The following is a 57,671-nucleotide window of genomic DNA, read 5'->3' on the forward strand; positions in this document are numbered from 1 at the left end:
CCCCCCCCCCGGGGCTGGCGGGGAAGGGATATCGGAGCGCGCTTCGATGGAGCCCGGGGCAAGCCTTGGCCCCTCACCCCACCCCTCTCCCCGGAGGGGAGAGGGGGCAAACGCCGCCCTTGCGGGCGAGGCTTATCATCAAGAAGCGGCGGTCGTCCTTGCGGACGTCCGCTTTCGACTGGAAGCGGGCGAACGCATCGGCCTGCTGGGTCCCAACGGCGCCGGCAAGTCGACCCTGGTCAAGACGCTGGTTGGCGATCTTTCACCCCTGGCCGGCGAGCGCAAGGCACACAAGGACCTCAAGATCGGCTACTTCGCCCAGCACACGGTCGAGAGCCTGCGCGAGGGTGCCAGCCCGATCGACCACCTGCAGGACAAAGCCCCCGGCGTGGCCGCGCAGGTGCTGCGCGACTTCCTGGGCGGCTGGAACTTCGCCGGCGACCGTGCCTTCGAACCGGTCGACGGCTTCTCCGGCGGCGAGCGCGCGCGCCTGGCGCTGGCGTTGATCGCCTGGGACAAGCCCAACCTGCTGCTGCTCGACGAGCCGACCAACCATCTGGACCTGGACATGCGCGAGGCGTTGGCCGACGCGCTGGCCGATTTCGACGGCACCCTCGTGCTGGTCTCGCACGATCGCCACCTGCTGGGCCTGGTCTGCGACAGCTTCTGGCGCGTGGCCGACGGCGTGGTCGAACCGTTCGACGGTGACCTGGACGATTACGCGCGCTGGCTGCGCTCGCGCGGTTCGGCCGTAAAGAAGGCCAGCGAGCCGGCGGCGCCGACCGAGTCCGCCGCAGACCGCCGACGCGCCGCGGCCGCCCAGCGCGAGCAGGACAAGGCGGCCAAGGCCCGCGTGAAGAAGATCGAGGCGCGAGTGGCCGCCATCGACGCGGACCTGGTCACCGTCGAGGCTCGGCTGGCCGATCCGGCCACCTACAACGGTCCGACCGCCGAGTTGATGAAGCTCGGTCAGCGCCAGGCCGACCTTCGCCGCGAGAAGGAAACGCTCGAAGCGCAATGGCTCGAGCTCTACGAACAACTGGAGGCCGCCAGCGCATGAGCGTGGAACTGTGGCTGCCCGCGCTCGCGCGCTTCGAGCCCGCGCATCCGCTGCGTCGCCTGCTGGCCCGCGCCGACCGGCTGGCCGATGGCCCGCGCGGCTATCTGGCCGGGCTCGCCGCCTGGTTCGACGCCCCGCAGCCGCTGCCCGCCGCCGCGCTCACCCGTGAACTGGCCGCCGCCGACGCGGGTGATGCGTCGTGGCTGTGCGCCGACCCGGCCTGGGTCGAGCCGGACCTGAGCGGTGCGCGCCTGCTCGCCTGCGGGCAGATGCAGCTGTCGCAGGCCGAGGCCGAAGCGTTGGCCGAGCCGCTGACGCCGCTGCTGGCGGAGCAGGGCATGGCGCTGCTGCTGACCACTCCCGAACGCTGGCACGTGCGCCTTCCGCCCGGCACGGCGGTGCCGGCTTTCCCCGCGCCGGAACAGGCGCTCGGCGAGAATCTGCTTCAGCACCTGCCGCAGGGGCCGGAGGGCCGGCGCTGGCGGATCCTGCAGAACGAGCTGCAAGTGGCGCTGCACCAGCATCCGTTGAACGCGCAACGCCGCGCTGCCGGCAAGCCACCGGTCAACAGCCTGTGGTTGTGGGGCGCTGGCGTGTTGCCGGCGCGCATTCGTACAGACCTGCCCGGCGTGACGAGCGACGATCCGCTGCTGCGCGCGCTGGCGGCGCGCGCGGGCATCGCGCACCGCGCGCGTCCGCAGGGCGCATCGATGGAATGGCCGGGTGACTTGCCGCTTGGCGGGCTGCTCGACCTGCAGGACCTGCCCGCCAACGTGATCGCCGATGCCTGGTGGCCTGCCATCGCAACCGTTGCCGGTCGTCACCCGCTACGCCTGATCTTCGCCAGCGGCGAGCGCTGGGAACATCGACCCTGGCACCGCTGGCGCATCTGGCGCGGGCCCCGGGCATGAGGACGCCCACGCTGCGCCGGCGTGAATCACAAGGTGCGCCCGAAGGTTGGAGCGAGGCGGTGCATCCGGTGCTGCGTGACGTCTATGCCGCGCGTGGCGTCTTGCATCCGGCGCAGGCCGAACACCGCCTGCGCCATCTGCTGGCGCCGCAGGCGCTGGGCGGACTGGCACGCGCCGTCGACCTGCTGATCGAAGCGATCGCCGGCGACTGGTCGATCGTCATCGCCGGCGACTACGACTGCGACGGGGCAACCGGCACCGCCGTGGCCGTGCGCGGGCTGCGCCTGCTCGGTGCGCGGCGCGTCGGCTATGCGATTCCCAACCGCTTCGTGCACGGCTACGGCCTGAGCCCCGCACTGGTCGCCTCGCTCGATCCTGCGCCGCAGCTGATCGTCACCGTCGACAACGGCGTGGCCAGTCTCGCCGGCGTGGCGGCGGCCAAGGCGCGCGGCATCCGCGTGATCGTCACCGACCATCACCTGCCGGGCGAGCAACTGCCTGCCGCCGATGCGCTGGTCAATCCCAATGTGCTGGAGGTGCGCGCCTGCGGGCACGGCACGCCGGCGTGCGCGCAATGCGCCGACGATGCGCGCATGAACCGGGAATTTCCCAGTCGCGCGCTGGCCGGCGTGGGGGTGATGTTCTACCTGCTGCTTGCCGTGCGCGCGGGATTGCGCGGCAAGGGCGCCTTCGCGGCGCGTACCGAACCGGACCTTTCCTGCCTGCTCGACCTGGTCGCACTCGGCACCGTGGCCGATCTGGTCCCGCTGGACTTCAACAACCGCGTGCTGATCGAGGCGGGGCTCAAACGCATCCGAAGCGGCCGCGCCTGCCCGGGCATCACCGCGCTGGTGGAGGCCGGCAAGCGCAGCCTGGCCAGCATCTGCGCCAGCGATCTGGGCTATGCGGTAGGGCCTCGGTTGAACGCCGCCGGTCGGATGGAAGACATGCGGTTGGGCGTCGAATGTCTGCTCACCGACGATCCTGGCCAGGCGCGCGAGCTTGCCGCGCGGCTGAGCGTCATCAACCAGGAACGCCGCGACCTGCAGGAGGCCATGGTCGCCGAGGCCGAGGCGATGATCGGCGCGCTCGCGCTCGAAGGCGTGGGCCAGCGCACCGGCGTCACCCTGTACGAGCCCTCGTGGCATGCCGGCGTGGTCGGCCTGGTCGCCTCCAAGCTCAAGGAGCGCCTGCACCGCCCGGTAATCGCTTTTGCGCCGGCCGACGAGGAGCGCCCCGATGAACTGCGCGGCTCCGCCCGTTCCATCGCCGGTTTCCACGTGCGCGATGCGCTGGCGGCCATTGACGCGCGCATGCCGGGCCTGATCGAGCGCTTCGGCGGCCACGCCATGGCCGCGGGCCTGAGCCTGAAGGCCAGCGACTACCCGCGCTTCGCCGACGCCTTCGACGCCCTGGCGCGCGAATGGCTGGACGAGGAGCGCCTGCAAGCGGTGCTTTACACCGACGGCGAATTGCCGCCGGGTACCTTCAACCTCGACCTCGCCCGCCAGTTGCGCGACGGCGGGCCGTGGGGGCAGGGCTTCCCCGAGCCGCTGTTCGACAACCTGTTCGAGTGTGCGCAATGGCGCGCGATGGGCGAGCGCCACTGGCGCCTGAGCCTGCGCGATCCACGCGATGGCGGCGTGCACGAGGCGGTGATGTTCAACGTGCGCGCAGCGGCACCGCCGCCGCGCCTGCGCGCGGTGTACGAGTTGACCATCAACGAATGGCAGGGCCGCGAGAGCGCGCGGCTGCTGCTGCGCCACGTCGAGCCGGCGCCCTGACGACCCCGCCATTCCCTGTGGAAACCTTCTTGCCTCCCCCCACGTAAGCGCATGCTTGCCAGTGCGGCGCGTGGATAAGCCCCTCCCCCTGCTTGCAGGGGGAGGCTGGGAGGGGGTTGCCCGTCCGGAGCGAAAGAGCACCCCTCCCCAACCCTCCCCTGCAAGCAGGGGAGGGGGCATGCAGGGACGATGAGTGTGCCTCCGTGGATCGGCGGCGTGGGGCCCGAGGCTTTCACGTACCCAAGCTTGCATAGCCGCGCCCGCCGCGCTTCGATGGAGTTCCGACCACGCGGAGACCCACTCCATGATCGAGCAGATGACCGACCTGCCAGCCGGCGCGCTGGGCTTCACCGCGCGCGGCCTGGTGACTGCGGCCGATTACGAGAACGTGTTCGTGCCCGACGTGGAGGCCGCCTTCGCACTCAACCGCAAGTTGCGGCTGGTCTACCACGTAGGGCACGAGTTCACCGGCTTCGAGCCGGGTGCGATGTGGGACGACACCAAGCTGGGCTTTCGCCACTGGAGCGGCTGGGAGCGCATCGCGCTGGTGACCGACGTCAACTGGCTGCGCCTGGTAGCCCGCACGATGGGCTTTACCGTGCCGGGCGAGTTCCGCCTTTACCGCAACGACCAGCTGGCCGAGGCCAAGGCGTGGATCAGCGAATCGTTCCGCGAACACCACGCCTGAGCGGCGTGCGGCTTGACGGTGCCGGTGCAAGTCGATCGCCTGTTCCTCGCCCGCGGCGTTGCCTTGGGGTCCGGCCTTTGCAGTCAGTGCAGATCCTTCCAGTCGTGCGGTATCCACGGTGCAGAAGGAGTGGGCGTGCGGAAAGCCACCCCATGACCGGTCGCTTCTTTGCTGTCTTCAACCCACTCCGGATTGGGCCCGGAATGCATCCACCAGCGCCAGCAGCTTGCGCGTGCCGTAGGGCTTGGCCAGGTAGGCGTCGTAGGGAGGATGCCGGGGCAGGTGATCCTCGGGAATCGCCGTGGTGAGGATGATCGGGCGATCGAAGCCGGCCTCGCGCAGGCGCTCGATCATCTCCAGACCACTGAGGCAGGGCATCATGAAGTCGGTGACGATGAGTTCGGGCTGCTCCTGCAGCGCGATCTCCAGGCCTTCATGCCCGTCGGTGGCCACGGTCACGTGGTAGCCGACCTCCTCCAGTACGGTGGCGGCCACCAGCGCCACGTCGGGCTCGTCTTCGACCAGAAGTACTCGCAGCATGATCAGGCCGCTTTACCGGACGACCCGACCCGCGGATCCGGCCCGAAGGCGATGCCGGCGGGACCGATGTGGAACTCGTGCGTGCGCGGGTCGAAGTCGCTGTCGCGCAGCTTGATCACCGACAGGTGGCGCCGGAACGCATGGTCGCGCCGGCCGGTGTTGAGCAGCAGTACGTTGTCGACCATGGCCGAAAGCTCGTCGCTGGGCATCATGGCGTGCCCCAGCTCCAGTTCGGGGATCTCGGAGGTGTACACCACGGTGGCGCCGATCGCGCCCAGTTGCATGCTCAACGCGTTGATCACGTACGGCATGCGGCTGGTGATCACCAGGCTGTCGCGGATCGCCACCAGGCCGTCGATGAAGACCCGCTTGACGTTGCGTGCCCGGGCACGGTTGACGATGTCGCGCACCACCTCGTCGACGATGTTCTCCGCCGGCGGCAGCCACGAGAGCTCCAGCGCGCCCGCTTCGATCGGCGTGTCCAGGTCCAGCCCGAGGCTGCGTGCCTTTTCGCGGATGTGCGCCGGTGTTTCGTAGAAGCCGAGCATCAAGCCCGGCTCCCGAGCATGGGATCGGGACAGGAAATGCAGACCCAGGGTGGTTTTGCCCGAGCCGGTGGGGCCGACCAGCAGCGTGCCCGATGCCGCCGGCAGGCCGCCCTCCAGCAGGCCGTCCAGACCGCGGTGCCCGGTGGCAACGCGGTCGGTCCCGGTCAGCGCCGGCGGGTTCGGATCCATGGCGATTTCCGCCCGCGGGAACACGTCGATGCCGGCCTGGGTGATGCGCAGCCGATGCTTGCCCGGAAGAATCGCCGCACCGCGGTGCTTCCTGACCTGGATGGTGCGGAAGGCGCGGAAACCCTGGATCTCGTCGCTCATCTCGATCCAGCCATCGACCATGGTGTGCTCGGGGCAACTGGCGTCACGGTTCTGATGGGTAAGCATCACCAGCACGGCGTCGGCCATGCCGGCCACGCCTTGCAGGGTGTGGATGAAGGCGCGGAACTCCTGCTCCGAGGCTACCGATTGGGCCACGAACGTGCCGTCGAGCACCATCGCCGTGGCGCGGTGCCGCTTGAGCTCGTGCTGCACCAGCTTGAGCAGCCCGGGCAGGCCTTCGCGCTCGAGCACACCGTAGCCGCTGATGTATTGCATCGCATCGGGAAGCGCGCTGCCCTCGAAGAAACCCATCTGGCTGACGTAGTTGAGCATCCGCGAGCTCGACTCGGCCAGCAGCGTCATGTAGAGCGCGCGGCCGCCGGCACGCACGTGGGCATAGCAGAACTGGTTGGCCATGATCGTCTTGCCGGCGCCCGGCGGCCCTTGGACGATGTAGGCCGAACCGCGGATGAATCCGCCATCGGTCAATTGGTCCAGACCCTCGATGCCAGTCGAGAATTTTTCGAGCACGGTTTACTCCAAAACGTATTCCGGCCCGGCCGCCACGGTATCGGTGTGGCCGCGCCGCTGACGGCGAATCGCGCATGGTAGCCCTTTGCACTGCCGCAAGGGAAAGGCGCGCATGTTCCGATACCGGCCAAGCGAGCGCATGCATGGCATCCGGCCTGTTTGATGCAAACAACAAAATGTTGCCGGCGCCGACGGACAAGCGGATTCGGCGGTCGTCTTGACCGTCCATTGACGCCATCAGCTATTCACTGCGGTGCCCCCCAAAGGCAGGAGCCGGGTGCGAGGAAACGGCAGTGTGCGGTGTGGACGCCCAGCTGCCGTTTCGTTTGCTCGAGTCCCAAGGCGCAAGTGTCGTTGATGTGTGTCGGGCCTCATGCCCCAGGACCGTCTCCGCGGCAGGCCCGCTGCGGCGACCGGTCGCCCGAGGCCTCGTTCTTGCGGAGAAAATCATGATTTCCAGAAGGCGTTTCCTGCAGTCTTCGGTTTCGCTCGCACTGGTGCCGCTGTTGCCGCGGGTCGCCATGTCGGCTGGCCTGCGCATCCGGCCAAGCTGGGAAGTGTTCTGCCAGGGGCCGACGTTCGCCTCCTTCTGCAGCGCCATCGCGTCGATGAAGGCCAACAAGGACAACACCGACCCCACGGCGTGGACGTACTGGTCCGAGTCCCACCGCCAGTTCTGTCCCCACGGCAGGGCTTACTTCCTGGCCTGGCACCGCGGCTTCCTCTACCGCTTCGAGGGCAACCTGCGCAGGATTTCCGGCGACCCGAACCTGGTGCTGCCGTACTGGAACTACTACGACAGCCCCACGATTCCGCCCGAGTTCCTCGACCCGGCGCTGCCGCTGTACCGGGGCGACCGCACCGGTTTCGACGTGTCCAACGCCAACAGCATGGATGCGTTCGACGATACGCTCATCCACTTCCAGCGCGGCAAGACCGACGCGTTCGAGCCCATGGTGGAGACGCGGCCGCACAATCGCGTGCACAACCTGATCGGCGGCGCGATGTCCTCGATTCCGACTTCGCCCCGGGATCCGCTGTTCTGGGTCCACCACGCCAACATCGATCGTCTGTGGGCGGCCTGGTCGAAGGCGGGCAACGGACGGCGCCAGCCGGCGGCTTCGAACATCTATTGGTCCGGCAGTTTCCAGTTCGGCAGCGCGACCAAGGACGTGCCGCGGGTCTGGACCACCTCCACCTCGGCCAATCTGGGCTATCAGTACGACAACGAGACGATGCCCAGCGCCACACCGCCGCCGCCGAGCGGTTCGACGGCGCAGGCCGCGGTCTTCAGCCTGGCCGGCGGATTGCCCGAACGGCCGGCGAGCATCCAGCGCGCGCCGCTGGGCGTCGCCCGGCCGCTGGCGCTGGACGAGCGCTCGATCAGCGTGGACGTACCGCTCAGCGCGCAGGACGCCAACCGCGTGCGCTCGGTCATGCTCGCGGCGCGCACCACAGCCGCGGCGACCGACGAGAGCAGTCCGTTGCGTGTCGTCCTCGATGGTGTGCATTTGACCGGGCTGGGCGAGAAGGGCGGCTATTTCTACGACGTCTACGTCAACCTGCCGGGGCGGGGCGGTGCGAGCGCGCCGCCGCGCGCCTACCTGATCGGCTCGATCGGCGCCTTCGAGATCAGCGTGGCGCAGATGAAGGCGCGCATGGGCAGCAAAGGCATGCAGGGCATGGGTATGGCCATGCACGCGGCCCATGCGGGCAACGCGCGGCTGGTGTTGCCGATGGCCGATGCCCTGCGGCGAATCTGGCCGACCCAGCTGGACCGGCTGACCATCTCCTTCGTGCGCAAGGATGGCCGCAAACACCCGGCCACGGGTGAGGTCATCCGCATCAAGAGCTTCAGCGTGGAGGCGGGCTCGGCGATGTGACGGGCACATAGCGGTCGGCCAGGCCAGGGGCGTCGCCGGGAGGTGGCGCCCCTGGCCGTTTCGGCGGCGGCCTCTGTGCCTGATGCCGGTATCGAAACAGGCCCCAAACGGGTGTCTGTGCCCGGACGGTGCGATCGCGTGGATCGGCCATCCGCGCCGCGGCGGGACGTATTACGATGCTGCGCCGCCATCAGCGGTCAGCCGGCGATAACCCCATGAACCGACCGTTGGCCCTTCTTCCATGGCTGCTCGGCTTTGTCGTGCTCGACCTCTACGCCAACCTCGTGCCCCGCCTGGTAGGCGTCGCGGTGCCGGTGTGGCTGGCTTACGTTGGCGGGTTCTTCGTGCTGGCGTTCCTCATCTGCCGGTATGGGCTCGGCATCACCCGCAGCGCGTCGCTGGGGCTGGCCCGGCCGGCCGGTTGGGGACGCTGGCTCGGCGCCGGCTTCGCCATCGGTTTCGGCATCTGGGCGCTCAAGAACGGCGTATTCTGGGCGATGGGCAAGTTCGAACTGGTCGGCTGGCGTGATGCCGGCTTCGCCTTGCCGCTGCTGGGCAAGGCGCTGTTCGGCATGTTCTTCGCCGCGGCGATCAACGACCTGATGATCCGCGGCTACGGCCTGGCCTTCTGCCGCCGCTTCGAACTGATGCGCTGGTACGTGCTGCTTACGGTCGTGGTCTATGCGCTGGACGACTCGTGGAACGAGGGCATCGACGCGGGCAACCTGGTGTTCTCGGCGATCCTCGGCCTCTCGCTGGCCTGGACGGTGCTCAGGACCGGCACGCTCTGGATGGCCATCGGCATCCATTGGGGCGGCAACGTCTGCTACCGGCTCATGTCCGGCTTCGATGGCCAGGGCGTGCCGCGCCTGCAACACGTGCTCGACGGGACGCGTTTCGAGTACGCCGCCCTGGCGGTGACTGCACTGATGTTTCCGCTGGTCGCGTGGGTGCTGCGATGGATGGGGCAGAGTGCCACTGGCAGCGTCACGGTTGAAGGCGTTCGCGCGAGCGATGAGTTGCGGCCGGGCTGAACCGGTCGCGCCTGCGCCGGGCTGTGCGTGACTTGTGGGCTTTGACCCCGCGGCCGCGCGCAGGCCACCCTGCGCTTTCCCCGCACCGGAGTAGCGCATGCGCCGCGTCGTCCTCGCCGCCATCGTCCTCTTCTTCGTCCCGACCGGCGCCTGCCTGGGCCAGGTCATCGGAGTGGCTCTGGATTCGAAGGTCGTGCTGGTGGATGGCAAGCCGCAGGTTCCCGCCGGCAAACCCGCCGATGCCGCCGCCTTCTTCCGCTTCACCGATTCGCGCATCGAAAACCTGGGCAAGGTCGCCGTGCCGACCAGCTATCTCGGGCCGCCGTCGTCCGTAGCCGTGTCGGCCGACGGCGCACTGGCGCTGGTCACCGCGTCATTCCGGCGCGATCCAGCCGATCCGGGCAAGCTCGTGCCGGATGACCGGCTCTCGGTGATCGACCTCACCGCCTCGCCGTTGCGCGTGGTGCAGACGCTGCACCTCGGGCTCTCGCCCTCATCGGTGCGGATCAGCCCCGATGGCCGCATCGCCCTGGTCATGAGCAACCCGGACGACCGCCTGATCGTGCTGTCGATCGAAGGCCATCACGCCTCCATCGTGCAGCGGTTGACACCCCTGAAAGGCGGTGGCCCGCACGCGGCTGCCTTCGCGGTGGACGGCAAGCGCGTGCTGATCACCTTGCCGGACGCACAGAAGGTGGGCATGTACGCCATCGACCACGGCCGCCTGCGGCTGCCTGCCATCCGCGAGCTGACCGCGGGCGTCACACCCTTCGCGGTGGCGTTCTGCGGCACCAGCGGCTATGCCGTGGTCAACAATTTCGGCAGCGCCAGTGGCGACACGGACACGGTCAGCCTGATCGACGTCTCTGGCGCATTGCCGCGCGTGATCGATACCGCCTCCGTCGGGCCCGCACCCGAAGACGTGGCCTGTTCGCCCGATGGCCGCTACGTTGCCGCTTCGGTGCAGAACCTCAGCAACCGCCCCGCGACCGCTCCGTTCCATGCCACGCAAAGCAAACTGGTCGTGCTCGAGATCGCGGGCAAGCGGCTGCGTCGCGTGGCCGAGACATCAACCGGCGCCTGGGCCGAGGGCGCCGGTTTCCTTGACGACTCCCGCACGCTGTTCATCCAGAGCATCGTCGACCGCTCGATGGCGTTCTATCGCATCGAGGGCGGCCAGCTGGTTCGTGCGATGCCCACGCAGGTGTTCGAACACGCGGCCCCGGTCGCCTACGGCATCGGCGGCCGCTAGCGGCGCTGCTCCCTGTCTCCGCTGCGCAGATGGCCAGGGTGGCAGGCCGGGGCATGCCCTTTTCGAAGCCGCTTCGGCGACCATCCAACCCCATCACTCCTGCGCGATCCTCACCACCAGCTTGCCGAAGTTGCTCCCTTCCAGCATGCCGATGAATGCCTGCGGCGCATTTTCCAGCCCCTCGACCACATCCTCGCGGTACTTGATCTTTCCTTGCCGCACCCAATCGCCCATGGCCGCTAGGAACTCCCCGAAGCGCGGCCCGTAGTCGTCGAAGATGATGAACCCCTGCACCTTCATCCGCTTGCTGAGGACGGTGCTCATGAGCAGCCCCAGCCGGTCGGGACCGGCTGGCAACGCCGTGTCGTTGTAGTGCGCGATCAGCCCGCACAGCGGAATGCGCGCCTTGGTGTTGAGCAACGGCAGCACCGCGTCGAACACCAGCCCGCCCACGCTCTCGAAATAAACGTCGATCCCCTGGCGGCAGGCGGCCTCCAGTTGCTGCGGAAAATCCTTCGCCCGGTGGTCCGCGCAGGCATCGAAACCCAGTTCGTCCATCACGTAACCGCACTTCTCGCCACCACCGGCCACACCTACCACGTGGCAGCCCTGGAGCTTGGCGATCTGGCCGACCACCGAACCGACCGCGCCGCTGGCAGCCGCCACCACCACTGTCTCGCCCGGCTGCGGCTGGCCGATGTCCAGCAGACCCATGTAGGCGGTGAATCCCGGCATGCCCAGCACGCCCAACGCCAGCGAGGGTTGCGCCATGCCCGGGTCCAGCCGGCTCAAGCCTTGACCGTCCGACAACGCGTAGTCCTGCCAGCCGCCGTAGGCCAGTACCAGGTCGCCGGCCTGCCATTGCGGATGGTTCGAAGCGATCACCCGCGCGACGGTGCCGCCAACCATCACATCGCCCACCGCCATGGGCTCGGCGTAGGACTCCGCGTCGCTCATGCGCCCGCGCATGTAAGGATCGAGCGAGAGGTACAGATTGCGCAGCAACACCTCGCCCTCGCCGGCTACGGGGACCGGCCGCTCGGCCAGCGCGAAATCGGCAGCCGTCGGCGCACCGACTGGACGGGAGGCCAGGGTGATCTGGCGGTTGACGGAAGCAGGGGAGGTCATGGCGGACCCGTGTGTAGCCTGGGATCGCATACCTTCGTACATCCGCCGTGGCGCTGGCGTGCAATAGGGCAAGAAACCGCTCCTACATAACAACGTCCCGTTGGCGCGTACCCCCGACCAGCCATGCATCCACCTGCCGATGCCACTCGGCCAGCGCGGCAGCGTCCTCGTCATCCACTTCCACCGGCGGGAACCCGGCGTGGGCTCCGCTGATCTGCAGCCACGCATGCAGGCGACGCCCGAAACCGCAGAACTCCCGATAGCAGCGGTCTCCCAGGGACAACAGGCCGTAATGCAGCGCGCTCAGCGCAGCCGGGTCGCCCATGCGTTCGCAGAAGCCCTGCGCCATATCCGGTGGATCGCCGTCGTAGGTGGTGCTGACCACCAGCAGCGCCTGCGGGCTGGCGGCCAGCAGCTCGGGCGTCAACGCGTCGAACTCCATCAGCAGCACGCCCACGCCGGCGCGTCGCAGACGTGCCGCCGTATCGCGCGCGTAGTGTTCGGCCACGCCGGTCTGCGTGGCGTAGGCCAGCAAGAGTGAAGGCTCGGGCAGGCGCTCTGACGTGGGCGGCGTCGCGGCCACCCAGGAAGGCGAAACCGTCGCCGCGCCCGCCGCGATACGCAGGCCGATACGGGAAATCCAGCTCATGCCGCAAGGCTAATCGGCAAGCTCGACCCGCGCGCTGATCTGAATCAGCAGGCGGCCGCCCCTGGTCTTCCGCAGGGCGGGCTTCAGTCCGCCTCCAAGGCGCCCGCACTATGAAGAGACCCGCATCGTGCCCGTATCGATAAAGCGCTGGTGCCACGACAGCGCCTCGGTGAGCAGCGAGGGCGACTGCTGCCCGTACGAGTGGGCCCGCGCCCGCGCGAAATAATCGGCCAGCGCGGGCCGGTAATCCGGGTGCGCGCAGGTGTCGATGATCAGCCGCGCCCGCTGCTTGGGCGACAAGCCGCGCAGGTCGGCCAGCCCCTGCTCGGTGACGAGCACCTGCACGTCCTGCGGGATGTGGTCGACGTGGCTGGCCTGCGGGACGATCGCGGAAATGCGCCCGTCCTTGGCCGTGGAGGGCGTCATGAAGATCGAGATGTAGGCGTTGCGCGCGAAGTCGCCCGAACCGCCAATGCCGTTCTGGATGCGCGAGCCCATCACATGGGTGGAATTGACCGCGCCATAGATGTCGGCCTCGATCATCCCGTTCATGGCCAGGCAACCGAGCCGGCGGATCACCTCCGGATGGTTGCTGATCTCCTGCGGCGGCAACAGGATGCGCTCGCGATAGCGCGCCACGTCGGCATTGAACGCGGCGGCCGCCTCCGGGCTGAGCGAGAAGCCGGTTGCCGAGATCACGCCCAGCCGGCCGGCCGCCAGCAGGTCGAGCATGCCGTCCTGGATCACCTCGGTGTAGGCATTCATGCGCTCGAACGGACTGTCGATCAGGCCGCCGAGTACCGCGTTGGGGATGTTGCCCACGCCCGACTGGATCGGCAGCAGCGCGGACGGCAGCCGCCCGACCTTCACCTCGTGGCGCAGGAACTCGAGCAGGTGGCCGGCGATCGCCCGGGCGGCTGCGTCCGGGCCCTGAACGGCAGGTTGCGATCCGGCGCATCGGTTTCCACCACCGCGACCACCTTGTCCGGATCGCAGCGCAGGTAAGGCTCGCCGATGCGGTCGCCGGGCCGCACGATCGGGATCGGCACGCGGTTGGGCGGCAGCGCGGTGCCGTAGTAGATGTCGTGCATGCCATCGAGCGCCGCGCTCTGCCAGCGGTTGACCTCCACGATCACCTGGCGCGCCTGATCGATCCAGGTCTTGTTGTTGCCGACCGAGGACGAGGGCACCAGCGCGCCATCCTCCCGGATGCCGCTGACTTCGATCACCGCCGTGTCCAGCGGTCCCAAAAAACCCTGCCACGCCATCGGCGCGACCTGGCTCAAGTGCAGGTCGAAATACTCCATCCGGCCGGAGTTGATCTGCTCGCGCACGAGCGGGTCGGAGTTGTAGGGCAGGCGGAATTCGATGCCCTCGGCCCGTGCCAGCGCCCCGTCCAGCTCCGGCCCGGTCGAGGCACCGGTCCACACCCGCACGCGGAACAGCCGCCCGGCCGCGTGCTCGGCCTCGATCCGCGCCGCCAGCGCCATCGGCACCGCCTTGGGGTAGCCGGACCCGGTGAAGCCGCTCATGCCGACCGTGCTGTGCGGGGTAATGAAGCGGGCCGCTTTGTCCGCGCTCATCCGCTTGTCGCGCAGACGCGCGCACCCGATCCGATGCCTTGCACTCATCTCGCCCTCGGCCTTGCCTGGTTGGCGGAAAAGGCTACGACGGCTCGTGCGGTCCCGATGTGTGCGTGAGGGAAGACGGCCGACCTCTGCTTTGCACCGTGGGTGTCCGGCTCGCGGCCAGCGGCGTCCCGAGGCGAGGCGGCCGGTCGGTTCCTGCCGGTTGCATTTCTTTACCTCCTTTGTCAAAACTGCAAAACGTGACGCAGTTGGCGTTTTGCTTCCGTCCGCTTGGGGGCGGATGGAAGCGGGTCGAACGCCCTGCGCGGCACCTGGGGATAAACGGGAGACTCCGATGGCGGTTTCCGACCACAAGCACGCGGCCGAAGTCGCGCGGGGCAGCGGCGGCGTGGCTGCGATCATGCGCTCGCATGACTGGTCCCACTCGCCTCTGGGTCCTCCCGAGGGCTGGCCGCCGGCGATACGGCCGGTCGTCAGCCTGATGCTGAAATCCCGGTTTCCGATGTTCGTCGCCTGGGGGCCATCGCAGGCCATCATCTACAACGATGCCTACGCAGACATCCTCGGCAGCAAGCATGCGGGCATGCTGGGTCGCCCGTTCCGCGAGGTCTGGCCGGAATTCTGGCCCGATATGGCGCCGCTCCTCGCCGCGGCGATGGCGGGGCAGACGATCTATCGCCAGAACCTCCCGTTGCTGCTCAACCGCGAGGGCTACCCGGAACCGGCTTGGTTCACTTTCTCCTACTCCCCGGTGGAGGACGAGCAGGATCAGGTCGTCGGCATGTTCTGCGTGGTGGCGGACACCACCACGCAGGTCCTCGACGAGCGACGCCAGCGCTTCCAGATCGAACTGGATAGCGCGCAGGCCCAGTTGACCGACCTCCGGGCGATCATGGCCACCACCAGCGCGGCGCTGGGCCGCCACCTGGGTGCGAGCCGGGTGGGTTTCAGCGAGATGTCCGAAGATGGCGAAACGATCTTTTGCCGGGCCTGCTTTGCCGAGGGCGTGGCGCCGATTCTCGGCACGAGCCGCCTGTCTTCCCACGGACCCGACGCCGTCGCCCGACAGGCGGCCGGCTTTACCGAGGTTGCCTCCGACGTGGAAGCCGACCCGGCCCAGGTCCACGCCACCTGGCGTGCCCTCCAGACGCGCGCCTACGTTTCCGTACCGCGGGTGCGCGATGGTCGGCTGCAGGCCTCGCTGTACGTGAACTTTCGCGAGGTCCACCACTGGACGCCCGGCGAGATCGCACTGATCGAGGATGTGGCCAGCCGCACCTGGGCGGCGGTCGACCGTGCCCGCGCCGTGGCCGCCCTGCGCGAGAGCGAAAGCCGTTTTCGCGCGCTTGTCACGGCAGGTGGCTACACCGTCTACCGGATGAGCCCGGACTGGCGCGAGATGCTTTATCTGGAAAGCGATTCGTTCCTGCTCGACGCACCGTCGCCGACCACCACCTGGATGGATACCTACCTACACCCGGACGACCGTGACGAGATTGCGGCCGCGATCGGGAAGGCGATTGCGACCAAAAGCCTGTTTGACATGGAACACCGCGTGCGCCTGGCGGACGGCAGCTTCGGCTGGACGCACTCGCGCGCGGTGCCGGTGGTGGACGACGCTGGCCATATCACCGAATGGTTCGGCGCCGCGCACGACGTGACCGGACGCAAGCGCAACGAGCAGGCGTTGCAGCGCCTCACGGCCGAACTGGAGGACCGTGTGGCGGATGCCCTGCAGGAGCGCCAGATGGCGCTGGCTCAGGTGCACGAAATGCAGAAGATGGAGACGATTGGCCAGCTGACGGGGGGCGTGGCGCACGATTTCAACAATTTGCTCACGCCGATCGTAGGTGCTCTGGAACTGCTGGCGACGCGGTTGGAAGGGGATGGGCGCGCCCAGCACCTGGCGGCCGGCGGGTTGCAGGCTGCCGAGCGCGCCCGGGTGCTCATCCACCGGCTGCTGGCCTTCTCACGCCGGCAACACCTGGCGCCACGGCCGATCGATGTGGGCAAGCTGACCGAAGGGGTTGTGGACATGGTCTCGCGCACAGTGGGGCCGCAGATCAGGGTGCGGATGGAGTGCATGGCCGATCTGCCCGCGGTCATGGTGGACCCCAACCAGCTGGAATTGGCCCTGCTCAACCTTGCTGTCAACGCCCGCGATGCGATGCCCGAGGGCGGCGAGCTGGTCGTCGGCGCGGTCGAAGAAGCCGGTCCCGCGCGCTCCCAGTTGAAGGAGGGGCGGTTCGTGCGCTTTTTCGTTTCCGATACGGGCACGGGCATGGATGGCGACACCGCACGCCTCGCGATCGAACCGTTCTTCACCACCAAGGGTCTGGGGCGTGGCACCGGCCTGGGGCTGTCTTCGGTGCATGGGCTGGCGGTGCAGTCCGGCGGCGACCTGGCGCTGGAAAGCGTACCTGGGGCCGGCACCACCGTGCATCTGTGGCTACCCGTGTCGCCAGTGCCGCTGGAGTCCGCCGGTGAGGCAGTGGCTGATACGCCCATCCGTTGCATCCGATCGGCGGTCGTGCTGCTGGTGGACGACGAGGAGCTCGTTCGCGAAGGCACCGCCGAAATGCTCCTGCACGGCGGCTACAAGGTCGTCCAGGTTGCCTCCGGTTACGAAGCGCTGCGCAAGGTGACCGAGGGACTGGTTTTCGATGCGCTGGTCACCGACTTCGCGATGCCCGGCATGAGCGGTGCGGATGTCGCCCGCGAGGTGCGAAAGCTGCGCCCCGGGTTACCGACGCTGCTGGTGACCGGCTATGCGCAATTGTCCCAGGCCGAAACAGGCGACTTGCCGCGTCTGGCCAAGCCTTTCCGCCAATGCGATCTGATGGGGACCTTAGCCCGCCTGCTGGACGAAGGCACGGGCAGGCCGACCGACCTCGCGCTTCGTCGCCAGGTCGGCTGAGACGCCCTCCGTTCGCCGGCGCAGCTGCGGCGGGCGACTGGCGCCCCATCCTCGCCTCGTGCCGCCGCCACGGCCTCCCGCGGTGCGAGCGCCAAACCACCTCAATAACGTATTCTGGTGTGTTCAGCCATCGCGCCAGTTTACGGTGGTCTGTGCTACCAACACCTTTAATTGACGCAATCCACGTACAGGAGAACCCTTGAACGACCTATTGACCGAACAGGCCTCCCTGGGCGTGGCCGGACTGGATGATGTACTCAACGGCGGCCTGACCAAGGGCTGCCTGTTTCTGCTGGAGGGCAGCCCGGGCACGGGCAAGACCACGCTGGGCCTGCAGTTCCTGCTGGCCGGGCGCGACGCCGGAGAGCGCGTGCTTTACGTGACCATGTCCGAAACGGAGAGCGAGCTGCGCAATACCGCTGTCTCCCACGGCTGGACCCTCGATGGGGTCGGTATCTTCGAACTCGTGCCGCCGGAAAACCTGCTCGACGAGGCCCAGCAGCAGAGCCTGCTGTATTCGTCGGACCTGGAGTTGGGCGAGACGACCAACCGCATTTTCCAGGCCTTCGAGCAGATCAACCCGGATCGGGTCGTGCTCGACAGCCTGGCCGAGATCCGCCTGCTCGCACAGGGCTCGCTCCGCTACCGCCGGCAGGTGCTTTCCCTCAAGCACTACTTTGCGCAATCCCGCGCCACGGTGCTGATGCTCGACGACCTGACCAGCGACAGCACCGACAGGACCGTGCACAGCGTGGCCCACGGCGTGCTGCGGCTGGAGGAGCTGTCGCCCGACTACGGCGCCGAGCGCCGGCGCCTGCGCGTACTCAAGTACCGCGGACGGCAGTTTCGCGGCGGCTACCACGATTTCGTGATCCGCAAGGGCGGGGTCAAGGTGTTCCCGCGGCTGGTGTCCGGCGAACACGGTGAGGAATTCGAGCGTGACATGCTGCCATGTCCCTCGCCCCAGTTCAGCGCGCTGCTCGGCGGCGGCATCGAACGCGGCTCCAGCGTGCTGGTGCTGGGTCCCGCCGGTACCGGCAAGTCGTTGCTGGTGCTGACTTTCGTCGCCAGCGCCATTTCGCGCGGCGAGCGCGCCGCCATCTTCATTTTTGACGAAGAGCGGGCGTTGTTCTTCCAGCGCGCGCGCGGCGTCGGCCTGGACGTGCAGGGCATGGTCGACAGCGGCAGGCTGGTGGTCGAGCAGGTCGATGCCGCCCAGATGACGCCTGGCGAGTTTTCCGCCCGTGTCCGCGAGCTGGTGGAAGAGGGCGTGCGCACGGTGGCGGTCGACAGTCTCAACGGCTACCAGGCGGCGATGCCGGAAGAGCAGGCGCTGGTGCTGCACATCCACGAGCTGCTGCAGTTCCTCAACCGACGCGGCGTGACGACCTACCTCACGGTTGCCCAGCACGGCCTGGTGGGGGACATGAAGACGCCCGTTGACGTCACCTACCTCGCCGATACGGTTATCCTGCTGCGTTACTTCGAGGCTCTGGGTCGGGTTCGACGTGCGATTTCCGTGGTGAAAAAGCGCGCCAGCGCCCATGAAGACACGATTCGCGAATACAGCATCGGTCGCGATGGGTTCCACCTGGGCGAGCCATTGATCCACTTCCAGGGCGTGCTTCGCGGCGTCCCGAGCATTTCGCCGGATGACGGAGAAAGCCGCCTGCTGCCGGACCGACCGTGATCCCACACCTTTCCGAGCGCGCCCTCATCCTGGCTCCCCACGGTCGCGATGCCCAGGTGGCCTCCGCGATCCTGGCCGAGGCGAGCATCCGTTGTTTTGCCTCGCCCTCGCTGGACACGCTGGTGGCCGGCATGGAAGCCGGCGCCGGCTTCGCGCTCGTGACCGAAGAGAGCCTGCTGGAGGCGAGCCTGCGTCCGCTCTCCGACTGGCTGGAAGCCCAGCCTGAGTGGTCCGATTTCCCGTTCATCCTGGTCACGCGCCGCGGCGGTATCGAACGCAACCCGGCGTCGGCGCGCCTGCTCGCTCTGTTGGGCAACGTTACCTTCCTGGAACGACCTTTCCATCCGACCACGCTGGTGAGTCTGGCGAAGTCGGCGCTGCGCGGGCGTCGGCGTCAGTACGAGGCCCGCGCGCGGCTTGCCGCGCTGTATGACAGCGAGCAGCGCTTCCGTGCCGCGGTGCAGGCCGTGCAAGGGGTGTTGTGGACCAACAACGCGCAAGGCGAGATGGAAGGCGAGCAAGCCGGATGGGCTGGCCTGACCGGGCAAGAAACGGCCGATTCGGCCGGTTTCGGCTGGATCAAGGCGCTGCACCCGGACGATGTGCAACCGACGCTCGCGGCGTGGGAGAAAGCCCGGGCCGAACAGCGCATGTTCAAGTTCGAGCACCGCCTGCGCACGCGCGACGGTGAATGGCGCACCTTCAGCGTACGTGCAATTCCCACGTTCGACCGCGGCGGCCAGATCCGTGAATGGGTGGGTGTGCACACCGATGTCACCGACCAGCGCGCCACCGAGCAATCGCTACGCGACCTGACGGCCACGCTGGAGCAACGCGTGATCGAGGAAGCCGCCGCTCGCGAGGACGCAACGACCAAGCTGCACGAGGCGCAGAAGCTTGAAACCATCGGACAGCTGACCGGTGGCGTGGCACATGACTTCAACAACCTGTTGATGCCGATCACCGGCGCGCTCGACATGCTCCAGCGCCGCTTCGGCGGGGACGATGAGCGGGCCGCTCGTCTCATCACCAACGCGCTGCAGTCGGCCGAACGCGCCAAGATCCTGGTGCAGCGCCTGCTCGGGTTCGCACGACGACAAAGCCTGGAAACGCAGGCCGTGGAGCTGGCCGCGCTGCTCGATGGCATGCGCGACCTGATCAAGAGCTCGGTCGGCCCGACCATCATCCTGCGCGCGGAATTCCCCGCCGACTTGCCGCAGGTGCTGGCCGATCCGCACCAGTTGGAGCTGGCGATCCTCAATCTCTGCGTCAACGCGCGCGATGCCATGCCCAAAGGCGGCACGCTGGTGATCGAACTGTCGAGCATGGCCTCGGCGCCAACACCGGATCTGCCGGGTACCGGCTACGTCCGCATCGCCGTGACCGACACCGGCATGGGCATGGACCGGGAAACCCTCGCGCGGGCGGTCGAACCGTTCTTTTCCACCAAGGAAACCGGCCGTGGGACCGGCCTGGGCCTGTCGATGGTGCACGGCCTCGCCGGCCAGCTCGGCGGCCACTTCGCGATCGACAGCACCCCCGGCGTGGGCACACGCGTGGAGCTGTGGCTGCCGGTCACGGCCTCCGCCCCGCTGGCACTGCGACGCGACGCCGACGATGGCCGCGTGCCCACCCCGGCACGGCCGCTCGACGTACTGCTGGTCGACGACGAGCAACTGGTGCGCGACGGTACCGCCGCGATGCTGCGCGAGCTGGGCCATGGCGTCGTCGAAGCCAGTGGCGCAGGCGAGGCGCTGGAAAAGCTGCGCGACGGTCTCAGCGTGGATCTGGTCGTGACTGACTACAAAATGCCGCGCATGGACGGCGCCGAGCTGGCGCGCCACTTGCGCCTGTCCCGGCCCGACCTGCCCGTGCTGCTGATCACCGGTTACAGCGGCCACGCGGAGGGCACCCGTGGATTGGCGCGCCTTGGCAAGCCGTTCCGCCAGGCAGACATCGCCATGGCCATCGAAGAGCTCGTGCAACCGAAGCAGATGCAGACGGTGCCAGCGAGCGGAGCTGCCTGAGTTCGGCCCGAGCGTCACGTTTCCTTGGCGTCCGCTTAACTTCCAAGTCACAAGTCTTGCCTCTCAGGCGGGATGCGGACGCATGGAAAAACTGATCGTCGCGGTGCTGTCCAGAAAGCGGCCTCCGGCCGCGGTGGGCTATATCGTGTCGTTCGCGCTGGTGCTGGCGGTACTGGGGCTGGAGCAACTTTTCACGCCGGCGCTGCACCGCTATCTGCCGTTCCTGCCGGTCGTGTTTTTTTCGTCGATCGTCTTCGGCAGGCCAATCGGCCTGTTCACCACCTTGTTCAGCGCCTCGCTCGGCGACGGGGTCATCGGCTTGGCGCTCCATGGCCGCTCGCCTGCGGCCGATGAACTGTTGTTCTTCGTGCTTTTCGCCGCGGTGGGCGTAGCGACCGCCGTGGTGGTCGACGCACTGCGCGCTGCCGTATGCAAGCTGCTGGATGCGGAAGCGGAAACTTCGTTGTTGCTGGACGAACTGGCCCACCGCACGCGCAACGACCTGATGATGATCTCCTCGGTGCTGGGACTGCAGGCCATGCGCCAGACCGATCCGCACGCGCGCGAAGCGCTCGAGTCAGCCGTCGCCCGCGTGCGCGTGATCGCCGAAGCCCAGGAGCGCCTGCGCAAATCCGGCAAGCATGGTGAAGTCGAAGTCGCCGCCTACCTGCGCGCCCTCGGCCACGGCCTGGCCGAACTCCTGCGCGACGTCCGCCCGATCCGCGTCCGCGTGCTGGCCACGCCCATGCAGGTCGATGCCCCGGTTGCCGTCTCCATCGGCCTGATCGCCAACGAACTGGTCACCAACGCCTTCAAGTACGCCTTCCCGGACGGGCAGGGCGGCACCGTGCAGATCACCCTGGAAGCCGTCGGCGAAGGGATGGCCCTGAGCGTGGAAGACGACGGCATCGGCGTCCCGCCGTCGAAAAAGGACGGCCTGGGCACCCGTCTGGTTCACCTGCTCGCCTCGCACCTGAATGGAACGGTCCAGAGCGTGCCGCGCGTGCGCGGGCATGGCGTGCGGGTGCTGCTGCCGATCAGGCCGGTTGCACCCGCGGCCCTCGCTTCCCAGGGTTGATCCCGGTTATGCCTGCCTGGCTGTCGCCCCCCCAAGTCCAAAGTGCGCGCCGCTTCATCCGCGCCCGTCATCTTGACCCGGGTGCGCGCACTGGATTCGCTGGCCGTCGTTCGCTTGGGTTCTTTCGTGGCTTAGTAGCGAGGCCTCAAGCTCGTTAGCCTTCGGTAGGGTCTCAGTCCGAGAGACGCAGGTATCTCAGCATTGCGGCTCTATCGAGCGAGAGAAGGGGGCGACATGATCCGCATATCAATCGCTGGCGAAGAGCGTTACCTGCAAGACGCCGATTCCGATTGGGTGACGCAGCAGGTCGAGCGCCGTCGCAAGGACGGCTTGTCGGTATGCGCCACGGTGGCAATCAACACAGGGGACCTTGCCGTCACGCTGGCTACTCCCGATTGCGCTCGCGGAGGTGGTGGGCGTGTTCCGACTCCGAGGGAAGCCAGCGTCATCGAACTGTGGGGCCAAATGGGTCTCAACCAACCGGGGTGGGCACCAGGCCAGGTGGTTGCCTTCCTCAAGCGCCTTCGAGGGTTGATCTGACGATCGGCGCCGTTTCACCTTCATCGCCACGGATGCTGCTTCACGGCCAGACGCCCGTTGCCGCAATCAGCGGTCGCCTGACCCGGCTCCTTTGCGTACGATGCCGGGACGCGTTGGACCACAGGGGGTTCTCCGTGACGCCATCAGGCAGCCTGCTGCGCCGGCTGATGCTTGCCCACGTGCCCTCGTGCCTCAACGACCGCAGACCCGGGACGCGGCTGGCGCCCCACGAAGGAAGCGTTTCCAAGCATGAACCAGAGTTCCCTTTCCGCCCTGATCTGGGCCGTCGCCGACCTGCTGCGCGGTGACTTCAAGCAATCCGAATACGGTCGCGTGATCCTGCCGTTCACCGTACTGCGCCGGCTCGACTGCGTGCTGGAAGCGAGCAAGCCGAAGGTGCTGGCGGAAAAGAAGAAGCGCGAGGCCGCCGGGCTGGACCCCGATCCCTTCCTGCGCCGCGTCTCGGACGTGAAGTTCTACAACACCTCCGAGCTGGACCTGCCCAGGCTCATGGGCGACCAGGACCACATCGAGTCCAACCTCACCAGCTACGTGCAGGGCTTCTCGCCCGAGGTGCGCGAGATCTTCGAGCGCTTTGACTTCGCCACCCAGGTCAACCGGCTGGCCAAGGCCGACCTGTTGTACCTGGTCACCGAGAAGTTCGCCAACGTCGACCTGCACCCGGACCGCGTAGACAACGTGCAGATGGGCCTGGTGTTCGAGGAGCTGATCCGCAAGTTCGCGGAGCTCTCCAACGAAACCGCTGGTGAGCACTTCACCCCGCGCGAAGTCATCCGGCTGATGGTCAACCTCATCTTCATCGAGGACGACGAGGTGCTCACCCCCGGCAACAACGTGGTGCGCACCATCTATGACCCCACGGCGGGGACGGGCGGCATGCTCTCGGTGGCGGCCGAGTTCCTGCGCGACCACAACCCGGACGCGCGCCTGTCGCTGTTCGGCCAGGAGCTCAACGACGAGTCCTACGCCATCTGCAAGGCGGACATGCTGATCCGCGGGCAGGAAGTCACCAACCTGGTGCCCGGCAACACGCTCAGCGACGACGGCCATGCCGCGCGCAAGTTCGACTACATGCTGTCCAACCCGCCGTTCGGCGTGGAGTGGAAGAAGGTCGAGAAGGCGATCCGCAAGGAGCACGAGGAGAAGGGCTTCGACGGCCGCTTCGGTCCCGGCCTGCCGCGCGTGTCCGATGGCTCCATGCTGTTCCTGCTGCACCTGGTGTCCAAGATGCGCCCGGCGGTGGACGGCGGCAGCCGCTTCGGCATCGTGCTCAACGGCTCGCCGCTGTTCACCGGTGGCGCCGGCAGCGGCGAGAGCGAGATCCGCCGGTATCTCTTGGAGAACGACCTGGTGGAGGCCATCGTCGCCCTGCCCACCGACATGTTCTACAACACCGGCATCGCCACCTACGTGTGGGTGGTTTCCAACAAGAAGCCGGCCGAGCGCAAGGGCTTCGTGCAGCTCATCGACGCCGGCAGCTTCTGGCAGAAGATGCGCAAGAGCCTCGGCTCCAAGCGCAAGGAAATGAGCGACGAGCACATCGACGCCATCACCAAACTGTTCGGCGAATTCCAGGAGGCGGAACTGGCCACCGTGTTCGACGCCGACGGCAAGGAAGTGACGCGCGCCATCATCGCCGCCGCCGAATTCGCCCCCGAGCCGCCGCCCGGCGGCAAGGTGAAGGTGGCGCCGCTGGCGCGCATCTTCCGCAACGAGGAGTTCGGCTACACCACCATCACCGTCGAGCGCCCGCTGCGCGACGAGCAGGGCAACGTGGTGCTGGGCCAGAAGGGCAGGCAGAAGGGCCAGCCGCAACCGGACAGCAGCCTGCGCGATACCGAGAACGTGCCGCTGGGTGAGGACATCCAGGCCTACTTCGAACGCGAGGTGTTGCCGCACGCGCCCGACGCCTGGATCGACGAGGCCAAGAGCAAGGTCGGCTACGAGATCCCCTTCAACCGCCACTTCTACGTGTTCGAGCCACCGCGCCCGCTGCACGCCATCGACGAGGAACTGAAGGCGGTTTCGGCGCGCATCATGGCCATGCTGGGAGAGCTGGCCGAATGACCGCGCAGCCCATTCCGCCCCAGCCCCACCGCGCTCACCCGCATCCCCACGCCCAGCCCCCCATTCCCCGCACCACCAGCATCGCCATCAGCCCCACCGTCATGCCAGCGCACGCTGGCATCCAGCGTCTTGGCTTGTGCGGGGTGCGGTCGTGAGCTTGCCCCGTTATCCGGAATACAAAGGCAGCGATATCGAGTGGCTGGGAGAAGTGCCTGCGCACTGGGAAGTCGCACAGCTGAAGCGAGTTCTCGACATACAGAATGGTGCTGATCACAAGAGCATCGAGACCGATGATGGTTACCCGGTCATCGGCTCTGGTGGGCCGTTTGCCTATGCGTCGGAATTCATCTACGACGGCGAATCCGTGCTGCTCGGTCGAAAAGGGACAATTGATCGACCACTCTACGTGACCGGGAAGTTTTGGACTGTCGACACGATGTATTGGACAAAGGTGAGTGCTGACGCCTGCGGGCGGTTCTGCTACTACGCGGCGCTCACAATCCCGTTCGATTTTTACTCGACCAACACCGCGCTACCGAGCATGACCAAAAGCGTGCTGAGCGCGCATCCGATTGCGCTTCCGCTTTATGACGAACAACACGCCATCGCCACCTTCCTCGACCGCGAAACCACCAAGATCGACGCCCTGATCGCTGAACAGGAAAAGCTGCTGGCGCTGCTGGCCGAAAAACGCCAGGCCACCATCTCCCACGCCGTCACCCGCGGCCTCAACCCCAACGCCCCCATGAAGGACTCCGGCATCCCCTGGCTGGGCGAAGTGCCGGCGCATTGGCGTGTTACTAAGTGCGGGCGTTTTTTATCTGTCTTGTCGGGCTATGCGTTTCCGTCCGCTGGGTTCGATCACAACGGAAACGGCACCAAACTTCTGCGTGGAGTCAACGTCTCGGTTGGGTCACTTCGCTGGGACGATGTCGTCTACTGGGAGAGATCGACAGATGACGGCCTTGATGAATATGAGTTGCAGGTCGGCGACTTGGTCATAGGTATGGATCGCCCACTGATCGCCGCCGGGATGCGTGTTGCAAAGGTCAAAGAGGAGGATGTGCCATGCCTCTTACTCCAACGTGTTGCACTGCTCAGAACCTCTTCCGAATTGAATTCGGATTTTCTGATGCATTGGCTGTCAACACCGATGTTTGTTGCGCACTTCTCGCCGGAGACTACGGGGGTTAGCGTGCCTCATATCAGTCCGGATCAGATCGCGTCGTTCGTAATCGCGTTGCCGCCGAACGATGAGCAGCGAAAGATTATTGAGTTTTTGGATGAGGAATTGGGTCGCCTGACGCGCTTGTGCTGGCAGTCCGAGCAAGCTGTCCAACTTCTTAAAGAACGCCGCAGTGCCCTGATCTCCGCCGCCGTCACCGGCAAGATCGACGTGAGGCACGCTGCATGAGCGAAAAGAGCGAAGCGATCGTCGGCTTCATCGCCAACCTGATGCCGCTCTACCAGGGGGAGCGATACGACGGGGACTGGTGCGCCCGTTCTCTCACCGACGGCACGCTAATCCTGCCTGTCGACGAATCCGGCGATGAAGAGGAAGAGGGCTGGCTTCGCGTGCGCTGGCAAGGCGATTCCTCCCGGGAGCAGGAAGTACAGGGCTTCCTGCTGGCCAGCGTGGCCTTGGAGCGCTACGTCCGCTTCCACGGCACCGGCTTCGACGAGGAAGCGCTCGCCGGCGAACTCGGCTTCATGGCGGAGCACTTCACGTTCAAAACCGGCTGCCATGTCTACCTGCCCCAGTTACCCGACCCGCCCAGTCGATTGACCAAGATCGCGCGCGGTGCGCTGACGATGGAGCAGGGCGTGCTGGTCAATGTCTTCAGCAAGGTGACGGGTTTTGGTTAGTCCGGTTTCAACTCAGGGGAGAAGGGAAGCGTATGAGTGACATTCAATTGTTCCGGCTCGCCTCAGGGACCGCGCATGAGCTGGCCGGCCGCGCCGCAGCCGTGGAAAAGCACCTGCAATCCCTGATCGAGGCGCAGATGCCGACCTTCCTCGGCGTGCGCTTCCTCGCCACCGAGTACGTCACCGGCAAGACCCACAAGGGCCGCATCGACTCGCTGGGGCTGGACGAGAACGGCTGCCCGGTGATTGTCGAGTACAAGCGGCACAGCAACGAGAACGTGATCAACCAGGGCCTGTTCTACCTGGATTGGCTCCTGGACCATCGCGCCGAGTTCCAGTGGCTGGTGATGGAAAAGCTGGGCAAGGACGTGGCCGAGCAGATCGACTGGTCCGGCACGCGCCTGCTGTGCATCGCCGCCGACTTCACCCGCTACGACCAGCACGCGGTGCAGCAGATTCCTCGCAACATCGAGCTGATCCGCTACAAGCTGTTCGGGGACGATTTGCTGCTGCTGGATCTGGTCAACAGCGTGAGCGTGGGCGACGCCACCGTCGCGAAGGCGGCTTCTTCGGCATCCGGAGCGGAGAAGGCGAAGGCCGGCGGCAAGGACAAGACGGCCGAGGATCAACTTGGCCAGGCGCAGCCGATCATCAGCGAGGTATATGAGGCGCTTGCCAGTCAACTGCTTTCGCTGGGTGACGACGTTCAGGAGAAGCAGCTCAAGCAATACATCGCGTTCCGCCGCCTGAAGAACTTCGCCTGCGTGGTGCCGTACAAGGACAAGCTGCTGGTTCTGCTCAAGCTGGACCCGGCCACGGTCGTACTTGAGGACGGCTTCAGCCGAGATGTGAGCGGCATCGGCAAATGGGGCACCGGGGACGTCGAGGTCTGCATCCGCGATAAGGCAGACCTGCAGCGGGCCATGCCCCTCATCGAACGTAGCTACGCCGAAAGTTGAGGCGGGGAGATTGGGTGCGCTTGCCCGGTGTTGCTGATTGGCTACGTTTGTCGCCTAATGAGCAACACGTCCGCCGTGATGGATTTGCTTTTCCCCGCCACCCGCCAACGGGTGCTGGCGGTGCTGCTGCTCGAACCGGAGGCCAGCTTCCACCTGCGCGAGCTGGCGCGCCTCACCGGCAGTCACGCCGGCACGCTGGGGCGCGAGCTGTACAAGCTGACCGAGGCGGGCCTGCTGGAACGCCGCGAGCAGGGCAACCAGGTGCGCTACCAGGCCAACGCGCAGTGCCCGCTGTTCGGCGAGCTGGCCTCGATGTTCCGCAAGACCCACGGCATGGTGCCGGTGTTGCGCGAGGCGATGGCGCCGCTGGCCAGCCGGATTCGGGTGGCGGTGGTATTCGGCTCTATGGCGCGCGGCACGCAGTCGGCCGGCAGCGACATGGACCTGCTGGTGGTGGGCAAGGTGGGCTTCGCCGAGCTGGTGCAGGCGCTGTATCCCGTGCAGCAGGCCTTGCAGCGCGAGATCAACCCGGTGCTCTACACCGCGGTTGAGTTCCGCCGCCGTGTCGACGCGGGCGAAGCGTTCGTGCGCCGGGTGCTGGACCAGCCCCAGGTGTTCCTGACAGGAGACAAGGATGACCTTGCAGAACTTGCCGGCGATCCACGCTTCTGATGGCGCGGCGATCCGCAAGCTGGACACTGCGCGACGCAACCACGCCGATGCGCGGATGGTCAGTCCGGACAAAGGTGCGTGACGCCGCAGGATCAGGCACTGCTTGCATCAGCCGCGTTGGTGGTGGATATTCCAAATTCCGGAATATGGAATAGTCCATGGAACTGAAGCCCCAGGATCTTCTCGTGCTGTTCAAGGCGGCCGCCCATCCAGGGCAGCGCTGGACTTACGCAGCCTTGGGTAACGACCTTGGGCTCAGCCCATCGCAAGCCCATCGCAGCGTTCAGCGCGCCATTGCCGCGGGCCTGGCGGTGATGCGTGGTCGCGGCGATTGGGCGCCCGTGCGTCCGGCGCTGACCGAGTTCGCTGTTCATGGCGTGCGCTATGTCTGGCCCGCGCAGCCCGGGCCGGTAAAGCGCGGGTTGCCGACATCGTTTGGCGTGGAACCCCTGGCCGGAAAGATCACCGCGGCAGCCAGCGAAGTGCCGGTGTGGGCGCACCCGGCGGGCAAGGCCAAGGGGCCGAGTCTGTCGCCGATCTACCGTTCGGCACCGCAGGCCGCGCTGCTCGATCCCGCCTTGCACCGTCTGCTGGCCTTGCAGGACGCGATCCGCGCGGGCCGCGCGCGCGAGCGATCGCTGGCCACCGACCTGTTGACCAAGGAGCTGGAGCGAACGGATGCGCAGGGATGACCCGAACCTGCCCACCCTGCGCACGATCGCGCAGGCGTTGGGCGACCTGAGGGAGCAGGTGGTGTTTCTCGGTGGTGCAGTGGCTGGCCTGCTGGTGACGGACCCGCTGGCCGAAGGCGTGCGCGCGACCCGCGATGTGGATGCGGTGGCGCAGGCCGGGCGGGCGCAGTTCCAGCGCATGCAGCGCGAGCTGGCCCGTCGCGGCTTTCAGGAGGATGCGGACAGCGGCGTGATCTGTCGCTGGATCCATCGCGATTCCGGTGCGGTGTTCGACCTGATGCCGGAAAGCCCGGATGTGCTGGGCTTTGCCAACCGCTGGTATCCCTATACGGTGGGCACCGCGCAAAGGGTGGCGCTGGGCGAGGGGCTGCAGATCCGGTTGGCGACCGCGGTGGCCTTTGTGGCGACCAAGTTGGAGGCGTTCGCGAGTCGGGGGCGCGGTGATGTGCTGGCCAGCCACGACCTGGAAGACGTGCTGAACGTTGTCGATGGGCGCGAGGAGCTGGTAAGGGAAGTGGCAGAGGCGGCGCAGGACGTGCGGCAAGCCATCGCCGCCGCGTTCGCCGATTTGCTGGCGCGGCCGGGCTTCACCGATGTGCTGCCCGGCTTGATCGCCGAGCCGGAGCGCGCGGACGTGGTCGCCAGTCGCCTGCAGGCGATGGCGCAGGGGCAGGAACAGACAGGGGAAGGTAGGGCATGAATCTGCATCGCGAGCACCACTTCGAGCGCGAAATCTGCGAGCACCTCGCCGCGCACGGGTGGCTCTACGCCGAGGGCGACGCCCAGCAGTACGACCGCACGCACGGCCTCTACCTGCCGGACCTGCTGGCCTGGATCGAGGCGACCCAACCAGAGGCCTGGGAGCGCCTGACCAAAGCGCACGGCCCGGCAACGGCGGCCCGCATCGCCGAGCGCGTGCGCAAGAGCCTGGACGAGCGCGGCACGCTGGAGGTGCTGCGCCGCGGCGTGGAGATGGTCGGGCTGAAGGCGCCGCTGGCGCTGGTGCAGTTCAAGCCGGCACTGGCGATGAACCCCGAGCTGGAGCGGCGCTTCGCAGCGAACCGCCTGCGCGTGGTGCGGCAGGTAAAGCATTCGCCGAACAACCCCAACGACGCGCTGGACCTGGTGCTGTTCGTCAACGGCATCGCGGTGGCGACGGCGGAGCTCAAGTCCGACTTTACCCAGAGCGTGGGCGACGCGGTGGACCAGTACCGCTACGACCGGCATCCACATCCCAAGGGCGGCGTGGCCGAGCCGTTGCTGTCCTTCCCCGGCGGCGCGCTGGTGCATTTCGCGGTGAGCCAGGCCGAGGCGATGATGACCACCCGGCTGGCCGGCAAGGATACGCGCTTCCTGCCGTTCAACCTGGGGCATGACGGCGGCGCGGGCAATCCGCCCAATTCGGACGGCTTTGCCACCGCCTACCTGTGGCAGCAGGTGTGGGCGCGCGACAGCTGGCTGGAGATTCTGGGCCGCTATCTGATCGGCAAGCGCGACGACAAGAAGCGGCTGACCAGCGTGATCTTTCCGCGCTACCACCAGCTCGACGCGACGCGGAAGCTGGTGGCCGACGTGCGCGCGAACGGGCCGGGGCAGCGCTATCTCATCCAGCACTCGGCCGGCTCGGGCAAGACCAATTCGATCGCTTGGAGCGCGCACTTCCTCGCCGACCTGCACGACGAGGGCAACGCCAAGCTGTTCGACAGCGTGCTGGTGGTGTCCGACCGCAACGTGCTGGATGCGCAGCTGCAGGAGGCCATATTCGACTTCGAGCGCACCGCCGGGGTGGTGGAGACGATCACCAGCGAGCGGGGCAGCAAGAGCGCGCAGCTTCGCGCCGCTCTGGAGGCGGGCAAGAAGATCATTGTCTGCACCATTCAGACGTTCCCCGCCGCGATGAGTGCGGCGCAAGAGCTTGCCGCCACGGAGGGCAAGCGCTTCGCGGTGATCGCCGATGAGGCGCACAGCTCGCAGACCGGCGAGTCGGCCGCCAAGCTCAAGCAGCTGTTGAGCGCGCAAGAATGGGCCGAATTGCAGGACGGTGGCGAGATCGACACCGAGACTCTCATGGCCGCGACCATGGCTGCCCGAGCGGGTGGCCAGCAGGGGCTGACCTACGTGGCCTTCACCGCCACGCCCAAGGCCAAGACGCTGGAGCTGTTCGGTCGGCCGGGCCCGGATGGGTTGCCGCAGCCGTTCCACGTCTATTCGATGCGCCAGGCGATCGAGGAGGGCTTCATTCTCGATGTCCTGCGCAACTACACGCCGTACAAGCTTGCGTTCCGGCTCGCCCACGAGGGCAGGGAGATCGACCAGGTCGCGGTGGAGCGCGGCGCGGCGATGAAGGGGATCATGCAGTGGGTTCGCCTGCACCCCTACAACATCGCGGCCAAGGTGCAGATCGTGGTGGAGCACTACCGCGAACACGTGCAGCCGCTGCTGGGCGGCAAGGCCAAGGCGATGGTGGTGGTCGGCAGCCGCAAGGAGGCCGTGCGCTGGCAGAAGGCGGTGCGCGAATACATCGCACGGCAGAACTACCCGCTGGGCGTGCTGGTGGCGTTTTCCGGCGAGGTGAATGATCCGGACAGCTTCCCCGAGCCAGTCACCGAGACCAGCGCACATCTCAACCCGGGCCTGAAAGGGCGCGACATCCGCGACGCCTTCGCCCAGCCGGACTATCACCTGCTGCTGGTCGCCAACAAGTACCAGACCGGCTTCGACCAGCCACTGCTGTGCGGCATGTACGTGGACAAGCTGCTGGGCGGCATCCAGGCGGTGCAGACGCTGTCGCGGCTCAACCGCGCGCATCCGGGCAAGGACACCACCTACATCCTCGACTTCGTCAACGAGGCGGCAGAGATTCTCAAGGCGTTCAAGACCTACTACGCCACTGCCGAGCTGGAAGCGGCCACCGATCCGCACCTGGTGTTCGACCTGCGCGCCAAGCTCGACGCCAGTGGCCACTACGACGACTTCGAAGTGGATCGAGTGGCCAGGATCGAGACCGACCCGAACGCCACGCAGGCACAGCTCAGTGCCGCGATGGCGCCGGTCGCCGACCGTCTCCTCAAGCGTTACCGTGCCGCCCAGCTCGCCCGTGCCGATGCGCTGGCCCGCGGCGACGAGCCGGCGGCGCAATCGCAGAAGGACATCATGGATGCGCTGCAGCTGTTCAAGGGCGACATGGGCGCCTACGTGCGCCTGTATGCCTTCCTCTCGCAGATGCTCGACTACGGCAACACCGACATCGAGAAGCGCTTCCTCTTCTACAAGCGGCTGATCCCGCTGCTGGAGTTCGGGCGCGAGCGTGAGACTGTGGATCTGTCCAAGGTCGTGCTGACTCATCACACGCTGCGCAGCGCCGGACGCCAACCGCTCAGCCTCAATGCCGATGGCAGCTACAAGTTGCCGCCGATTGACGCTCTCGGAAGCGGTTCAGTACAAGAGAAAGAAAAGGCCTACCTCACCGAGATCATCGAGCGAGTCAACGGCCTCTTCGAGGGCGACCTCACCGACGGTGACCAGCTGCTGTACGTCAATGGCGTGATCAAGGGCAAGCTGCTGGAGAACGAGACGCTGGTGCAGCAGGCCAGCAGCAACAGCAAGGAGCAGTTCGCCAACTCGCCCGATCTGAAGGATGCGCTGCTCAACGCGATCATCGATGCACTCGACGCGCACTCGTTGATGAGCGGTCAGGCGCTCGGCTCGGAGCGAGTACGCAACGGCTTGAAGGACATCCTGCTTGGGCCGGGACAGCTGTATGAGTCCTTGCGTTCTACCGGCGCTTCCAGGGTTGCTGGCTAGGTCGTCTTGCTGGTGCGCAGAGCCGTCGCCGCATCCTTGCGGTCGTTGTCTGGAAGCCGCCGAAGCTGCCTTGAAGCAGCAGCTTCGGCGGGCCGATTCAGAGCCCGTTGTTCGCGGCGGCCTGGTCGAACTGCTTGAGATAGTCCTTGAAGGCGCGCTCGTAGGCCAGCTGCCAATTGGCGTCGCGGGCCACCTGGATGGCGTTGTAGCCGTAGCCTTTCACGTCGAGCTGGCGCTTGCCCCTGGGATCGACGATGTCCAACAAGGTTTCGACGCGCGCCTCGATGCTGGCACTCCACATGCCGGGGGTGAACCAGGCCCAGAACTGGCGGATATCCACGCTCACGTGCGGTGCATCCGAAGGAGCCGTATCCGACGACACCACACTGTACCCACGCGAGGCCAGGGCGTTGACCACAAGTTCGCGTGTCAGTGACTCGACGGTGCCGGACTGCAGCAGGATGTCGCCGAAAGCATGGCCGAAACCACCACGTTTGCGGGCGATGGCCTGCTTGCGCTGCTCGGCATCCAGCTGGTAGCTCGCGCCCTTTTTCAGCGATGGCGTGCTGGGTTCGTCCGGGTCGGCTTCGAACGTACGGGCATCGCGTACCGCGTCAATGACGATCGGTTTGCCACCGCTGACCACGGCCGAACCCGGAGAAGGCACGTCTAACGAAAGCCGCGAGCGTGATGTGGCGCAGCCGGAGAGTACGGCCAGCGCGAAGGCGACGGTCAGACCACGAGCGAGATATTTCACTTTTTCCCCCTTTGGATGTTGCAGTTGCTACAAAGCGATACAGCTGGCGTGGATGGAAATTCGGCGAACGGAACCTACGCCCGCTCGCACGAACGCCCGCAGGCGCTTGCCTGAAGTTCTGCGCGCGCGATCCCCTGTTCCATCGGCTGAGTGCTTTGCAAGCATACCCCGGGGTCTGGAAAGCGGCCCAGCGCGGGCCCATGACTTCCGGCCGTGTCCCCACACGGCCGTCTCGGGCAAAACTCGCGCGGCCCTGTGCCGTTCGTCACCCTCGTGGTGCCGCACGCACGGCCCTCGCTCCGCTCATCCCCACAAGGACCCCTTATGCGTCGTCATCTCTCCACCGCAATCTGCCTGGCTCTGGCCGGGCTATCCATGGCCCCGCTGGGGGCCGCTTCGGCGGCCGAGGCACGGGAGGCGACGACGCAGTTGCCGCGCGGGGTGGTGCCTACGCACTACGACGTGGCGGTGACGCCGCATGCGGACAAGCTCACCTTCGATGGCCAGGCCACGATCACACTGACGGTGGTCAAGCCGACCAGCTCGATCACGCTCAATGCCGCGGACCTCACGTTTTCCAAGGCCTCGCTGACGGCGGAGAAGGGCCGCATGGCGTTCGCCGCGCCGAAGATCGCGGTGGACGGGAAGGCGCAGACCGCCACGTTCACCTTCGATCACCCGATCCCCGCCGGCACCTACCGCCTGGCGATGACCTACACCGGCAAGATCGGAACGCAGGCCAACGGCATCTTCGCGCTGGACTACGACACCAAGGCCGGCAAGAAGCGCGCGCTGTACACGCAGTTCGAGAACTCCGACGCGCGCCGCTTCATCCCTTCGTGGGACGAGCCGAACTACAAGGCCACCTTCACGCTTACGGCCACGGTTCCAAGCGGCGAGATGGCGGTGAGCAACATGCCGATCGCTTCGAAGAAGGACCTCGGCAACGGCATGACCGAGGTGCATTTCGGGCAGTCGCCGAAGATGTCGACCTACCTGCTGTTCTTCGGGCTGGGTGACTTCGAGCGCGCGACGCTAGACGCCGAAGGCACCGAGATCGGTGTGATCACGCAGAAGGGCATGATCGACCAGGCGCAGTTCGCGCTGGATTCGTCCAAGCTGGTGCTGAAGGAATACAACGACTATTTCGGCGTGCCGTATCCGTTGCCGAAGCTGGACAATATCGCGGCGCCGGGCAAGAGCCAGTTCTTCTCGGCGATGGAGAACTGGGGCGCGATCTTCACCTTCGAGTACTCGTTGCTACTGAATCCGCACATCTCCACCCAGCGGGACAAGGAGCGAGTGTTCAACACCGCCGCGCACGAGATGGCGCACCAGTGGTTCGGCGACCTGGTGACTATGAGCTGGTGGGACGACCTGTGGCTCAACGAAGGTTTCGCCTCGTGGATGGCCTCGCGCACGACCCAGAAGCTGCACCCGGAATGGCACACCGAACTCGATGCGGTGGGCGTGCGTGAAGGCGCGATGGGCCAGGACTCGGTCGCCACCACGCACCCGGTGGTGCAGCACGTGGAGACGGTGGAGCAGGCCAGCCAGGCGTTCGATGCGATCACCTATTCGAAGGGCGAGGCGGTGATCCACATGCTGGAAGGTTACGTGGGTGAGGACGCCTGGCGCACCGGCGTGCGCAATTACATGAAGGCGCACGCATACGGCAACACGGTGTCGGACGACCTGTGGAAGTCGGTGCAGGCCGCGGCCGGCAAGCCGATTACGCAGATCGCGCATGACTTCACGCTGCAGCCGGGCATTCCCATGATCGAGGTGCGCGCGGCGGCGTGCTCCAACGGCAAGACCACCATCGCGCTGCGCCAGGGCGAGTTCACCCGCGACCGGCCGAACAAGCAGCCGCTGCGCTGGCACGTGCCGGTGATCGCCAAGACGGTCGGCGGCGAGACGGTTCGCACCGTGGTGGACGGGAAGGCCACGCTGACCGTGCCCGGCTGTGGTCCGGTGCTGGTCAACGCCGGCCAGACGGGCTACTACCGCACGCTGTACGCGCAGAACAATTTCGATGCCCTGAAGGGCCAGTTCGCCAAGCTCGCGCCGATCGACCAGCTTGGTCTGCTGGGTGACACCTGGGCGCTGGGCATGGCCGGCAACGAGCCGGTGTCCAACGTGCTGGCGCTGATCACGGCGACCCCGGCCGACGCCGACCCGCAGGTGTGGTCGGAAGTGGCCGGCTACCTGTCGTCGCTGGACAACTACTACCGCGGCGACAAGGCCCGCCAGCAGCGCCTGCGCACGTTCGCGCTGGGCCAGCTGCAGCCGGTGTTCGCCAAGGTCGGCTGGGAAGCGAAGGCGGGCGAGAGCGCGCCGACCGCCAATCTGCGCCAGACGCTGGTTGGTGTCATGGCGGACCTGGGTGACGAGCAGGTGATCAACGAGGCCCGCCGCCGTTTCGCCGCGCAGAAGACCGACCCCTCGGCGATGCCGGTGGCGCTGCGCAAGACCATCACCGCGATCGTCGCGCAGAAGGCCGACCCGGCGACCTGGGATCATCTGCACGCGCAGGCGAAGGCGGAGACGACCCCGCTGATCAAGGACCAGCTCTACAGCATGCTCTCGATCCCCGAGAATGACGCGCTGGCCCAGCGTGCGCTCAAGCTGGCGCTTACCGACGAGCCGGGTGCGACCAACAGCGCCGGCATGATCCGCGCGGTGGGTTACTACCATCCCGAAGCGGCGTTCGACTTCGCCGTGGCGCATCGGGAGCAGGTGGACAAGCTGGTCGATTCGACTTCCAGCAGCCGCTACTATCCGGTGCTCGGCGCGAGCTCGACCAAGCCGGAGATGATCGAGAAGATCCAGGACTACGCGCAGAAGTACATCGCGCCGACGTCGCGCCGCGTGGCCAGGCAGGTGGTGGCAAACATCAAGTACCGCATGATGATCCGCCAGGATCGCCTGCCGGAAATCGACGCGTGGCTGGACAAGCACGCCGGCTGATCCGCCGGAATCGATGGAAAAAGGAGGGCCCCGCACGCGGGGCCTTTTTTTTGATCACCGTGCTTTACCGGGGAACGTAATGGTCATGCTCTCGACAACGCGCCGTAGCCCACGGCTGTGCGATTCCCCCGGGCGACTGCCGGATCTCCGGTCTCCTGAAAAAAAACGGTCGCGTGCGAGAGGACGTCGGCCGATTGGTTGGTTCCGACCACTTCGCGTGATGAAGCCTTGACGCAATTTCCTGCTGGGGTATGACCTTTGGCCCTAGCTGGCCGCCATGGTCGGAATACGCTGCTCGCGCCGTCTGGTGGATGGCGTAATCATCGATCGGATGGCCGTAGGCGGTGCCTGTTCCAGGCGATCAGCCGTGCGCTTGGTAGGTGGACCGTCCAAACCCTCATGAGCGTTGGCCAAACCCCTGGCTGCTCGTGGGTCCCCCACGTCGATGAGAGCAGGTATCCCCATGAACGCATCCTTCTCGATTCATCCGCGCGTATCCCGTCGCTCACTGGCAAGGAACATGGCTTTGGTCGCCGTCGTTGGCATCTGCGCCGCGGCAGGCTCCGGCGCGTCCCAGGCCGCGGTGACGAAAGGCAGTGTCTTCGGCGACGCGCCGGCAGGCGCCATGGTTCAGGTCAGCAGCGCGGAGTTCGGCATCAATCGCACGATTCCCGTCAATGCCAAGGGGCGCTACCAGGTCGGGTGGCTGCCGATAGGCATCTACACGGTCACCGTGCTCGATCACGGCCAACCGCGGGCCCGGCACCCGAGCGTGCAGGTCTATGTGGACCGCGGTTCCAGGGTGGACATGGGTTGTGGCTACGGACGGTGTACGGAGCTCGCGGCGAACTAGCCCAGGCAAGGCTGGGCGGGTGATCGGGACGATTGCCCACCTCGATGCGAAAGCTCATCAGCTTGCGCCCGGCGCCGGGAGGTGTCGGGCGCTTTTCGTTCTGGTCCGATGCGCGCCGTCCAAAGGCGTTCCTGCACGCGTGGCAAAAGGGTGCCTCGCGGCTTCGTGGAAGGAGCCGCCAGGCCCGCATGGGAACCTCGAAAAACCCCGAAAGCTTCCGTCGCCCACTGTAGAGCCCACTTGTGGGCGATGGTTTTGGCGGCGCAATCAGGCGTAAGGGCATCGCCCACAAGTGGGCTCCTACAAAAGCGTCGCGAAGGAAGTTGTTCGAGGTTCCCGCATGCGGCCGTGCAGGTGCGCGCCTGTGGAAACAGAAAATCCATGGCTGTCGGGCGGTTGGATCATGACCCATGGTACGGATCCGGTACACGCGGGCATGCGCCTTCCCGCAACCGTTTTGCCAGCCGATAGCACAATGACTTTTGACCCTTCGGCGCCGTCGGGGCATCGGGTACGCTTCGCGCGTCCGCACGGAGGCTGATGCCTGGTGCGCGGCTGCAGGTGGTGATTCTGCGGCGTCTTGTGGCGCTGGCGATTTGCCATCCGCACGATCCATGGGCGTAACGTCAAACCCCTGGCGGCCCATGGTTCTCCCACATCGATAACGACAAGGAAAAACCATGAAGAACCTCCACTCGATCAAAACGGGTTCGACCCGTCGTGGCCAGTCCGTGCGGGCGTTCGTGATGGCGGCAGCCGTCGCGGCCTTCGGCATGGCTGGTTCCACCGCCGTCTACGCGCAGGCCACTGCGGGCAAGGTGTTCGGCAACGCGCCGGCCGGCAGCAGTGTTGTCGCAAAGAGCACGACCAACGGCACGCGGCGCGAAGTCCAGGTGGACGAAAAGGGTCGCTATGCGATCCGCCAGCTGCCGGTCGGCGTCTACACGGTGACGCTGTCGGAGAACGGCCAGCCGGTTGCCAAGCACGTGAACGTGCCGGTGATCGTGGGCCGCGGCATCAAGGTGGACTTCGATGGCCAGGATGCGGTCGCCGGCCAACAGTAAGGCATCGACATCGGGCGCTGACGCGGCCGAAAGAAAAGCCAGCGCCGCAAGGCGCTGGCTTTTTTGTTGGGCGTGCGGAGGGCGGGCGTCAGAGCGCCTCGAAGATGCCGGCCGCGCCCATGCCGGTGCCGATGCACATGGTCACCATGCCGTACTTCTGCTTGTGTCGGCGCATGCCGTGCACCAGCGTGGCCACGCGCACCGCACCGGTGGCGCCGAGCGGGTGGCCCAGCGCGATGGCGCCGCCCAGCGGATTGACCTTGGCCGGATCGAGTTCCAGATCCTTCATCACGGCCAGTGCCTGCGCGGCGAAGGCTTCGTTGAGCTCGATCCAGTCAAGCTGGTCCTGGCTGATGCCGGTGCGCTTGAGCGCCAGCGGGATGGCTTCCTTCGGGCCGATGCCCATCACTTCCGGCGGCACGCCGGCGACGGCAAAGCCGACGAAGCGGGCCAGCGGCTGCAGGTTGTATTCCTTGATGGCCTTTTCGCTGGCGATCAGCACGGCGCCAGCGCCGTCGGACATCTGGCTGGAGTTGCCGGCGGTGACGCTGCCGCCGAACTGGCCGTTGCGGAACACGGGTTTGAGCTTGCCCAGCACCTCGGGCGTGCTGCCCGGGCGCGGGCCTTCGTCCTGACTGATGAGGCGGCTGTCGGTCTTGATGCCGCCGGTGGACAGGTCGGGGTAATGGTCATCGAGCTGGAACGGGGTGATCTCGTCCTTGAACTCGCCGGCGGCCTGGGCGGCCAGGGCGCGTTCGTGGCTGCGCGCGGCGAAGGCGTCCTGCTCCTCGCGGCTGACCTTCCACTGCTTGGCCACGTTCTCGGCGGTGATGCCCATGCCGTAGGCGATGCCGATGTGCTCGTTGTCGAAGATGGCCGGATTCATCGCCACCTTGTGGCCCATCATCGGCACCATGCTCATGCTCTCGGTACCGCCGGCGATCATCAGGTCGGCCTCGCCCAGGCGGATCGCATCGGCCGCGTAGGCCACGGCCTGCAGGCCCGAGGAGCAGAAGCGGTTGATGGTGGCACCCGGCACGGTGTGCGGCAGGCCGGCCAGCAGCACGCCGATGCGCGCCACGTTCATGCCTTGCTCGGCCTCGGGCATGGCGCAGCCGATCACGGCATCGCCGATGCGCTGCGGGTCGATGCCCGGCGCCTGCGCCATCACCGCGCGGATTACGTGGGCGAGCATGTCGTCCGGACGGGTGTTCTTGAAGACGCCGCGCGGCGCCTTGCCCACCGGCGTGCGGGTGGCGGCGACGATGTAGGCGTCCTGGATTTGCTTGGTCATTTGGGTTTCTCCGGAAGGCGGCATGGGGGAGTCGGGAGTCGGGATTCGTCAGAGCAGTTCGACGTCATCCTGGAATCCCCGTCCACCCGGCGCTTCCAATAATGTTTGGCCACATGGTCTCGGGACGCAGGGGCTTGCCAGCTCTACGAATCCCGGATCCCGAATCTCGAATCCCGTACCGCCTCAGTTCCTCAACGGCTTCCCCGTCGTCATCGTGTGGGCGATGCGGGCCTGGGTCTTTTCGGTCTTCGCCAGTTCCACGAAGTGCTTGCGCTCCAGCGCCAGCAGCCAGGCCTCGTCGACCAGCGAGCCGCGCTCGATGCCGCCGCCACACAGCGTGTCGGCGATACGGCTGGCGATGCCCACGTCGTGTTCGGAGGCGAAGTAGCCGGCTTGCAGGTTGACCAACGAGGCCTTGAAGGTGGCCGTGCCGGTATCGCCGGCGACCGGGATCGCGCGGGCGGGCAGGGGCGGGCGCCAGCCGCTTTCGGCCAATGCGGCGGCGACGGACTTGGCCACGTGCAGCAGCTCGTAGCTGTTGAACACCACCACGTCCGCCTCACGCAGCAGGCCCAACTGCTTGGCTTCCAGCGCACTGCCGGACACCTTGGCCATCGCCACCGTCTCGAACACCTTTTTCAGCGATTCGAACGGATCGGCCGGGTTGGCCTGCGCGGCGCGCACGGCCAGTTCCTTCAGCCCACCGCCGGCCGGCAGCAGGCCCACGCCCGCCTCGACCAGGCCGATATAGCTTTCCAGCGCGGCCACGGTGCGGGCCGAGTGCATCTGGAATTCGCAGCCGCCACCCAGGCACAGGCCGCGCACGGCGGCAACCACGGGAACGAGCGAGTGCTTGATGCGCATGCTGGTGCGCTGGAAATTCTCGACCATCGCCTGGAAGGCGTCGAACTTGCCGTCCTTCAGCAGACCCAGCGCGCCCTTCAGATCCGCGCCGGCGGAGAACGGCTCACTGGTCTGCCAGATCACGACCGCCTTGAGCTTTTCCTCGGCCACGCCGATGGCGTGCTGGATGCCGTCGAGCACGTGGTCGTTGACCGTGTGCATCTTGGTCTTGAACGAGAGGATGCCCACGCCGTCCTCGCCCAGCGTCCACAGGCGCACACCGTCGTTCTCCCAGACAGTGGTGCCCTGGTCGAACTTCTCACCCAGGATCGCGTCGGGGAATAACTGGCGTGCGTAGACCGGATGCTGCGAGCGCGGCTTGTAGTTGCCGGCGGCGGCCGACCAGGAACCTTCCTTGCCGTGCACGCCGTTGCGTCCGTCGGTGACCCAGCCGGGCAGCGGAGCGTCGCTCATCGCCTTGCCGGCCTTGATGTCCTCTTCGATCCAGCTGGCGACCTGCTGCCAGCCGGCGGCCTGCCAGGTCTCGAACGGACCGAGCTTCCAGCCATAGCCCCAGCGGATGGCGAGGTCGACGTCGCGCGCGGTGTCGGCGATGTCCGCCAGGTGGTAGGCGGTGTAGTGGAAGAGATCGCGGAAGACGGCCCACAGGAACTGCGCCTGCGGGTCAGCCGAAGCACGCAGCTTGGCGAACTTCCCGGCTGGATCCTTGATCGCGAGGATGGCGGCGACTTCCTCGGACGCCTTTTGCCCGGACGGCACGTAGTCGCCCTTGGCCGCATCAAGCACCAGGATGTCCTTGCCGACCTTCTTGTAGAAGCCGGCGCCGGTCTTCTGGCCCAGCGCACCGGCGTCGATCAGGCCCTGCAGCACCGCCGGCGTCTTGAAGTACTTGTGCCACGGATCGTCGGCGAGTGTGTCGCCCATGGTCTTGATCACGTGCGCCATGGTGTCCAGGCCGACCACGTCGGCTGTGCGGTAGGTCGCGCTCTTCGGACGGCCGATCGCAGGTCCGGTCAGCGCATCGACCGTGTCGAAGCCCAGCTTGAACTGCCCGGTGTGGTGCATGGTCGCCAGCATCGAGAACACGCCGATGCGGTTGCCGATGAAGTTCGGGGTGTCCCTGGCAATGACCACGCCCTTGCCAACCGTCGTGGCGAGGAACGCTTCCAGGCCTTCGACCACCGAGGCATCGGTGAGCCGGGTCGGGATCAGCTCGACCAGATGCATGTAGCGCGGCGGGTTGAAGAAGTGCACGCCGCAGAAGCGGTGGCGCATTTCTTCCGGCAGCGCTTCGGCCAGCGTATTGATCGACAGGCCCGACGTGTTGGAGGCGATGACCGCGGTCTTCGACAGGTGCGAGGCGATCTTCCTGTAGAGATCGAGCTTCCAGTCCATCCGCTCGGCGATCGCCTCGATGACCAGGTCGACTTCCTTGAGGTGGTCGAGGTCTTCGTCGTAGTTGGCCGGAATGATCGCGGACGCCAGGTTCCTGTCCGCCAGCGGCGCGGGCGAGAGCTTCTTCAAGTTCTCGATGGCCTTGAGCGCGATACCGCTCTTGGGCCCTTCCTTGGCGGGCAGGTCGAACAGCACGGTTTCGACACCGGCGTTGGTCAGGTGCGCGGCGATCTGCGCGCCCATGACGCCGGCGCCCAGCACGGCGGCCTTGCGGATGCGTAGTGTTGCGGGCATTGGCTTCTCCAGGGGATGCGGACAGCGAAATGGAAAGAGGCTAGGAGCCGGCCGTGGCCGGTCAGTCAAGTCAGCGAATCAGGGATGGCTCAGACCGGCCACGGCAAAGCGGATCAGATGCGCGATGGTCTGCTCGCGGTGGGTCGCTTCGCTGACGTCGCCCTTGCGCTGGATCATGCCGAAGCCGGACATGGCATGGGTCAGTGCGCCGGTGACCAGGTCGATGCGCCAGTACAGCTCCTCGCGGCTCAAACCGGGCAGCAGGCGGGCGAACTCGGCGGTGAACTGGCGCATGACGTGGCCGTAGTTCTCGGACAGGAACTGGCGCAGATGGTCGTCATGCTCGGCGAACGCGCGCGCCAGCACGCGCATGAACAACGAGCCGCTGCCGTCGCTGGAGAGCGCCAGGGCAGGGCGGATGAAGGCGTCCAGCACGGTTTCCAGCGTGGTTCCCGGCTGGCCGGCCACTTTCGACAGTGCGGCCAGTCGGTGCGCGTTCAGCGTATCCAGGCGGCGGCGGAACACTTCCTCGACCAGCTTGTCCTTGGATCCGAAGTGGTAGTTCACGGCAGCCAGGTTGACCCCGGCGGCGGCCGTCAACTGGCGCAACGACGCGCCATCAAAGCCACGCTGGGCGAACAGCAGCTCGGCGGCGGTGAGGATGCGCTCCTTGGTCGAGGCGGAACTGTTCACGCGTAGGCTCGCTCATCGGCAGGGAATCAAACGATCGTTTGAGCATACGCGCGGCGCTTCCAGCACGTCAAACGGCCGTTCGCTTCACGCCCAGCCCGCTTGCGATCAGGTTAGAATCTGTCAAACTTTCGTGAGCTAAATCCGTATTTCGTGTCGGATTTGGCCCTACATTGGTCGGCAAGTGAGCCGATAGCCCATTCAGATACCAGTTTTCCGGAGCAGACCCATGGCGCTGGAGCGCACCCTTTCCATCATCAAGCCCGATGCCGTCGCCAAGAACGTGATCGGCCAGATTTACGCCCGTTTCGAGCAGGCCGGCCTGAAGGTCATCGCCGCCAAGATGAAGCAGCTCTCCCGCAAGGAGGCCGAAGGCTTCTACGCGGTGCACAAGGAGCGCCCGTTCTTCAACGCGCTGGTCGAGTTCATGATCTCCGGCCCCGTGATGATCCAGGTGCTGCAGGGCGAGAACGCCGTGCTGAAGCATCGCGACCTGATGGGTGCCACCAACCCGAAGGAAGCCGCGCCGGGCACGATCCGCGCCGACTTCGCCGATTCGATCGACGCCAACGCGGTGCACGGCTCCGATGCCGCCGAAACCGCCAAGGTCGAGATCGCTTACTTTTTCCCGGAAACGGACGTCCTCCCGCGGTGAGATAAGTTGTGAACCAGGCTGTACCCACTTCGTCGAACGACCCCAAAGCCGCAAGCGACAAGGTCAACCTGCTCGATTTCGATCGCCAGGGGCTGCGTGATTTCTTCGCGCAGCTCGGCGAGAAGCCTTATCGCGCCGAGCAGGTGATGAAGTGGATGTACCACCACCTGGAAGACGACTTCGGCAAGATGACCGACGTGGGCAAGGCGCTGCGCGCCAAGCTCGAGGCCACGTGCTACGTCGGTCCGCCGAAGACGCTGCTGGACAAGGCCGCAGCCGACGGCACGCACAAGTGGCTGCTCGGCATGGATGGCGGCAACGCCATCGAGGCGGTGTACATCCCCGAGCCGACCCGCGGCACGCTGTGCGTGTCCTCGCAGGTCGGCTGCGCGCTCAATTGCCAGTTCTGCTCCACCGGTGCGCAGGGCTTCAACCGCAACCTGTCCACGGCCGAGGTGATCGGCCAGATGTGGGTGGCGGCCAAGCATCTGGGCAACGTCACGCACCAGAACCGGCGCATCACCAACGTGGTGATGATGGGCATGGGCGAGCCGCTGCTGAACTTCGACAACGTGGTCAAGGCGATGAGCCTGATGCGCGACGATCTTGGTTTCGGGCTGGCCGCCAAGCGCGTGACGCTGTCCACCGCCGGCATGGTGCCGATGATCGACAAGCTGTCCGATGCGATCGACGTCTCGCTGGCGGTGTCGCTGCACGCGGCCAATGACGAGTTGCGCACCGAGCTGGTGCCGCTCAACAAGCGTTACCCGATCGCCGAGCTGATCGGCGCCTGCCAGCGCTGGGTCGCGCGCAAGCCGCGCACCTCGATCACCTTCGAATACACGCTGATGAAGGGCATCAACGACCAGCCCGAACACGCCCGCCAGCTGATCAAGCTGATGCGCAAGCTGCCGACCTGCAAGGTCAACCTGATCCCGTTCAATCCCTTCCCTGGCACCCGCTTCGAGCGCTCCGACGCCGACACCATCCGCGCGTTCCAGACCCAACTGCTCAACGCCAACATCCTCACCATGCTGCGCCGCACGCGTGGCGACGACATCGATGCGGCTTGCGGCCAGCTCAAGGGCCAGGTGCTCGATCGCACCCGCCGCCAGGCCGAATTCCGCAAACGCCTCGAGCACGGAGAAGGAGTCGCGCATGCGTCTTGAACGCTGGATGGGGGCAGCGCTGGCGCTTGCGTTGGCTGGGTGCGTGACCACGACCACCGAGACCGGGAGTCTCGGCGGCAGGCTGCCGCATACCAGCAAGAGCCAGCAGGCCGAGGACGCCGCGCGCATCCACACCGAGCTCGGCCAGCAGTACATGGCCAACGGCGACCTGAAGACCGCCATGGAGAAGCTCAACCGGGCGTTGCAGTTCGACCAGGACTACGCGCCGGCGCACACCGTGCTGGCCGTGCTGGAAGAGCGCATCAATCGTCCCGAGCAGGCCGAGCAGCACTACCGACGCGCGGCGCAGCTCGAGCCGGACAAAGGCATGCCGAACAACAACCTGGGCACCTTTCTTTGCCGCATCGGCAAGGGTGCCGAGGCATTGGGCTATTTCCGCAAGGCCGTGAAGGATCCGTTCTATCCCACGCCCGACGTGGCTTGGACCAACCAGGGCATCTGCCAGTTGCACATGCATGACCTGCCCGGCGCCGAAGCCAGCCTGCGCAAGGCATTGGACACCAATCCGAAGAATGGCGACGCGCTGCTGCAATTGGCCAACGTGCTTTATCTGAACAACGACGCCTTCCGCGCGCGGGCGTTCATCCAGCGCTTCGAAGCGCTGGGTCAGCCTAGCGCCGTGGCGCTCAAGCTCGGCCACGACATCGAAACCCGTCTGGGCAATACGGATGCTGCCCACACTTACCGCAGGCGACTGCAAGGCCAGTTCCCGGATTCGGAGCAGGCCCGCGCCCTCGACGCACCCGCTAGCCCATGACCTCCCAGCAGCCCAATCCCGGCCTTCGTGCGATTGATCTGTTCGCCGTTGCGGCGATCACGGACGGCCCGTCGGACGAACCATCCAGTTTCGGCACCCGCCTGCGCAGTGCGCGCCAAGCGCGCGGCCTGGACATCGAAGCCTGCGCGCACGCGCTCAAGCTCCCGGCGCGCGTGTTGCGCCAGCTGGAGAGCGACCAGCGCGACGGCATCGATTACGCCGTCTACCTCGCCAGTTACATCACCAAATACGCCCGCCACCTTGGCGTGGACGAGGACGCCATCAAGGCGGAGCTGGCGAGCATCAAGCGCACCGTTCCCACGCTGGTGGCCACCGGCGGCATGTCGCATTCGCGCTACCTGCTCGAGCGCTACGCCACCGCCGCCACCTACGTGGTGCTGACGGCGGTGATCGTGGTGCCGATGGTGTGGCTGGGCGTGCGCGGCACGCTCGATCGCGATCTGAGCCACCTGGCGCCGCTTGACGCAACGCCGGTAGCGCAGCAGGACGCATCAATCCACGCGGCCGGCAGCGCCGGAACGACTGCGGCCGCTTCGGCCAGCCAGCCGGGCGCCGACGAGCAGCCGCTGATGGCCTCGATGGCGCCCTTCCCTGGCCTGGACGGCGGCAGCCTGACCGCGGCCCGTCCCGCTACCGCGACGTCGGCCCCTGCACCCGCCCCCGTGGCTGCCGTGCCTGGCGGCCACAGCCTCACCGTCCAGCTGGGTGAGGCGAGCTGGGTCGAGGTCGTTGCCGCCGATGGTTCGCGCCTGGAGTACGGCCTGCTGCCGGCTGGCAGCAACCGGACCTGGACCAGCGCCCAGCCGCTGGACGTGCGCATCGGCAACGCCGGCGCCGCCAAGGTGAGCATCGACGGCCAGCCGCTGTCGCTGGAGACCTACCGGCACGCCAACGTGGCGCACTTCCGCGTGCGGAACGGCAAGCCCAGCGACGCCTGATCGGTCCGGTACCGCGGCCCTCGCTGGCCGGCCGGCTGCGTCACGAGCGCGTTCGGAACGCCGCTTCGACGCGGGCCGCTTTTCGAAGCCCGGGCTATTCCCACTGCCCGCGGCAGCGGTCCTTCGGTTATGCTTGCCCATTGACCGCGCCACGCGCGCGGTCATGGCTTTTCCCAACTCACTCTTCGCCCCGCGCCGGGTCGGCCCACGCCGTCGCGGCGCGCGCTTTTGACGGACAATTGCATGGCATTCGACGCATACGACGATTACGAACAGGGCGAACGCGTACAGCAATGGTTGCGCCAGAACGGCCTGTCCATTCTTATCGGCATCGTCATCGGCCTGGTCGCGATTTTCGGCTGGCAGCAGTGGCGCAACCACCAGGCCACGCGCCAGATGGAAGCGGCCAACATCTACCAGCAGCTGCAAAGCGCGCTGGCCGCCGGCAAGGGCAGCCAGGCCGACCAGCTGGTCGACCGCCTGCAGAAGGACTACGCCAAGTCGACCTACGCGGTGCTTGCCGCCAGCGATCTCGCCAAGCGCCAGGTCGAGGCCAAACAGCTGGACAAGGCGTTGGCCTCCCTGCAGTGGGCGCGCAATCACGTCGGCGACAACGTGCTCAAACCGCTGATCGAGCTGCGCGTGGCCAAGGTGCAACTGGCCGCCGGCAAGGGCAACGACGCGCTGACCACGCTCGACACCGTCACCGCCAAGGGCTACGAAGCGCTGCGCCAGGAACTACGCGGCGATACGCTGGTCAAGCTTGGTCGCGCGGATGACGCGCGCAAGGCCTACCAAGCGGCATTGGCCGCGATGGATGAAGACGCGCCGCAGCGCGCTGCCTTGCAACTCAAACTCGACGATCTGGCCGTGGCCGGGAAGCAGGGCGCATGAAGGTACTTGGCAAAACCCGGATCGGCATGAAGCGCGCCGCGTTGGTGGCATTGGTCGGCCTGGTCGCACTGGCCGGCTGCCACAGCTCCAAGAAGGAGAACGTCAAGCCGCCGACGCCGCTGTCCAAGGACTTCCAGCCCACCGTCCAGGTCACCCGCCTGTGGCGCGAAAGCATTGGCGATGGCGCCGCGGAAACCGGCGTGCGCCTGCGCCCGACGGTGGTCGACGGCGTGCTGTATGCCGATAGCGCCGACGGCAAGCTGGTCGCGCTCGACGCAGCCACCGGCAAGACGCTCTGGTCCAAGAGCTCGCGCACCCACGGCTGGTTCGGCTGGGGCGACAAGGACCGCAAGGACGCCTTCTATGCAGGCGGTCCGGCCGTCAGCGGCGACCTGCTCGCGGTCGGCACCCTGGACGGCCACGTCTATGGGGTCAACGCGAAAGACGGCAGCCCACGCTGGGAAGCCACGCTCAAGTCCGAAGTGCTCGCCTCGCCGGTGATCGTGGGCGACCTGGTGGTGGTGCGCACCGGCGACGGCCGCGTCTATGGCCTGGATACCGCCAATGGCGAGCGCCGCTGGGTCTACGACCAGAGCGAAGTGCCGCTGCTCAGCCTGCGCGGCAACGGTCCGCTGCTGGTCGCCAATGGCGTGATCTTCTTCGGCAGCGACGGCGGCAAGCTGGTCGCGCTGCGCCTGGACAACGGCGAGAAGCTGTGGGAGCAGAACCTGGCCAGCGGCGAAGGCCGCACCGAGATCGAGCGCCTGGACGACGCCGACGGCGCGATCGTGCTCGACGGCCGCACGCTTTACGGCGCCGCTTACCACGGCAACCTGATGGCCATCGACGGCCCCAGCGGCCGTCCGCTGTGGACCCACCCGTTCTCCACCTATGGCTCGCTGGCCGTGCACGGCAATGCGATCTACGCGGTGGACGAGGACTCGCAGGTGTGGGCGTTCGACAAGAGCTCCGGCACCGAGATGTGGAAGAACGACAAGCTCAAGTACCGCTGGCTGACCGGGCCGGCGGTGCAGGGTGACTATGTGGTGGTCGGCGACATCGAGGGCTACGTGCACTGGCTGCAGACCGGCGACGGTGCAGTGGCCGCGCGCGAGCGCCTGTCCCGCCACGCCATCCGTGCCCAGCCGCTGGTGGTGGGCGATATCGTGTACGTCGAGGACGTGGAAGGCCGCATCGCGGCTTACCGCCTCGGCGGCGCGCGCTGATCGCCGCTCGCAGGTAGATGCTCAATCATGCTGCCCGTCGTCGCCCTGGTCGGTCGTCCCAATGTCGGTAAATCGACCCTCTTCAATGCACTGACGCGCAGCCGCGACGCCCTGGTGGCCGACATGCCGGGTGTCACCCGCGACCGGCATTACGGCGTGTGCCATCTTGGCCCGCGTCCGTTCGTGGTGGTCGACACCGGCGGCCTGTCCGGCGTCGAGGAAGGTATCGACGCGCTCACCGCCCAGCAGGTACGCCTGGCGATCGAGGAGGCGCAGGTGCTGGTGTTCGTGGTGGACGCCCGCGACGGCCTGCTGCCGCAGGACCAGGGCATCCTGGGCGAGCTGCGCCGCAGCGGCAAGCCGATCATCACTGCGGTCAACAAGACCGACGGGCTGGACGAAGAAACCGCGCTGGCCGAGTTCGCCCGCTTCGGCATCGCCACCACGCTGCCGCTGTCGGCCGCACACAACCGCGGCACGGAGGACCTCATCGCCGCGGCGTTGCCGCTGCTGCCGCCGGACCGTGACGAGCTGGCCGAGGCGGGCGTGGACGAAGGCGTCCGCGTGGCCATCGTCGGCCGCCCCAACGCCGGCAAGTCGACCCTGATCAACCGCCTGCTCGGCGAAGATCGACTGATCGTTTCGGACGTCGCCGGCACCACGCGTGACCCGATCCGCGTCCCGCTGGAGCGCGACGGCAAGCGTTACACGCTCATCGACACCGCCGGCGTGCGGCGTCGTGCGCGGGTGGAAGAGGCCGTGGAGAAATTCAGCGTCATCAAGACGCTGCAGTCGATGGCCGCCGCCCAGGTCGTGGTGCTGATGATCGACGCCCGCGAGAACCTCGCCGACCAGGACCTGACCCTGATCGGCCACGCGATGGAAGAGGGCCGCGCACTGGTCATCGCCGCCAACAAATGGGACGGCATGGATCCGTACCAGCGCGAGCAATGCCAGCGCACGCTCGAGCGCAAGCTGGTATTCGTGGACTGGGCCAAGACGGTGTTCATCTCGGCATTGCACGGCTCGGGCCTGCGCGAGCTGATGCGCGCCATCGTGCGCGCGCATGCCTCGGCCACGCGCGAACTGACATCGGCCGACCTCACCCGCGCGCTGGAAAAAGCGTACGAGGCCTACCAGCCGCCGCTGGTCCGCGGCCACGCGCCCAAGCTGCGTTTCGCGCATCCGGGCGGTTCCAACCCGCCGACCATCGTGATCCACGGCAGCCGCACCAAGCACATCGCGCCGGCCTACCGCCGTTACCTCGAAAACTTCTTCCGCAAGCGCTACAAGATGGAAGGCACGCCGATCCGGATCGACTTCCGCGACGGCGAGAACCCGTTCGCCGGCCGCAAGAATGTCCTCACCGAGGGCCAGCAACGCAAGCGCCAGCGGATGATCCGCGAGATGAAGAAGCGCAAGAAGTAGCGGCAAGCGCGCTCCTCTGCGGGAGCCCGCTCCAGTGCGGTCTTGAAAGCATCGCCCGCAACTCCTGCAAGGGCGGGATCTCAACCTTGCGGTGCGAGATCCCCGGGTACCAGCGCATAGACCGCCGCGTCCCTGGCCGCTTCGTGCGTCCAGATCCGGTGCCGAGCGATTGCTTCGAAGCGCGCCCCCGCCTGCTCGGCGGTGCGCCGGCTTGCGTGGTTGTCCGGTAGCACCACGATCTCGATGCGGGCCAGCCCCAGCGTCCTGAAACCGAACCGGGCCGCCAGTCTCGCCGCCTGCCGCGCGATGCCATCGCCCTGTCGCGACTGGCGCACCCAGTAGCCCAACGCCGCGCTGCGGTGTGCGAAGTTGCGCTGGTTCAGTCCCACGCTGCCGAGCAGGGCATTGCTGCCGCGTTCGAATACGCCGAACGCGAAATGCTCGTCCGCCATCCAGCCTTCGCGGCAGTGCCGTATCCACGCCTGCGCTTGGCGCAGGTCGTAACCGGCATGGCACCAGGGCAGCCAGCGGCCGACGGTTTCCAGCGATTCCTGCACCGCCAGGTGCAGCGCCGGCGCATCGGCCGGCTGCCACGGGCGAAGGCGCAGCGGGCCATGGGCAAGTTCCAGGTCGAGAGGCAGGGACACAACAGCTCCATGGGTCGCGGGCCGTAGGGTGGGCTTGAGCCCACCGTGGTCTTGCACTGCCGGGCACGGTGGGCTGAAGCCCACCCTACGGGACAGGTTGCGTTTGTGCAGGTTCCGTCGCCCCGGGATAATAGGCGCCTTCGCAGAACAGGCAGGCCCATGACCGCACGCATCCTCGACGGCAAACGCATCGCTCAGGAATTGCTCGAGCGGGTAGGGCGGCGCGTGGCCGAGCGCAAGGCGCAGGGCCAACCGGAACCGGGCCTGGCGGTGGTGCTGGTGGGCGACGACGCGGCCTCGTCGGTGTACGTGCGCAACAAGCGCAAGGCCTGCCACCAGGTCGGCTTCCGCTCGTTCGACTACGACCTGCCGTCGAGCACGACCCAGGCGGAACTGTTCGCCCTGATCGACCAGCTCAATGCCGACCCGGCGGTACACGGTATCCTGGTGCAGTCGCCGCTGCCGCCGCACATCGACGAGGACGCGCTGGTCGATCGCATCGACGCCGGCAAGGACGTCGACGGCTTCCAGGCGGTCAACGTCGGCCGCCTCGCGCTGCGCCGTTTCGGCCTGCGCCCGTGCACGCCCAAGGGCGTGATGACGTTGCTCGGGCACACCGATCGCCCGGTGCGCGGACAGCATGCGGTGGTGGTCGGCGTGTCCAACCACGTCGGCCGTCCGCTGGTGCTGGAGCTGCTGATCGCCGGTTGCACCACGACCTGTTGCCACCGCTTCACCCGCGACCTGGAAGCGTTCGTGCGCCAGGCCGACATCGTGATCGTCGCGGTGGGCCGGCCGGGGCTGGTCAGGGGCGAATGGGTCAAGCCCGGCGCGGTGGTGATCGACGTCGGCATCAACCGGCTGGATGACGGACGGCTGGTGGGCGACGTCGAGTTCGCTCCCGCGGCCGAACGCGCCAGCTGGATCACGCCGGTGCCCGGCGGCGTGGGGCCCATGACCGTCGCCACGCTGATGGAAAACACCCTCGAGGCTGCCGAAGCCCGCGCGTAGCCCGGGCAATGCTCTTGTTCGATAACGGGCTCGATACCGGATCCGTGCCAGAGCATCGCCCACAAGTGGGCTCCTACAGGTTGGCCGCATCTGGCGACCATTACAGCCACGCGCGTATAATCCCATCTTTGCAGCGAGACCCACCCGCATGCGCATCCTCGCCGAGGCACTGACCTACGACGACGTGTACCTCGTTCCGGCCCACTCGGCCGTTCTCCCACGCGACGTCGACACCTCCACGCGGCTCACCCGCAACCTGCGCCTGAACATTCCCATCGTGTCCGCCGCCATGGACACCGTGACCGAGGCGCGGCTGGCCATCACCATGGCCCAGCAGGGTGGCATCGGCATCATCCACAAGAACATGACCGCCGCGCAGCAGGCCGCCGAAGTGCGCCTGGTGAAGAAGTTCGAGGCGGGCGTGATCCGCAGCCCGATCAGCGTGGGGCCCAACACCTCCATCCGCGAGGTGCTGCAGCTGACCCGTTCGCACAACATCTCCGGCGTGCCGGTGGTGGATGATGAAAAGCTCATCGGCATCGTCACCAGCCGCGACCTGCGCTTCGAGCGCAAGCTCGAGGATCCGGTGCGCAACATCATGACCCGCCAGGACAAGCTGGTGACCGTGCGCGAAGGCACCAGCCAGGACGAAGTGCTGCAACTGCTGCACAAGTTCCGCATCGAGAAGGTGCTGGTGGTCAACGACGACTTCCAGCTGCGCGGGCTGATCACCGTCAAGGACATCCAGAAGGCGCGCGACAACCCGCATGCCGCCAAGGACTCGCACGAGCGCCTGCTGGTCGGCGCCGCGGTCGGTGTCGGCGGCGATACCGAGCAGCGCATCGAGGCGCTGGTCGATGCGGGCGTGGACGTGCTGGTGGTCGATACCGCGCATGGCCATTCGCAGGGCGTGATCGAGCGCGCCGGCTGGGTCAAGAAGCGCTACCCGCAGGTGCAGGTGATCGCCGGCAACATCGTCACCGGCGAGGCGGCGCGTGCGCTGCTCGACGCCGGCGTGGATGCGGTCAAAGTGGGTGTGGGCCCGGGCTCGATCTGCACCACGCGCGTAGTCGCCGGCGTCGGCGTGCCGCAGATCACCGCGATCGACATGGTGGCCACGGCGCTGAAGGACGAGATTCCGTTGATCGCCGATGGCGGCATCCGCTATTCGGGCGACATCCCCAAGGCGCTGGCCGCCGGCGCGTCCACTGTGATGCTCGGCTCGATGTTCGCCGGCACCGAGGAATCGCCCGGCGAAGTCGAGCTGTTCCAGGGCCGCTCCTACAAGAGCTACCGCGGCATGGGCTCGCTGGGCGCGATGGCGCTGGGTTCCAAGGACCGCTACTTCCAGGAAGAGGCGGATGCCGACAAGCTGGTCCCCGAAGGCATCGAGGGCCGCGTGCCGTACCGTGGCCCGCTGCGCAACATCATCCACCAGCTGATTGGCGGCCTGCGCGCCTCGATGGGCTACCTGGGTGCCGCCACGGTCGAGGACGTGCGTCACAAGGCGCAGTTCGTGAAGGTGACCGGTGCCGGCGTCACCGAGGCGCATCCGCATGACATCCAGATCACCAAGGAAGCGCCGAATTACCGGCTCAATTCCTGACTTGGCTTCAAGGCCCTCTTTCCCGGCACAGCCGGGGGCGAGGGTTGGGAGAGGGGGAGGCCTCTCGCTTTTGCTTTTTCCTCCCAGTCGCCCACCAAAAGCCTCCCCCTCTCCCCAGCCCTCTCCCCCGGCTGCGCCGGGGGAGAGGGAGCTATAAGGCCGAGCCATGACCGACCTGCACAGCGACAAGATCCTCATCCTCGACTTCGGCGCGCAGTACACCCAGCTGATCGCCCGCCGCGTGCGCGAGCTCGGCGTCTATTGCGAGATCTGGGCGTGGGACCACGACCCCGCGCAGATCGCCGGTTTCGGCGCCAAGGGCATCATCCTTTCCGGCGGTCCCGAGTCCACCACGCTGCCCGGCGCCCCCAAGGCACCGCAGGAAGTGTTCGAGTCGGGACTTCCGATTCTCGGCATCTGCTACGGCATGCAGACGCTGGCCGCGCAGCTGGGCGGTGCCACCGAGGCGGCCGACCAGCGCGAGTTCGGCCATGCGCAGGTCGACATCGCAGGCAACAGTCGCCTGTTCGAGCGGCTGAGCGACCACGCCGATGCGCACCGGCTGGACGTCTGGATGAGCCACGGCGACCACGTCAGCCAGGCGCCGCCGGGCTTCACCGTCACCGGCACCACCGACCGTATTCCGGTGGCGGTGATGGAAAACCAGGACAAGCGCTGGTACGGCGTGCAGTTCCATCCGGAGGTCACGCATACGAAGCAGGGCAGTGCGCTGCTCAAGCGCTTCGTCACCGACATCTGCGGCTGCGCCACACTGTGGACCGCCGACAACATCATCGAGGACCAGATCGCGCGCGTGCGCGAGAACGTCGGCAGCGACCACGTGTTGCTGGGGCTCTCCGGTGGCGTGGACTCCTCGGTGGTCGCCGCGCTGCTGCACAAGGCGATCGGCGACCAGCTCACCTGCGTGTTCGTCGACACCGGCCTGTTGCGCTTCCAGGAAGGCGACCAGGTGATGGCCACCATGGCGCAGCACATGGGCGTCAAGGTCATCCGTGTCGACGCCGCCGACCGCTACTTCAAGGCGCTCGAAGGCATCGCCGACCCGGAGGCCAAGCGCAAGATCATCGGCCGCCTGTTCGTGGAGATTTTCGACGAGGAGTCGACCAAGGTCACCGCTGCCGGCCACGGGCAGGTGAAGTGGCTGGCCCAGGGCACGATCTATCCGGACGTGATCGAGTCCGCCGGCAGCAAGACCGGCAAGGCCCACGTCATCAAGAGCCACCACAACGTCGGCGGCCTGCCCGAGGACATGAAGCTGGGCCTGGTCGAGCCGCTGCGCGAGCTGTTCAAGGACGAGGTGCGCCGCATCGGCGTGGCGCTGGGTCTGCCGCGCGAGATGGTCTACCGCCACCCGTTCCCCGGCCCGGGCCTGGGCGTGCGCATCCTGGGCGAAGTGAAGCGCGAATATGCCGAACTGCTGGCGCGCGCCGATGCAATCTTCATCGACGAGCTGCGCAAGGCGGACCTCTACGACAAGACCAGCCAGGCCTTCGCCGTATTCCTGCCAGTCAAGTCCGTCGGGGTGGTGGGCGACGCACGCGCCTATGAATGGGTGATCGCGCTGCGCGCGGTGGAAACCATCGACTTCATGACTGCGCACTGGGCGCACCTGCCGTACGATTTCCTCGGCAAAGTCTCCAGCCGCATCATCAACGAACTGCGCGGCGTCTCGCGCGTGGTCTACGACATCAGCGGCAAGCCGCCGGCAACGATCGAGTGGGAGTGAGCTCCAGACGCTGTGGAAACCTGACGTAGGGTGGGCTTGAGCCCACCATCGCCCCCCCCCCCGCGGCGAAACTGCGGCAGGCTGAAACCTTCCTCACGCCAGGTCTCCGCGTTACGCACACACCCGTTCGCCAGGTCCCGATGATCGATCCGCTTTCCCATGCCCCAACTTTCTCGGCCGAGGACGAGGCCTGCATGCGCCGTGCCCTGCAGCTGGCCGCGCATGCGCGCGATGCGGAGAGCGAGGTGCCGGTTGGCGCCGTGCTGGTGCACGAGGGCCAGATCGTCGGACTCGGCTGGAACCGCAACATCACGCTGCACGACCCGACCGCGCACGCCGAAATCATGGCTTTGCGCGCGGCCGGCCAGAAGCTGGCCAACCACCGCATCGTCGGCGCCACGCTTTACGTGACGCTGGAGCCCTGCTCGATGTGCGCGATGGCGCTGGTGCATGCGCGCATCGGACGGGTGGTGTATGCCGCCACCGATCCGAAAACCGGCGCCGCCGGCAGCGTATTCGACACCCTCGTGTCCGAGCGCCACAACCACCGCGTGCTGGTGCAGGGCGGTCTGCTGGCCGCCGAATCGGCGGAGATGTTGCGCGAGTTCTTCCGCTCGCGGCGGTAGTGCTGCTGGTCCGTAGGGTGGGCTTCAGCCCACCATTGCCCCAGCAGGCGGTGGGCTGAAGCCCACCCCACGTCGCCCGCGCGCTCAGGTGAGCAGGAACGCCAACGCCTCGGCGCACGGCTGCTCCACCTTCAGGCTCAACAACGGATCGCCGCGCGTGCGTCCCAGGTTCACCGCAGCCACCGGCTTGCCGGCGCGCGCGGCGGCGTGCACGAAACGGTAGCCGGAGAACACCATCAGCGAGGATCCGACCACCAGCACGGCATCGGCTGATTCCAGCGCCTGCAGCGCTTGCATGACGCGCTGGCGCGGCACGTTCTCGCCGAAGAACACCACGTCGGGCTTGAGTACGCCGCCGCACGCGGGGCAGGGTGGCACGTCGAAGTCGTCGAACGGCGCCGCTTCCAGGTCGGCATCGCCATCCGGGGCCTCGGCAGCCGTCAGCTTCGACCAGGCCGGGTTGCGGCGCTCGAGCGACTGCTGGAATTCATGGCGGGGCTGTCGCCATTCGCATGCCATGCAACGCACCTCGTCCAGTCGCCCATGCAGGTCGACCACCTGGCGATGGCCGGCGCGCTGGTGCAGGCCGTCCACGTTCTGCGTCACCAGCAGCGCGAGCTGCCCGCGCGCCTCCAGCCGCTGCAGCGCGTGATGGCTGCCGTTGGGCTCGGCGCGCCCGAAGTGGCGCCAGCCGAGCAGGCTGCGCGCCCAGTAACGCTTGCGCGTGGACGCCTCGCCCATGAAAGCCTGATAGGTCACCGGAGGCGTGCGCTTCCAGGCGCCATCGGCGTCGCGGTAGTCCGGAATACCCGAATCGGTGCTGCAGCCGGCTCCGGTGAGCACGAACAGGCGCGGATGGCTCTCGATGAAGCGGGCGAGCGGGGTAGCGTGCATGGGGGCAAGTATGGCGCGCTGCGCGACCGTGGGAGCGCCCTCGGGTGCGACCGCACGCCGCATGCCACCGGGCACGCGGGTCGTGCCCGGAGGCGTCTGTGCAGGAACGGTTTACGACTGTCTCATCTTTCCGTGACGGCGCCTTCAGCGCACGACCACGAAGATGATCGCGCTGCCGCGGCCCCGCGCGGCCACAGGTGATGCAATGAACCCGTCCGACCGGACCTTGAACACGATCAACGACAGAGATCCGTTCGCGATGCGGTACTGGTCCAAGCAGTTGCGCATTTCCGAACGCGACCTGCGCGAGGCCATCGCCGCGGTCGGCACCAGCACGCAAGCCGTCCGCCAATACACCAATCGGCCGCAGGCCAGCCACGCGGACAGGCCGCGCGGTGCCAGCCGCCGACGCGGCGACTGATGGCCAGGCGCAAGGGGACAGCGGACGTGCCCGCCGGCGACGGTACCGGGCACCCGCGCGAGCGCCGTGCATCCTCCAACCCGGGAGCCACCATGCCGGCACACGCGGCAGCGCCGCCTCGCATCCTCAGCCTGCCCACCGCGTTCGATGCCGCCAGCGGGGCGCACTCGCCCTGGCTGCAACATGCGGCTGAGCTCGGCTTCAGCCACGTGCTGGCACCGGCGAGCCTGCTTGATGAGGGCTACGCGGCGATCGCGACGCTGGCGGGCCGTTGCCGCGAGCACGCACTGGGCCTGCTGCTCGACGTCGACGTGGCGCGGGCGCTGCCTGCCGACGCGACGATCCGCGCCCACCATCCGGAGTGGTTCCACGCATTGCCCGATCCGGGCGTGTTGCCGGACCCGCGCTGGCCGGCGGCCGAGGCCGGCGTGCGCTGGCGCTTTCACGACGACGCGGTGGCGCCCGAGGCGCTGGCATGGTGGTGCGAGCGATTGCACGAGGCACTGAAAGCGGGTTTGGCCGGATTACGGCTGCTGTCGCTGGATGCCGCACCGCCGGGGTGGTGGGCGCACCTGGTCGACGGCCTGCGCGGCAGGGCGCCACAGGTCCTCTTCCTGGGCTGGACCCAGGGGCTGGCACCGGCCGAACTGGCGCCATTGGCGGACGTCGCCTTCGACTACGGATTCTGCTCGGCCGAATGGTGGGATTTCCGCGCCGGCTGGCTGGCGCGCGAATTGCGCCGTGTGGCCGAGGTCGCCCCGCCGCTTGCGTGCGCCGCGGCGCCGTTCGGCGATGCGGAGGCCAGGCCGGGCTCCGGTCAGCATGAACTCGCCGAACGGCACCATCGCCGCGCCGCCTGGTTTGCCGCCGCCTCCGCCAGCGGCTGGCTGATGCCGGCCGGCTTCGCCCGCGACGAGGAGCAGGCGCTCGACGTCACCGCGGATATCCGCGCCATCAATGCATGGTTGCGCGCGCTGGGCACGCAGGCACGTGAGCCGGCGGCGATCCATATCGACGACGCCTGGATCGGCGTGCTGCGTCGGCAGGGCGACAAGGCATGGCTGGCCCTGTTCAACGCCCGGCTGGATCGCGACACCCCGGTCGACTTCGGCGCCATTGGCGGCGGCGCGGCCAGTAGCTACGGAGAGTGGCGGGCGCCCGATGGAGCC

46 protein-coding genes and 1 pseudogene (1 of these 47 running past the window's edge) are annotated in these 57,671 nt (G+C 67.0%); 36 read left to right on the forward strand and 11 right to left on the reverse strand.

Annotated elements, in window-relative coordinates:
* The 4 genes from OSC30_RS00005 to OSC30_RS00020 form a co-directional block, all read left to right on the forward strand.
* A partial coding sequence (locus OSC30_RS00005; RefSeq protein ID WP_267169783.1) for an ATP-binding cassette domain-containing protein occupies positions 1-1,060 on the forward strand: 1,060 nt, incomplete at its 5' end.
* The gene (locus tag OSC30_RS00010) at positions 1,057-1,971 is read left to right on the forward strand and encodes a phosphoglycerate mutase (protein ID WP_267169784.1); all 915 of its coding nucleotides are present in this window, start codon (positions 1,057-1,059) and stop codon (positions 1,969-1,971) included. The genes OSC30_RS00005 and OSC30_RS00010, both read left to right, overlap by 4 nt.
* Positions 1,968-3,755, forward strand: a complete 1,788-nt coding sequence (gene recJ / locus OSC30_RS00015) for a single-stranded-DNA-specific exonuclease RecJ (RefSeq protein ID WP_267169785.1) — start codon at positions 1,968-1,970, stop codon at positions 3,753-3,755. The genes OSC30_RS00010 and recJ overlap by 4 nt, the downstream gene beginning before the upstream one ends.
* A 304-nt stretch (positions 3,756-4,059) precedes the next feature.
* On the forward strand, positions 4,060-4,443 hold the full coding sequence (locus OSC30_RS00020; protein ID WP_267169786.1) for a SpoIIAA family protein: 384 nt from the start codon (positions 4,060-4,062) through the stop codon (positions 4,441-4,443).
* 177 nt (positions 4,444-4,620) lie between these two features.
* Here OSC30_RS00020 and OSC30_RS00025 read toward each other — a convergent pair whose 3' ends face one another.
* Positions 4,621-4,983 (reverse strand): response regulator, encoded by a 363-nt coding sequence (locus OSC30_RS00025; protein ID WP_267169787.1) that lies wholly within the window; start codon positions 4,981-4,983, stop codon positions 4,621-4,623.
* A 2-nt stretch (positions 4,984-4,985) separates the two neighbouring features.
* On the reverse strand, positions 4,986-6,392 hold the full coding sequence (locus OSC30_RS00030; protein WP_267169788.1) for an ATPase domain-containing protein: 1,407 nt from the start codon (positions 6,390-6,392) through the stop codon (positions 4,986-4,988).
* A gap of 449 nt (positions 6,393-6,841) precedes the next feature.
* Here OSC30_RS00030 and OSC30_RS00035 point away from each other — a divergent pair, with 449 nt between their 5' ends.
* The 3 genes from OSC30_RS00035 (at position 6,842) to OSC30_RS00045 (ending at position 10,561) form a co-directional block, all read left to right on the forward strand.
* Entirely contained in the window at positions 6,842-8,275 is a 1,434-nt protein-coding gene (locus tag OSC30_RS00035; RefSeq protein ID WP_267169789.1) for a tyrosinase family protein, read from the forward strand.
* Positions 8,276-8,490: 215 nt separating this feature from the next.
* Positions 8,491-9,309 (forward strand): CPBP family intramembrane glutamic endopeptidase, encoded by an 819-nt coding sequence (locus OSC30_RS00040; RefSeq protein WP_267169790.1) that lies wholly within the window; start codon positions 8,491-8,493, stop codon positions 9,307-9,309.
* A 97-nt stretch (positions 9,310-9,406) separates the two neighbouring features.
* The gene (locus OSC30_RS00045) at positions 9,407-10,561 is read left to right on the forward strand and encodes a YncE family protein (protein ID WP_267169791.1); all 1,155 of its coding nucleotides are present in this window, start codon (positions 9,407-9,409) and stop codon (positions 10,559-10,561) included.
* 93 nt (positions 10,562-10,654) lie between these two features.
* Here the strand turns inward: OSC30_RS00045 and OSC30_RS00050 are convergent, their stop codons facing one another.
* The 3 genes and pseudogenes from OSC30_RS00050 to scpC form a co-directional block, all read right to left on the reverse strand.
* Positions 10,655-11,689 (reverse strand): NADP-dependent oxidoreductase, encoded by a 1,035-nt coding sequence (locus OSC30_RS00050; protein WP_267169792.1) that lies wholly within the window; start codon positions 11,687-11,689, stop codon positions 10,655-10,657.
* A gap of 82 nt (positions 11,690-11,771) precedes the next feature.
* Positions 11,772-12,338, reverse strand: coding sequence for a flavodoxin domain-containing protein (locus OSC30_RS00055; protein WP_209618205.1), 567 nt, complete (start codon positions 12,336-12,338; stop codon positions 11,772-11,774).
* Between the two features lie 108 nt (positions 12,339-12,446).
* Positions 12,447-13,969 (reverse strand): annotated as a pseudogene (gene scpC, locus OSC30_RS00060) (succinyl-CoA:acetate CoA-transferase ScpC).
* Between the two features lie 292 nt (positions 13,970-14,261).
* Here scpC and OSC30_RS00065 point away from each other — a divergent pair.
* The 13 genes from OSC30_RS00065 (at position 14,262) to OSC30_RS00125 (ending at position 32,260) form a co-directional block, all read left to right on the forward strand.
* Positions 14,262-16,844 carry a PAS domain-containing protein gene (locus OSC30_RS00065; RefSeq protein WP_267169793.1) on the forward strand — a complete coding sequence of 861 codons (2,583 nt, stop codon included), beginning with the start codon at positions 14,262-14,264 and terminating at the stop codon, positions 16,842-16,844.
* 199 nt (positions 16,845-17,043) lie between these two features.
* Complete coding sequence (locus OSC30_RS00070; RefSeq protein WP_267169794.1) at positions 17,044-18,534, forward strand: ATPase domain-containing protein; 1,491 nt, start codon at positions 17,044-17,046, stop codon at positions 18,532-18,534.
* Positions 18,531-20,561: a hybrid sensor histidine kinase/response regulator gene (locus tag OSC30_RS00075; RefSeq protein ID WP_267169795.1), complete on the forward strand. Its 2,031-nt coding sequence runs from the start codon at positions 18,531-18,533 to the stop codon at positions 20,559-20,561. Before OSC30_RS00070 ends, OSC30_RS00075 begins: the two co-directional genes overlap by 4 nt.
* Positions 20,562-20,643: 82 nt before the next feature.
* A complete protein-coding gene (locus OSC30_RS00080; protein WP_267169796.1) occupies positions 20,644-21,639 on the forward strand; it encodes a sensor histidine kinase in 996 nt (331 codons plus the stop codon).
* Positions 21,640-21,873: 234 nt separating this feature from the next.
* Positions 21,874-22,179 carry a hypothetical protein gene (locus OSC30_RS00085; protein WP_245188003.1) on the forward strand — a complete coding sequence of 102 codons (306 nt, stop codon included), beginning with the start codon at positions 21,874-21,876 and terminating at the stop codon, positions 22,177-22,179.
* A gap of 249 nt (positions 22,180-22,428) precedes the next feature.
* Positions 22,429-24,267 (forward strand): type I restriction-modification system subunit M, encoded by a 1,839-nt coding sequence (locus tag OSC30_RS00090; RefSeq protein ID WP_267169797.1) that lies wholly within the window; start codon positions 22,429-22,431, stop codon positions 24,265-24,267.
* A 151-nt stretch (positions 24,268-24,418) separates the two neighbouring features.
* Positions 24,419-25,681 carry a restriction endonuclease subunit S gene (locus tag OSC30_RS00095; RefSeq protein ID WP_267169798.1) on the forward strand — a complete coding sequence of 421 codons (1,263 nt, stop codon included), beginning with the start codon at positions 24,419-24,421 and terminating at the stop codon, positions 25,679-25,681.
* The gene (locus tag OSC30_RS00100; protein ID WP_267169799.1) at positions 25,678-26,133 is read left to right on the forward strand and encodes a hypothetical protein; all 456 of its coding nucleotides are present in this window, start codon (positions 25,678-25,680) and stop codon (positions 26,131-26,133) included. The genes OSC30_RS00095 and OSC30_RS00100 overlap by 4 nt, the downstream gene beginning before the upstream one ends.
* Positions 26,134-26,165: 32 nt before the next feature.
* Complete coding sequence (locus OSC30_RS00105; protein ID WP_267169800.1) at positions 26,166-27,092, forward strand: DUF5655 domain-containing protein; 927 nt, start codon at positions 26,166-26,168, stop codon at positions 27,090-27,092.
* A 57-nt stretch (positions 27,093-27,149) separates the two neighbouring features.
* Positions 27,150-27,764 carry a nucleotidyltransferase domain-containing protein gene (locus tag OSC30_RS00110; RefSeq protein WP_267169801.1) on the forward strand — a complete coding sequence of 205 codons (615 nt, stop codon included), beginning with the start codon at positions 27,150-27,152 and terminating at the stop codon, positions 27,762-27,764.
* A 158-nt stretch (positions 27,765-27,922) separates the two neighbouring features.
* Positions 27,923-28,456 carry a MarR family transcriptional regulator gene (locus OSC30_RS00115; RefSeq protein WP_267169802.1) on the forward strand — a complete coding sequence of 178 codons (534 nt, stop codon included), beginning with the start codon at positions 27,923-27,925 and terminating at the stop codon, positions 28,454-28,456.
* Complete coding sequence (locus OSC30_RS00120; RefSeq protein ID WP_267169803.1) at positions 28,443-29,156, forward strand: hypothetical protein; 714 nt, start codon at positions 28,443-28,445, stop codon at positions 29,154-29,156. Before OSC30_RS00115 ends, OSC30_RS00120 begins: the two co-directional genes overlap by 14 nt.
* Complete coding sequence (locus tag OSC30_RS00125) at positions 29,153-32,260, forward strand: type I restriction endonuclease subunit R (RefSeq protein WP_267169804.1); 3,108 nt, start codon at positions 29,153-29,155, stop codon at positions 32,258-32,260. Before OSC30_RS00120 ends, OSC30_RS00125 begins: the two co-directional genes overlap by 4 nt.
* A 97-nt stretch (positions 32,261-32,357) precedes the next feature.
* Here the strand turns inward: OSC30_RS00125 and OSC30_RS00130 are convergent, their stop codons facing one another.
* Positions 32,358-33,017, reverse strand: a complete 660-nt coding sequence (locus tag OSC30_RS00130) for a YajG family lipoprotein (protein ID WP_267169805.1) — start codon at positions 33,015-33,017, stop codon at positions 32,358-32,360.
* Positions 33,018-33,341: 324 nt separating this feature from the next.
* Here OSC30_RS00130 and OSC30_RS00135 point away from each other — a divergent pair, with 324 nt between their 5' ends.
* The 3 genes from OSC30_RS00135 (at position 33,342) to OSC30_RS00145 (ending at position 37,904) form a co-directional block, all read left to right on the forward strand.
* Positions 33,342-35,987 (forward strand): M1 family metallopeptidase, encoded by a 2,646-nt coding sequence (locus OSC30_RS00135; protein ID WP_267169806.1) that lies wholly within the window; start codon positions 33,342-33,344, stop codon positions 35,985-35,987.
* 463 nt (positions 35,988-36,450) lie between these two features.
* The gene (locus tag OSC30_RS00140; protein ID WP_267169807.1) at positions 36,451-36,840 is read left to right on the forward strand and encodes a carboxypeptidase-like regulatory domain-containing protein; all 390 of its coding nucleotides are present in this window, start codon (positions 36,451-36,453) and stop codon (positions 36,838-36,840) included.
* A gap of 680 nt (positions 36,841-37,520) precedes the next feature.
* Positions 37,521-37,904, forward strand: coding sequence for a carboxypeptidase-like regulatory domain-containing protein (locus OSC30_RS00145; protein ID WP_267169808.1), 384 nt, complete (start codon positions 37,521-37,523; stop codon positions 37,902-37,904).
* Positions 37,905-37,992: 88 nt separating this feature from the next.
* On the opposite strand, the gene OSC30_RS00150 is transcribed toward OSC30_RS00145, so the two are convergent.
* From OSC30_RS00150 to OSC30_RS00160, 3 genes are all read right to left on the reverse strand, one after another.
* A complete protein-coding gene (locus OSC30_RS00150; RefSeq protein ID WP_267169809.1) occupies positions 37,993-39,198 on the reverse strand; it encodes an acetyl-CoA C-acyltransferase in 1,206 nt (401 codons plus the stop codon).
* 183 nt (positions 39,199-39,381) lie between these two features.
* The gene (locus OSC30_RS00155) at positions 39,382-41,751 is read right to left on the reverse strand and encodes a 3-hydroxyacyl-CoA dehydrogenase/enoyl-CoA hydratase family protein (protein WP_267169810.1); all 2,370 of its coding nucleotides are present in this window, start codon (positions 41,749-41,751) and stop codon (positions 39,382-39,384) included.
* 78 nt (positions 41,752-41,829) lie between these two features.
* Positions 41,830-42,444: a TetR/AcrR family transcriptional regulator gene (locus tag OSC30_RS00160; RefSeq protein ID WP_267169811.1), complete on the reverse strand. Its 615-nt coding sequence runs from the start codon at positions 42,442-42,444 to the stop codon at positions 41,830-41,832.
* Between the two features lie 226 nt (positions 42,445-42,670).
* Here OSC30_RS00160 and ndk point away from each other — a divergent pair, with 226 nt between their 5' ends.
* From ndk to der, 7 genes are all read left to right on the forward strand, one after another.
* The gene (ndk, locus tag OSC30_RS00165) at positions 42,671-43,096 is read left to right on the forward strand and encodes a nucleoside-diphosphate kinase (RefSeq protein ID WP_267169812.1); all 426 of its coding nucleotides are present in this window, start codon (positions 42,671-42,673) and stop codon (positions 43,094-43,096) included.
* 8 nt (positions 43,097-43,104) lie between these two features.
* Positions 43,105-44,265 carry a dual-specificity RNA methyltransferase RlmN gene (gene rlmN, locus OSC30_RS00170; RefSeq protein ID WP_267169813.1) on the forward strand — a complete coding sequence of 387 codons (1,161 nt, stop codon included), beginning with the start codon at positions 43,105-43,107 and terminating at the stop codon, positions 44,263-44,265.
* A complete protein-coding gene (gene pilW / locus OSC30_RS00175; protein WP_267169814.1) occupies positions 44,255-45,043 on the forward strand; it encodes a type IV pilus biogenesis/stability protein PilW in 789 nt (262 codons plus the stop codon). The genes rlmN and pilW overlap by 11 nt, the downstream gene beginning before the upstream one ends.
* The gene (locus tag OSC30_RS00180) at positions 45,040-46,002 is read left to right on the forward strand and encodes a helix-turn-helix domain-containing protein (RefSeq protein WP_267169815.1); all 963 of its coding nucleotides are present in this window, start codon (positions 45,040-45,042) and stop codon (positions 46,000-46,002) included. The genes pilW and OSC30_RS00180 overlap by 4 nt, the downstream gene beginning before the upstream one ends.
* 243 nt (positions 46,003-46,245) lie before the next feature.
* Positions 46,246-46,896, forward strand: a complete 651-nt coding sequence (locus tag OSC30_RS00185) for a YfgM family protein (protein WP_267169816.1) — start codon at positions 46,246-46,248, stop codon at positions 46,894-46,896.
* Positions 46,893-48,122, forward strand: a complete 1,230-nt coding sequence (bamB, locus tag OSC30_RS00190; protein ID WP_267169817.1) for an outer membrane protein assembly factor BamB — start codon at positions 46,893-46,895, stop codon at positions 48,120-48,122. The genes OSC30_RS00185 and bamB overlap by 4 nt, the downstream gene beginning before the upstream one ends.
* Before the next feature lie 27 nt (positions 48,123-48,149).
* Positions 48,150-49,550, forward strand: a complete 1,401-nt coding sequence (gene der / locus OSC30_RS00195) for a ribosome biogenesis GTPase Der (RefSeq protein WP_267169818.1) — start codon at positions 48,150-48,152, stop codon at positions 49,548-49,550.
* Between the two features lie 80 nt (positions 49,551-49,630).
* Here the strand turns inward: der and OSC30_RS00200 are convergent, their stop codons facing one another.
* Entirely contained in the window at positions 49,631-50,197 is a 567-nt protein-coding gene (locus OSC30_RS00200; protein WP_267169819.1) for a GNAT family N-acetyltransferase, read from the reverse strand.
* 159 nt (positions 50,198-50,356) lie between these two features.
* Here OSC30_RS00200 and folD point away from each other — a divergent pair, with 159 nt between their 5' ends.
* From folD to tadA, 4 genes are all read left to right on the forward strand, one after another.
* Positions 50,357-51,208 (forward strand): bifunctional methylenetetrahydrofolate dehydrogenase/methenyltetrahydrofolate cyclohydrolase FolD, encoded by an 852-nt coding sequence (folD, locus tag OSC30_RS00205; protein ID WP_267169820.1) that lies wholly within the window; start codon positions 50,357-50,359, stop codon positions 51,206-51,208.
* A gap of 148 nt (positions 51,209-51,356) precedes the next feature.
* Positions 51,357-52,814: an IMP dehydrogenase gene (gene guaB, locus OSC30_RS00210; protein WP_267169821.1), complete on the forward strand. Its 1,458-nt coding sequence runs from the start codon at positions 51,357-51,359 to the stop codon at positions 52,812-52,814.
* 166 nt (positions 52,815-52,980) lie between these two features.
* Complete coding sequence (guaA, locus tag OSC30_RS00215) at positions 52,981-54,561, forward strand: glutamine-hydrolyzing GMP synthase (protein WP_267169822.1); 1,581 nt, start codon at positions 52,981-52,983, stop codon at positions 54,559-54,561.
* 140 nt (positions 54,562-54,701) lie between these two features.
* A complete protein-coding gene (gene tadA / locus OSC30_RS00220; protein WP_267169823.1) occupies positions 54,702-55,187 on the forward strand; it encodes a tRNA adenosine(34) deaminase TadA in 486 nt (161 codons plus the stop codon).
* 84 nt (positions 55,188-55,271) lie between these two features.
* On the opposite strand, the gene OSC30_RS00225 is transcribed toward tadA, so the two are convergent.
* Complete coding sequence (locus OSC30_RS00225; protein ID WP_267169824.1) at positions 55,272-56,144, reverse strand: NAD-dependent protein deacetylase; 873 nt, start codon at positions 56,142-56,144, stop codon at positions 55,272-55,274.
* A 142-nt stretch (positions 56,145-56,286) separates the two neighbouring features.
* Between OSC30_RS00225 and OSC30_RS00230 the strand changes: the two genes are divergently transcribed.
* A complete protein-coding gene (locus tag OSC30_RS00230) occupies positions 56,287-56,502 on the forward strand; it encodes a DUF3606 domain-containing protein (protein ID WP_267169825.1) in 216 nt (71 codons plus the stop codon).
* A protein-coding gene (locus tag OSC30_RS00235; protein ID WP_267169826.1) for a maltotransferase domain-containing protein crosses the window boundary here: on the forward strand, positions 56,502-57,671 show its 5' portion. The gene runs 2,055 nt beyond the window's last position; the window shows 1,170 of its 3,225 coding nt (coding positions 1-1,170); the start codon lies at positions 56,502-56,504; its stop codon lies beyond the right edge, outside the window. The genes OSC30_RS00230 and OSC30_RS00235 overlap by 1 nt, the downstream gene beginning before the upstream one ends.

This window comes from Frateuria hangzhouensis (assembly GCF_026410505.1).
Classification (GTDB): Bacteria; Pseudomonadota; Gammaproteobacteria; order Xanthomonadales; family Rhodanobacteraceae; genus Frateuria_A; species Frateuria_A hangzhouensis.

Excerpts from the sequence above, each read along its gene's own strand:
- OSC30_RS00010 (WP_267169784.1), top strand. The coding sequence starts at position 1,057 with ATGAGCGTGGAACTGTGGCTGCCCGCGCTCGCGCGCTTCGAGCCCGCG.
- recJ (WP_267169785.1), top strand. The coding sequence starts at position 1,968 with ATGAGGACGCCCACGCTGCGCCGGCGTGAATCACAAGGTGCGCCCGAA.
- OSC30_RS00020 (WP_267169786.1), top strand. The coding sequence starts at position 4,060 with ATGATCGAGCAGATGACCGACCTGCCAGCCGGCGCGCTGGGCTTCACC.
- OSC30_RS00025 (WP_267169787.1), bottom strand. The coding sequence starts at position 4,983 with ATGCTGCGAGTACTTCTGGTCGAAGACGAGCCCGACGTGGCGCTGGTG.
- OSC30_RS00035 (WP_267169789.1), top strand. The coding sequence starts at position 6,842 with ATGATTTCCAGAAGGCGTTTCCTGCAGTCTTCGGTTTCGCTCGCACTG.
- OSC30_RS00040 (WP_267169790.1), top strand. The coding sequence starts at position 8,491 with ATGAACCGACCGTTGGCCCTTCTTCCATGGCTGCTCGGCTTTGTCGTG.
- OSC30_RS00045 (WP_267169791.1), top strand. The coding sequence starts at position 9,407 with ATGCGCCGCGTCGTCCTCGCCGCCATCGTCCTCTTCTTCGTCCCGACC.
- OSC30_RS00050 (WP_267169792.1), bottom strand. The coding sequence starts at position 11,689 with ATGACCTCCCCTGCTTCCGTCAACCGCCAGATCACCCTGGCCTCCCGT.
- OSC30_RS00055 (WP_209618205.1), bottom strand. The coding sequence starts at position 12,338 with ATGAGCTGGATTTCCCGTATCGGCCTGCGTATCGCGGCGGGCGCGGCG.
- OSC30_RS00065 (WP_267169793.1), top strand. The coding sequence starts at position 14,262 with ATGGCGGTTTCCGACCACAAGCACGCGGCCGAAGTCGCGCGGGGCAGC.
- OSC30_RS00080 (WP_267169796.1), top strand. The coding sequence starts at position 20,644 with ATGGAAAAACTGATCGTCGCGGTGCTGTCCAGAAAGCGGCCTCCGGCC.
- OSC30_RS00085 (WP_245188003.1), top strand. The coding sequence starts at position 21,874 with ATGATCCGCATATCAATCGCTGGCGAAGAGCGTTACCTGCAAGACGCC.
- OSC30_RS00090 (WP_267169797.1), top strand. The coding sequence starts at position 22,429 with ATGAACCAGAGTTCCCTTTCCGCCCTGATCTGGGCCGTCGCCGACCTG.
- OSC30_RS00100 (WP_267169799.1), top strand. The coding sequence starts at position 25,678 with ATGAGCGAAAAGAGCGAAGCGATCGTCGGCTTCATCGCCAACCTGATG.
- OSC30_RS00105 (WP_267169800.1), top strand. The coding sequence starts at position 26,166 with ATGAGTGACATTCAATTGTTCCGGCTCGCCTCAGGGACCGCGCATGAG.
- OSC30_RS00110 (WP_267169801.1), top strand. The coding sequence starts at position 27,150 with ATGAGCAACACGTCCGCCGTGATGGATTTGCTTTTCCCCGCCACCCGC.
- OSC30_RS00115 (WP_267169802.1), top strand. The coding sequence starts at position 27,923 with ATGGAACTGAAGCCCCAGGATCTTCTCGTGCTGTTCAAGGCGGCCGCC.
- OSC30_RS00120 (WP_267169803.1), top strand. The coding sequence starts at position 28,443 with ATGCGCAGGGATGACCCGAACCTGCCCACCCTGCGCACGATCGCGCAG.
- OSC30_RS00125 (WP_267169804.1), top strand. The coding sequence starts at position 29,153 with ATGAATCTGCATCGCGAGCACCACTTCGAGCGCGAAATCTGCGAGCAC.
- OSC30_RS00135 (WP_267169806.1), top strand. The coding sequence starts at position 33,342 with ATGCGTCGTCATCTCTCCACCGCAATCTGCCTGGCTCTGGCCGGGCTA.
- OSC30_RS00140 (WP_267169807.1), top strand. The coding sequence starts at position 36,451 with ATGAACGCATCCTTCTCGATTCATCCGCGCGTATCCCGTCGCTCACTG.
- OSC30_RS00145 (WP_267169808.1), top strand. The coding sequence starts at position 37,521 with ATGAAGAACCTCCACTCGATCAAAACGGGTTCGACCCGTCGTGGCCAG.
- OSC30_RS00150 (WP_267169809.1), bottom strand. The coding sequence starts at position 39,198 with ATGACCAAGCAAATCCAGGACGCCTACATCGTCGCCGCCACCCGCACG.
- OSC30_RS00155 (WP_267169810.1), bottom strand. The coding sequence starts at position 41,751 with ATGCCCGCAACACTACGCATCCGCAAGGCCGCCGTGCTGGGCGCCGGC.
- ndk (WP_267169812.1), top strand. The coding sequence starts at position 42,671 with ATGGCGCTGGAGCGCACCCTTTCCATCATCAAGCCCGATGCCGTCGCC.
- pilW (WP_267169814.1), top strand. The coding sequence starts at position 44,255 with ATGCGTCTTGAACGCTGGATGGGGGCAGCGCTGGCGCTTGCGTTGGCT.
- OSC30_RS00180 (WP_267169815.1), top strand. The coding sequence starts at position 45,040 with ATGACCTCCCAGCAGCCCAATCCCGGCCTTCGTGCGATTGATCTGTTC.
- OSC30_RS00185 (WP_267169816.1), top strand. The coding sequence starts at position 46,246 with ATGGCATTCGACGCATACGACGATTACGAACAGGGCGAACGCGTACAG.
- bamB (WP_267169817.1), top strand. The coding sequence starts at position 46,893 with ATGAAGGTACTTGGCAAAACCCGGATCGGCATGAAGCGCGCCGCGTTG.
- der (WP_267169818.1), top strand. The coding sequence starts at position 48,150 with ATGCTGCCCGTCGTCGCCCTGGTCGGTCGTCCCAATGTCGGTAAATCG.
- folD (WP_267169820.1), top strand. The coding sequence starts at position 50,357 with ATGACCGCACGCATCCTCGACGGCAAACGCATCGCTCAGGAATTGCTC.
- guaB (WP_267169821.1), top strand. The coding sequence starts at position 51,357 with ATGCGCATCCTCGCCGAGGCACTGACCTACGACGACGTGTACCTCGTT.
- guaA (WP_267169822.1), top strand. The coding sequence starts at position 52,981 with ATGACCGACCTGCACAGCGACAAGATCCTCATCCTCGACTTCGGCGCG.
- tadA (WP_267169823.1), top strand. The coding sequence starts at position 54,702 with ATGATCGATCCGCTTTCCCATGCCCCAACTTTCTCGGCCGAGGACGAG.
- OSC30_RS00225 (WP_267169824.1), bottom strand. The coding sequence starts at position 56,144 with ATGCGGCGTGCGGTCGCACCCGAGGGCGCTCCCACGGTCGCGCAGCGC.
- OSC30_RS00230 (WP_267169825.1), top strand. The coding sequence starts at position 56,287 with ATGAACCCGTCCGACCGGACCTTGAACACGATCAACGACAGAGATCCG.